This is a genomic window from Novispirillum itersonii (assembly GCF_014205675.1).
In the GTDB taxonomy this organism is placed as follows: Bacteria; Pseudomonadota; Alphaproteobacteria; order Rhodospirillales; family Rhodospirillaceae; genus Novispirillum; species Novispirillum itersonii_A.
Window position 1 is genome coordinate 1 of sequence record NZ_JACIIX010000008.1, and the last position, 57,532, is coordinate 57,532.

Annotated in this window: 49 protein-coding genes, 4 tRNA genes and 1 other RNA gene (1 of these 54 cut by a window edge); 37 read left to right on the top strand and 17 right to left on the bottom strand. The window is 61.8% G+C overall.

The window, feature by feature from the left end; translation table 11 throughout:
- Positions 1 to 221: 221 nt before the first annotated feature.
- Positions 222 to 1,496, bottom strand: a complete 1,275-nt coding sequence (gene clpX / locus FHS48_RS11250) for an ATP-dependent Clp protease ATP-binding subunit ClpX (RefSeq protein ID WP_184263666.1) — start codon at positions 1,494 to 1,496, stop codon at positions 222 to 224.
- A 386-nt stretch (positions 1,497 to 1,882) separates the two neighbouring features.
- Between clpX and FHS48_RS11255 the strand changes: the two genes are divergently transcribed.
- Positions 1,883 to 3,178, top strand: a complete 1,296-nt coding sequence (locus FHS48_RS11255) for a DUF1835 domain-containing protein (RefSeq protein WP_184263667.1) — start codon at positions 1,883 to 1,885, stop codon at positions 3,176 to 3,178.
- Between the two features lie 76 nt (positions 3,179 to 3,254).
- On the opposite strand, the gene clpP is transcribed toward FHS48_RS11255, so the two are convergent.
- The 3 genes from clpP to FHS48_RS11270 form a co-directional block, all read right to left on the bottom strand.
- Positions 3,255 to 3,905 carry an ATP-dependent Clp endopeptidase proteolytic subunit ClpP gene (clpP, locus tag FHS48_RS11260; RefSeq protein WP_311769123.1) on the bottom strand — a complete coding sequence of 217 codons (651 nt, stop codon included), beginning with the start codon at positions 3,903 to 3,905 and terminating at the stop codon, positions 3,255 to 3,257.
- 303 nt (positions 3,906 to 4,208) lie between these two features.
- The gene (gene tig, locus FHS48_RS11265) at positions 4,209 to 5,633 is read right to left on the bottom strand and encodes a trigger factor (protein WP_184263668.1); all 1,425 of its coding nucleotides are present in this window, start codon (positions 5,631 to 5,633) and stop codon (positions 4,209 to 4,211) included.
- Positions 5,634 to 5,773: 140 nt separating this feature from the next.
- Positions 5,774 to 5,858: transfer RNA gene (locus FHS48_RS11270), tRNA-Leu, on the bottom strand.
- 512 nt (positions 5,859 to 6,370) lie between these two features.
- On the opposite strand from FHS48_RS11270, the gene FHS48_RS11275 reads away from it, so the two are divergent.
- The gene (locus FHS48_RS11275) at positions 6,371 to 7,723 is read left to right on the top strand and encodes a globin-coupled sensor protein (protein WP_184263669.1); all 1,353 of its coding nucleotides are present in this window, start codon (positions 6,371 to 6,373) and stop codon (positions 7,721 to 7,723) included.
- A gap of 377 nt (positions 7,724 to 8,100) precedes the next feature.
- The gene (gene lon, locus FHS48_RS11280) at positions 8,101 to 10,509 is read left to right on the top strand and encodes an endopeptidase La (protein WP_184263670.1); all 2,409 of its coding nucleotides are present in this window, start codon (positions 8,101 to 8,103) and stop codon (positions 10,507 to 10,509) included.
- Between the two features lie 96 nt (positions 10,510 to 10,605).
- On the opposite strand, the gene FHS48_RS11285 is transcribed toward lon, so the two are convergent.
- Complete coding sequence (locus tag FHS48_RS11285) at positions 10,606 to 11,880, bottom strand: RluA family pseudouridine synthase (protein ID WP_311769124.1); 1,275 nt, start codon at positions 11,878 to 11,880, stop codon at positions 10,606 to 10,608.
- Between FHS48_RS11285 and FHS48_RS11290 the strand changes: the two genes are divergently transcribed.
- The 9 genes from FHS48_RS11290 to FHS48_RS11330 all read left to right on the top strand — a co-directional run bounded on the left by FHS48_RS11290 (position 11,824) and on the right by FHS48_RS11330 (position 16,928).
- Positions 11,824 to 12,336, top strand: coding sequence for a hypothetical protein (locus tag FHS48_RS11290; protein WP_184263671.1), 513 nt, complete (start codon positions 11,824 to 11,826; stop codon positions 12,334 to 12,336). The genes FHS48_RS11285 and FHS48_RS11290 overlap by 57 nt on opposite strands.
- A gap of 51 nt (positions 12,337 to 12,387) precedes the next feature.
- Positions 12,388 to 12,888 carry a M67 family metallopeptidase gene (locus tag FHS48_RS11295; RefSeq protein ID WP_221443477.1) on the top strand — a complete coding sequence of 167 codons (501 nt, stop codon included), beginning with the start codon at positions 12,388 to 12,390 and terminating at the stop codon, positions 12,886 to 12,888.
- Positions 12,889 to 12,944: 56 nt separating this feature from the next.
- Positions 12,945 to 13,020: transfer RNA gene (locus FHS48_RS11300), tRNA-Glu, on the top strand.
- 55 nt (positions 13,021 to 13,075) lie between these two features.
- Positions 13,076 to 13,151, top strand: a tRNA-Glu gene (locus tag FHS48_RS11305).
- A gap of 42 nt (positions 13,152 to 13,193) precedes the next feature.
- Positions 13,194 to 13,269 (top strand) — tRNA-Glu (locus tag FHS48_RS11310).
- 226 nt (positions 13,270 to 13,495) lie between these two features.
- The gene (locus FHS48_RS11315) at positions 13,496 to 13,894 is read left to right on the top strand and encodes a VOC family protein (RefSeq protein WP_184263673.1); all 399 of its coding nucleotides are present in this window, start codon (positions 13,496 to 13,498) and stop codon (positions 13,892 to 13,894) included.
- A gap of 61 nt (positions 13,895 to 13,955) precedes the next feature.
- Positions 13,956 to 14,297: a transfer-messenger RNA gene (ssrA, locus tag FHS48_RS11320) on the top strand.
- Between the two features lie 234 nt (positions 14,298 to 14,531).
- A complete protein-coding gene (locus FHS48_RS11325; protein WP_311769125.1) occupies positions 14,532 to 15,059 on the top strand; it encodes an SspB family protein in 528 nt (175 codons plus the stop codon).
- A 441-nt stretch (positions 15,060 to 15,500) separates the two neighbouring features.
- Positions 15,501 to 16,928, top strand: a complete 1,428-nt coding sequence (locus tag FHS48_RS11330) for a hypothetical protein (protein WP_184263675.1) — start codon at positions 15,501 to 15,503, stop codon at positions 16,926 to 16,928.
- A gap of 82 nt (positions 16,929 to 17,010) precedes the next feature.
- Here FHS48_RS11330 and FHS48_RS11335 read toward each other — a convergent pair whose 3' ends face one another.
- Positions 17,011 to 17,490 (bottom strand): CoA-binding protein, encoded by a 480-nt coding sequence (locus tag FHS48_RS11335; RefSeq protein WP_311769126.1) that lies wholly within the window; start codon positions 17,488 to 17,490, stop codon positions 17,011 to 17,013.
- Positions 17,491 to 17,539: 49 nt separating this feature from the next.
- Complete coding sequence (locus FHS48_RS11340; protein ID WP_184263676.1) at positions 17,540 to 18,034, bottom strand: DUF3775 domain-containing protein; 495 nt, start codon at positions 18,032 to 18,034, stop codon at positions 17,540 to 17,542.
- A gap of 653 nt (positions 18,035 to 18,687) precedes the next feature.
- On the opposite strand from FHS48_RS11340, the gene FHS48_RS11345 reads away from it, so the two are divergent.
- On the top strand, positions 18,688 to 19,704 hold the full coding sequence (locus tag FHS48_RS11345; protein ID WP_221443478.1) for a cytochrome-c peroxidase: 1,017 nt from the start codon (positions 18,688 to 18,690) through the stop codon (positions 19,702 to 19,704).
- A 42-nt stretch (positions 19,705 to 19,746) separates the two neighbouring features.
- Here the strand turns inward: FHS48_RS11345 and FHS48_RS11350 are convergent, their stop codons facing one another.
- Positions 19,747 to 20,520, bottom strand: coding sequence for an enoyl-CoA hydratase (locus tag FHS48_RS11350; protein WP_184263677.1), 774 nt, complete (start codon positions 20,518 to 20,520; stop codon positions 19,747 to 19,749).
- Between the two features lie 161 nt (positions 20,521 to 20,681).
- Between FHS48_RS11350 and FHS48_RS11355 the strand changes: the two genes are divergently transcribed.
- Positions 20,682 to 21,107: a PaaI family thioesterase gene (locus tag FHS48_RS11355; RefSeq protein ID WP_184263678.1), complete on the top strand. Its 426-nt coding sequence runs from the start codon at positions 20,682 to 20,684 to the stop codon at positions 21,105 to 21,107.
- Positions 21,108 to 21,129: 22 nt separating this feature from the next.
- Here the strand turns inward: FHS48_RS11355 and FHS48_RS11360 are convergent, their stop codons facing one another.
- Positions 21,130 to 22,926, bottom strand: coding sequence for a potassium/proton antiporter (locus tag FHS48_RS11360; protein WP_184263679.1), 1,797 nt, complete (start codon positions 22,924 to 22,926; stop codon positions 21,130 to 21,132).
- A 351-nt stretch (positions 22,927 to 23,277) separates the two neighbouring features.
- On the opposite strand from FHS48_RS11360, the gene rplM reads away from it, so the two are divergent.
- From rplM to FHS48_RS11375, 3 genes are all read left to right on the top strand, one after another.
- Positions 23,278 to 23,742, top strand: a complete 465-nt coding sequence (gene rplM / locus FHS48_RS11365; protein WP_184263823.1) for a 50S ribosomal protein L13 — start codon at positions 23,278 to 23,280, stop codon at positions 23,740 to 23,742.
- Between the two features lie 3 nt (positions 23,743 to 23,745).
- A complete protein-coding gene (gene rpsI / locus FHS48_RS11370) occupies positions 23,746 to 24,198 on the top strand; it encodes a 30S ribosomal protein S9 (RefSeq protein WP_184263680.1) in 453 nt (150 codons plus the stop codon).
- A gap of 212 nt (positions 24,199 to 24,410) precedes the next feature.
- Entirely contained in the window at positions 24,411 to 25,778 is a 1,368-nt protein-coding gene (locus FHS48_RS11375; protein WP_184263681.1) for a tyrosine-type recombinase/integrase, read from the top strand.
- A gap of 94 nt (positions 25,779 to 25,872) precedes the next feature.
- On the opposite strand, the gene FHS48_RS11380 is transcribed toward FHS48_RS11375, so the two are convergent.
- Positions 25,873 to 26,097 carry a hypothetical protein gene (locus FHS48_RS11380; RefSeq protein ID WP_184263682.1) on the bottom strand — a complete coding sequence of 75 codons (225 nt, stop codon included), beginning with the start codon at positions 26,095 to 26,097 and terminating at the stop codon, positions 25,873 to 25,875.
- Between the two features lie 282 nt (positions 26,098 to 26,379).
- Positions 26,380 to 26,958 carry a recombinase family protein gene (locus FHS48_RS11385; RefSeq protein WP_184263683.1) on the bottom strand — a complete coding sequence of 193 codons (579 nt, stop codon included), beginning with the start codon at positions 26,956 to 26,958 and terminating at the stop codon, positions 26,380 to 26,382.
- Positions 26,959 to 27,351: 393 nt separating this feature from the next.
- Here FHS48_RS11385 and FHS48_RS11390 point away from each other — a divergent pair, with 393 nt between their 5' ends.
- From FHS48_RS11390 to FHS48_RS11450, 14 genes are all read left to right on the top strand, one after another.
- The gene (locus FHS48_RS11390) at positions 27,352 to 28,038 is read left to right on the top strand and encodes a hypothetical protein (RefSeq protein ID WP_184263684.1); all 687 of its coding nucleotides are present in this window, start codon (positions 27,352 to 27,354) and stop codon (positions 28,036 to 28,038) included.
- Complete coding sequence (locus FHS48_RS11395; protein ID WP_184263685.1) at positions 28,038 to 29,117, top strand: DNA adenine methylase; 1,080 nt, start codon at positions 28,038 to 28,040, stop codon at positions 29,115 to 29,117. The genes FHS48_RS11390 and FHS48_RS11395 overlap by 1 nt, the downstream gene beginning before the upstream one ends.
- Complete coding sequence (locus tag FHS48_RS11400; protein ID WP_184263686.1) at positions 29,114 to 29,434, top strand: hypothetical protein; 321 nt, start codon at positions 29,114 to 29,116, stop codon at positions 29,432 to 29,434. Before FHS48_RS11395 ends, FHS48_RS11400 begins: the two co-directional genes overlap by 4 nt.
- 275 nt (positions 29,435 to 29,709) lie before the next feature.
- Positions 29,710 to 31,413, top strand: a complete 1,704-nt coding sequence (locus tag FHS48_RS11405; RefSeq protein ID WP_184263687.1) for a site-specific DNA-methyltransferase — start codon at positions 29,710 to 29,712, stop codon at positions 31,411 to 31,413.
- Between the two features lies 1 nt (position 31,414).
- The gene (locus FHS48_RS11410; protein WP_184263688.1) at positions 31,415 to 34,066 is read left to right on the top strand and encodes a DEAD/DEAH box helicase; all 2,652 of its coding nucleotides are present in this window, start codon (positions 31,415 to 31,417) and stop codon (positions 34,064 to 34,066) included.
- Positions 34,067 to 34,585: 519 nt separating this feature from the next.
- The gene (locus tag FHS48_RS11415) at positions 34,586 to 36,028 is read left to right on the top strand and encodes a hypothetical protein (RefSeq protein WP_184263689.1); all 1,443 of its coding nucleotides are present in this window, start codon (positions 34,586 to 34,588) and stop codon (positions 36,026 to 36,028) included.
- Between the two features lie 12 nt (positions 36,029 to 36,040).
- Positions 36,041 to 36,352: a DUF6626 family protein gene (locus tag FHS48_RS20610; protein ID WP_416046512.1), complete on the top strand. Its 312-nt coding sequence runs from the start codon at positions 36,041 to 36,043 to the stop codon at positions 36,350 to 36,352.
- Positions 36,349 to 36,669 (top strand): DUF6626 family protein, encoded by a 321-nt coding sequence (locus FHS48_RS11420; protein WP_184263690.1) that lies wholly within the window; start codon positions 36,349 to 36,351, stop codon positions 36,667 to 36,669. The genes FHS48_RS20610 and FHS48_RS11420 overlap by 4 nt, the downstream gene beginning before the upstream one ends.
- A complete protein-coding gene (locus FHS48_RS11425; protein ID WP_184263691.1) occupies positions 36,666 to 37,163 on the top strand; it encodes a hypothetical protein in 498 nt (165 codons plus the stop codon). The genes FHS48_RS11420 and FHS48_RS11425 overlap by 4 nt, the downstream gene beginning before the upstream one ends.
- Positions 37,160 to 37,663: a hypothetical protein gene (locus tag FHS48_RS11430; RefSeq protein ID WP_184263692.1), complete on the top strand. Its 504-nt coding sequence runs from the start codon at positions 37,160 to 37,162 to the stop codon at positions 37,661 to 37,663. Before FHS48_RS11425 ends, FHS48_RS11430 begins: the two co-directional genes overlap by 4 nt.
- A gap of 580 nt (positions 37,664 to 38,243) precedes the next feature.
- Positions 38,244 to 41,912, top strand: coding sequence for an ATP-binding protein (locus FHS48_RS11435; RefSeq protein WP_184263693.1), 3,669 nt, complete (start codon positions 38,244 to 38,246; stop codon positions 41,910 to 41,912).
- A gap of 141 nt (positions 41,913 to 42,053) precedes the next feature.
- Positions 42,054 to 43,097, top strand: coding sequence for an N-acetyl-gamma-glutamyl-phosphate reductase (argC, locus tag FHS48_RS11440; protein WP_184263694.1), 1,044 nt, complete (start codon positions 42,054 to 42,056; stop codon positions 43,095 to 43,097).
- A 47-nt stretch (positions 43,098 to 43,144) separates the two neighbouring features.
- Complete coding sequence (locus tag FHS48_RS11445) at positions 43,145 to 43,699, top strand: gamma carbonic anhydrase family protein (RefSeq protein WP_184263695.1); 555 nt, start codon at positions 43,145 to 43,147, stop codon at positions 43,697 to 43,699.
- A 54-nt stretch (positions 43,700 to 43,753) separates the two neighbouring features.
- Positions 43,754 to 44,209 carry a GNAT family N-acetyltransferase gene (locus FHS48_RS11450; RefSeq protein ID WP_184263696.1) on the top strand — a complete coding sequence of 152 codons (456 nt, stop codon included), beginning with the start codon at positions 43,754 to 43,756 and terminating at the stop codon, positions 44,207 to 44,209.
- Positions 44,210 to 44,276: 67 nt separating this feature from the next.
- On the opposite strand, the gene FHS48_RS11455 is transcribed toward FHS48_RS11450, so the two are convergent.
- On the bottom strand, positions 44,277 to 46,088 hold the full coding sequence (locus tag FHS48_RS11455) for a PHA/PHB synthase family protein (protein WP_184263697.1): 1,812 nt from the start codon (positions 46,086 to 46,088) through the stop codon (positions 44,277 to 44,279).
- A gap of 511 nt (positions 46,089 to 46,599) precedes the next feature.
- Between FHS48_RS11455 and FHS48_RS20470 the strand changes: the two genes are divergently transcribed.
- Positions 46,600 to 47,526 (top strand): OmpA family protein, encoded by a 927-nt coding sequence (locus FHS48_RS20470; protein ID WP_184263698.1) that lies wholly within the window; start codon positions 46,600 to 46,602, stop codon positions 47,524 to 47,526.
- 89 nt (positions 47,527 to 47,615) lie between these two features.
- On the opposite strand, the gene FHS48_RS11465 is transcribed toward FHS48_RS20470, so the two are convergent.
- The gene (locus FHS48_RS11465; protein ID WP_184263699.1) at positions 47,616 to 47,825 is read right to left on the bottom strand and encodes a hypothetical protein; all 210 of its coding nucleotides are present in this window, start codon (positions 47,823 to 47,825) and stop codon (positions 47,616 to 47,618) included.
- Between the two features lie 80 nt (positions 47,826 to 47,905).
- On the opposite strand from FHS48_RS11465, the gene FHS48_RS11470 reads away from it, so the two are divergent.
- From FHS48_RS11470 to FHS48_RS11490, 5 genes are all read left to right on the top strand, one after another.
- Positions 47,906 to 49,144 (top strand): LL-diaminopimelate aminotransferase, encoded by a 1,239-nt coding sequence (locus FHS48_RS11470; protein ID WP_184263700.1) that lies wholly within the window; start codon positions 47,906 to 47,908, stop codon positions 49,142 to 49,144.
- Positions 49,141 to 50,445, top strand: a complete 1,305-nt coding sequence (locus FHS48_RS11475; protein WP_184263824.1) for a homoserine dehydrogenase — start codon at positions 49,141 to 49,143, stop codon at positions 50,443 to 50,445. The genes FHS48_RS11470 and FHS48_RS11475 overlap by 4 nt, the downstream gene beginning before the upstream one ends.
- A 141-nt stretch (positions 50,446 to 50,586) precedes the next feature.
- The gene (glpX, locus tag FHS48_RS11480) at positions 50,587 to 51,579 is read left to right on the top strand and encodes a class II fructose-bisphosphatase (protein WP_184263701.1); all 993 of its coding nucleotides are present in this window, start codon (positions 50,587 to 50,589) and stop codon (positions 51,577 to 51,579) included.
- Positions 51,580 to 51,602: 23 nt separating this feature from the next.
- Positions 51,603 to 53,381: a single-stranded-DNA-specific exonuclease RecJ gene (recJ, locus tag FHS48_RS11485; protein ID WP_184263702.1), complete on the top strand. Its 1,779-nt coding sequence runs from the start codon at positions 51,603 to 51,605 to the stop codon at positions 53,379 to 53,381.
- 122 nt (positions 53,382 to 53,503) lie between these two features.
- On the top strand, positions 53,504 to 54,979 hold the full coding sequence (locus FHS48_RS11490; protein WP_184263703.1) for an adenylate/guanylate cyclase domain-containing protein: 1,476 nt from the start codon (positions 53,504 to 53,506) through the stop codon (positions 54,977 to 54,979).
- Here the strand turns inward: FHS48_RS11490 and FHS48_RS11495 are convergent.
- From FHS48_RS11495 to FHS48_RS11510, 4 genes are all read right to left on the bottom strand, one after another.
- Positions 54,954 to 55,739, bottom strand: a complete 786-nt coding sequence (locus tag FHS48_RS11495) for an alpha/beta fold hydrolase (RefSeq protein WP_184263704.1) — start codon at positions 55,737 to 55,739, stop codon at positions 54,954 to 54,956. The two genes, FHS48_RS11490 and FHS48_RS11495, sit on opposite strands and share 26 nt — an antisense overlap.
- Positions 55,740 to 55,782: 43 nt before the next feature.
- Positions 55,783 to 56,199 (bottom strand): DUF1489 family protein, encoded by a 417-nt coding sequence (locus tag FHS48_RS11500; RefSeq protein ID WP_184263705.1) that lies wholly within the window; start codon positions 56,197 to 56,199, stop codon positions 55,783 to 55,785.
- A gap of 15 nt (positions 56,200 to 56,214) precedes the next feature.
- Positions 56,215 to 56,988: a peroxide stress protein YaaA gene (yaaA, locus tag FHS48_RS11505; protein ID WP_184263706.1), complete on the bottom strand. Its 774-nt coding sequence runs from the start codon at positions 56,986 to 56,988 to the stop codon at positions 56,215 to 56,217.
- A 102-nt stretch (positions 56,989 to 57,090) separates the two neighbouring features.
- Positions 57,091 to 57,532, bottom strand: the 3' portion of a protein-coding gene (locus FHS48_RS11510) for a Crp/Fnr family transcriptional regulator (protein ID WP_221443479.1). It continues 266 nt past the right edge of the window; only the last 442 of its 708 coding nucleotides appear in the window; its start codon lies off the right edge, out of view — the gene reads right to left on this strand; the stop codon is at positions 57,091 to 57,093.

Sequence of the window (57,532 nt, forward strand, 5' to 3'; positions counted from 1 at the left end):
CCCATCCTCAATCGCACCATGAATCCGAACCCGAAGGTCTGACGAGTAGCTCTTGCCCATGATCCACCTCCAAGAAAGGTGAATCACAAAACAGGCCACATGGGAATCACTTTGATTCGGGTTTCAGGCTCGGCGCTCTAGTCTGGCTGGTCCCGGACCCCGTAAAAAACCCCGGCAGTGGATCTGCCGGGGTTTTTCATGACGGTTGACCGTCCGGGGCGTCAGGAGGCGCTGCCTGCTTCTTCCCCGCGCGGGGCTTCGGAGTAGATCATCAGCGGCTTGGCCCGCAGTTCAGCGGATTCGGCGTTAACGACCACCTCTTCAACACCTTCCATCCCCGGCAGATCGAACATGGTATCCAGCAGAATGCCTTCCATGATCGACCGCAGGCCACGGGCACCGGTCTTGCGGGCAATCGCCTTTTTGGCGACGGTGCGCAGGGCGTCCTCGTGGAAGGTCAGCTTGGTGCTTTCCATCTCGAACAGGCGCTGATACTGCTTCACCAGCGCGTTCTTCGGTTCGGTCAGGATCTGGATCAGGGCGGCTTCGTCGAGGTCATCCAGAGTGGCGACCACCGGCAGGCGGCCGACGAATTCCGGGATCAGGCCGTACTTCAGCAGATCTTCCGGTTCCACTTCCCGCAGCAGTTCGCCGGTGCGGCGCTGTTCCGGATCGCGGACATCGGCACCGAAGCCGATGGAGCTGCCCTTGCCGCGCTGGCCGATGATGCGGTCCAGACCGGCGAAGGCGCCGCCGACGATGAACAGGATGTTGGTGGTGTCAACCTGCAGGAATTCCTGCTGCGGATGCTTGCGCCCGCCCTGCGGCGGCACGGAGGCAACGGTGCCTTCCATGATCTTCAGCAGGGCCTGCTGCACGCCTTCGCCCGATACGTCGCGGGTGATCGACGGGTTATCGGACTTGCGGCTGATCTTGTCGATTTCGTCGATGTACACAATCCCGCGCTGGGCACGTTCGACGTTGTAGTCGGCGGCCTGAAGCAGCTTCAGGATGATGTTTTCGACGTCTTCCCCGACATATCCCGCCTCGGTCAGGGTGGTGGCATCGGCCATGGTGAACGGAACATCAAGGATCCGGGCCAGCGTCTGCGCCAGCAGGGTCTTGCCGCAGCCGGTGGGGCCGACCAGCAGGATGTTCGACTTGGCGATCTCGATCTCATTGCCCTTGGCCCCCATGGCCGACAGGCGTTTGTAGTGGTTGTGCACGGCCACCGACAGGACCCGCTTGGCGTGGCTCTGGCCGATCACGTAATCGTCCAGCACCTTCATGATGTCGCGCGGGGGCGGCACGCCGTCACGCGACTTCACCAGATGGGTCTTGTGTTCCTCACGGATGATGTCCATGCACAGCTCGACGCATTCATCACAGATGAACACGGTCGGTCCGGCAATCAGCTTGCGCACTTCATGCTGGCTCTTGCCGCAGAACGAGCAGTACAGGGTGTTCTTGGAATCGCCGCCGGAGGACTTGCTCATTGTATCTCCACTCCATGCAGCGGGCGACCGGAGGGGAGCGGGAAGATCCCCACAGAACCGGCTGCCGCCGCCAGGACAAAGTCTTGCCACGAAGTCGTAGCTTTCCCGCCATGTTAGCCGCTCCTGAGAGCGGGGCACAATCCCTAAATCGTCGGCTTTTTCGCCGTCCTGTCTTTATATCGCCCGATTGGGGGCATTCAGGCGCACGAACAGGCAGGCTGGCGGAAAGGCGCTTGACGATCCTGACCGTTCTGATTTAGGCCTGTGACGGGCTTTCGCCAAGCCTTCCTGTCTGCGAAAAGGGCTTTGCCCACCGTCTTTGACGCATTTTTCGGATTTCCTCGCCTGTCAGGCAGACGCAGGCTGCTCTCACCAGAGGGAATCCCATGTCCACGCCCATTTCTGACCCCGATCTTTTTGCACCGCTGCCCGATGGCCGTCTTGATCCGGAGTGGCTGCGCAAGGCCGCCCGCCGTCTGCTGAAGGATGTGCAGGCGGGGAACCCTGTGGCTCTCCGGCGGATGACCGCCGTACATCCGGCCGGGGTGCCGGAGCCGGTGAAGCTGGCCGATGCCTTATGGGTGGTGGCCCGGGAGGCCGGGTTTTCCAGCTGGCCAAAACTGCGCCGCCATGCGGATCGTCAGGCTTTTCTGCGGCACCGGATCGAGGGCGGGACTGCTCCTGTTCCCGATACGGCGGAGACCCTGCATCTGCGCTGTGGCAGTGATATCCGGCGTGGGTTGGAGATTGCCGGATTCCGGGGCCGGTTCGTGGAATTCTCCGATCCGTTCTGCCATGGCCCGGTTTCGGCCGGAGATGATCTGCCGACTCTGCGCCGGGCCTATCTGCAAGGGGCCTATGGGCTGGACCCCGCCGATGCGGAGGCCCGGGTTGCCCGGTCCTATCAGGATCTGGCGATGGCGCTGGAGGGCGAGGGAGGCCCGCTGGTTCTGTGGTTTGAACACGATGCCTATGATCAGCTGATCCTCGCCTATCTGCTGTGGCGGCTGTGGTGTCACCCGCCCCGGCGGGCCGTGGAGATGATCTGTGTCAGCAGCGTGCCCGGTGTCCCCCGCTTTACCGGGCTTGGGCAGCTGAGTCCGGAGAGCCTGCTGATGCTGTGGGAAACCCGCCGGGTGCCGGTGTCTGCGGTGGTGATGGCTGCCGGGGCTGCCGTGTGGCGCCGGTTTGCGGACGGAGATATCGCGGGACTGGCCCGCATAGCGGCAGACGGTCTGCCCGGGATCCCGGAAATGGCGGCGGCTGTCGCCCGGCATTTGCAGGAACTGCCGGCGGTCGGGTCCGGTCTTGGCCTGACCCAGAGTCTGACCCTGTCGCTGCTGGCAGAGGCCGGAGAGGACGGCCTGACGGCAGGACTGCTGTTCCGGCGGCTGAGCCGTCAGAGGGAGCCGCTGCCGTGGCTGGGGGATATGATGTACTGGCGCGAACTGGCGGATCTGTTGCAGTCGAATCCACCGGTGCTGTCCTGTCAGGGTTCTGGGCATCCGTGGCCGGAGCGCCGTCTGGTGCTGACGGAGACCGGGCGCGATGTTCTGTCCGGGTGGCAGGACTTTATGGTGCTGACCACGGCCCGTAGGTGGTTTGGGCCGGTGGTGATCGGGCCGGGATACCGTGGCCCGCGCTGGGACCGGCAGGGCGGGGTGGTTGTGGTCCGTCTTTGAAAAGCAGAACGGGGGGAGAGCCTGAGACTCTCCCCCGTTTGGAATCCTGATCGCTGAAATCCTGAAAGGAGGCCGATCAGTCGGCGGACTTTTCGCCGGTATCAACCGCTTTCGGGCGTTCCTGAACCACTTCGTCGATCAGGCCGAAGGCCTTGGCTTCGTCAGCGGTCATGAACTTGTCGCGTTCCATTGCCGCTTCCACTTCCTCAAGCGGCTTGTTGCAGTGCTTGGCGTAGATGCTGTTCAGGCGCGACCGCAGGCTGAGAATTTCGCGGGCGTGGATTTCAATGTCCGTCGCCTGACCCTGGAAACCGCCGGACGGCTGGTGGATCATGATGCGCGAATTCGGCAGCGAGAAGCGCTTGCCCGCTGCCCCAGCCATCAGCAGGAAGGAGCCCATGGAGGCAGCCTGTCCGATGCACAGGGTGGCGACGCTGCAACGGATGTACTGCATGGTGTCGTACATCGCCAGACCGGATGTGACCACCCCGCCCGGCGAATTGATGTAGAAGGCAATGTCCTTGGACGGATTTTCCGATTCCAGGAACAGCAGCTGGGCGCACACAAGGCTGGACACCACATCGTTGACCGGACCGGTCAGGAAGATGATGCGTTCCTTCAGCAGCCGAGAGTAGATGTCGAAGCTGCGCTCGCCCCGGCTGGTCTGCTCGATGACCATCGGCACCAGGGTGTTCATATAGACATCATAAGGATCCCGCTCGCGCATTCTTCCGCCTTTCCGAACTGGGCTCCGCCGGAGACCGGCGGGCAAGGATATATCGTCAGGTTTTCCGGGAACCGGGGGCATCCCCCGGAGCGGTCCGGAGCCTGAAAAACCAACTCGCAGTAAAAAACCAAATCTATCAGGGATCAAGCGGCATTCGGTACCACGTATCGGATTTGCCACTGCCCTGATCCATATCTAAGGCAGCTGAGCCGAAAAAAGAAGGGGGCCAAAAAGATCAGGGCCCCCGCCGGATGACGGAGGCCCTGACAGCATAACCGGACGGAACCGGAAACCCCGGGAAGCTTACGCTTCTTCGGTGGCTTCAGCGGTTTCGGCGTCCTTCTTCTTGGCCGGAGCCTTCTTCTTGGCAGCGGCCTTTTTCTTCGGCTTGTCGTCGCCGTCTTCACCTTCGCCGTCGGACTTCACCAGCTCTTCAGCGGTGACTTCCTGCTCGGTGGTCTTGGCCAGCTCAAGGATGAAGTCCACGACCTTATCTTCGTAGATCGGGGCGCGCAGCTGCTCAACGGCGTCACGGTTCTTCTGGAAGAACTCGAACACGGCGCGTTCCTGACCCGGGTAGCGCATGGCTTCCTGCATCACGGCGCGGTTCAGGTCTTCCTGGCTGACCTGAATGTTGTTCTTGCGGCCGGCGTCAGCCAGCAGCAGACCCAGACGCACGCGACGCTCGGCGATGGCGCGGTATTCGGTCTTCAGCTCGTCTTCCGACTTGCCCTTGTCTTCTTCATCCAGGCTGTCAGCCTTGATCGCCTGTTCGATCTGGGCCCAGATGCCGCCGAATTCGGCTTCAACCATGGAGGCCGGAACCGGGAAGGAAACGATCTCGGCCAGCTTGTCCAGCAGGTCGCGCTTCATGCGGCCACGGGCGATGCGGGTGTAGTCGCCTTCGATCTGCTCACGCACGGCGGCCTTCAGGGCGTCAACGTTTTCGAGGCCGACCGACTTGGCGAACTCTTCGTTGATTTCCGGAACCTGAAGTTCCTTCAGCGCCTTGACGGTGACGGCGAACTGGGCGGCCTTACCGGCCAGATCCTGGGCGTGGTAGTCTTCCGGGAAGGAGACGGTGACGGTCACCTGATCTTCGGCCTTGGCACCGATCAGCTGGTCTTCGAAGCCCGGAATGAAGGAGCCGGAACCCAGTTCCAGATCGTAGCCTTCACCCTTGCCGCCCGGGAACTCGACGCCGTCGATGGACCCGACGAAGTCAATCTCCAGCACGTCACCCTTCTTGGCCTTGCGCTTGGAGTCGGTGGCAACGGCAGCCTTGCGGCTTTCGGCGATGCGGGTCAGGGCTTCGTCGATTTCGGTGTCGGCAACCTTCACCACCGGCTTGGTCAGCTCGACGGCAGCGTAGTCGACATCACCGATTTCCGGCAGGGCTTCGAATTCAACGGTGAATTCCAGGTCCTTGCCTTCATCGAAGGAGACAACTTCGACCTTCGGCTGCATGGCCGGAGTCAGCTTGCGTTCTTCCAGGGCGGAACGGACACCGTCCTGCACGGCATCTTCCAGCACTTCGCCCATGACGGAGCCAGCATAGCGCTTGCGGACGATGGCGGCCGGAACCTTGCCCGGACGGAAGCCCGGCAGGCTGACCTTGGCGGAAAGCTCCTGAATACGCCCATCAACCTTGGCGGCAATGGCGTCAGCCGGAACGACAATCTTGAAAGCGTACTTCAGACCGTCGGCGGTGGTTTGAGTGACCTGCATGGAAAATCCCGAATAAAAGTGCTTCGTTGCGTTTCCTGCCGGTCCGTTCCGCCCCGTTTTTTTAAGGGTCAGGGGGGTCGGTTCCGGCGTGTCTGAACAAATGCCCCCCGGGGAAATCCCGCAAGGCAGGGTAACTGTTTTGGTGCGGGCGAAGGGACTTGAACCCCCACGGACAAAGCCACCGGAACCTAAATCCGGCGCGTCTACCAATTTCGCCACGCCCGCGTGCGGCACCGGGATGCCTGACAGACAGGCGCCCGGCGCCCGAAAGCCGCTGACTGGAGGGGAGGACCGGACCAGAGCCCTGCGGAGCCGCCGGATTTATACCCGGCCATACAACGCAGGACCCGGCCGCCGGGACTCCGGCCGCCAGAACCCACATGACATAGACAATACGCTTCTCCGGGGCAACAAAAATGAATCCGGCTCTGTCAGCGCGGTCAAGGAAGGCGCGAAACAGTGCCGTCGTGGTTCGCTTTTGCCGTCCGGAACCGGGCTGGTAAGGGGAATTCCCTGACCGGGGTGCGGGTTTTACCGTTTCTGTAAGACAGCGATGGCAGGCAAGTGGAGATGATATCCCTACTTACATTGTGATTAAGACGAAATAACACCATTTTTTTTATTAAAATTTAGGTGTACATCTGCGCCAGCTTCATTAGGTCTGCGGGGGCAGACCATGGGCATGGCAAAAACCCCGGGCAGGGGTGCCTGAAGGCAAGGGGAAGGAGTTCACCGCAATGCATCATGCGATCGATCACGCTGACAGCCTCGACCGGGCGGGGCGGCTCGCCTATTTGCAGATTGACCCGCAGACGCGGGACGCTCTGCTGGAGATCCGGCCGTTGCTGGAGCGCCACATCGACAGCGTTCTGGACGCCTTTTACGGATACATCTTACAGAACCCGGAGCTGAAAAGCCTGTTCGCCGATGAAAACCGGGTCATCCATGCCCGGTCCATGCAGAAAAAGCACTGGCTGGATAATGTCTTCACCGGCGATTTCGGTGACGAATACATGCGGCAGGTGGTGATTATCGGCCGGACCCATGAGCGGATCGGGCTGGAGCCGCGTTGGTACATCGGTGGTTACTGCTTCACCCTCAATCGGATTGTTGAGCTGGTTCAGCAGACCTACCGGAAGAAGCCGGAACGGAGCGCCCAGATCCTGACGGCGGTTAATAAGGCGGTGATGCTGGATATGGATCTGGCGATCTCCGTCTATATTCAGACCGCACGGGAAACCGCCGCCGAGACCCTGAACGGGCATGCCGGTGTGTTTGAGCGCGAAGTGCATGGCATGGTCGAGATTGTCGCGGCTGCGGCCACGGAGTTGCAGGCAACATCGCAGAGCATGGCGGAGACTGCCGAGGCCACCAGCGCGCAGGCCAGTGTCGTCGCCAATGCTGCCGAAAATGCCGCGGTCAATGTGCAGACCGTGGCGGCCGCCGCTGAACAGCTTCATGCGTCGATCAGCGAAATTTCCCGTCAGGTAGCCGATTCCAGCAAGATCTCGACCGATGCGGTGCAGGAAGCCGGGCGGGCCAATGATCTGATCAACAGTCTGGCCGAGGCGGTGGACAAGATCGGTCAGGTGGTGCGTCTGATTTCTGATATCGCCAGCCAGACCAACCTGCTGGCCCTGAACGCCACCATCGAGGCGGCGCGGGCCGGGGAAGCCGGGAAAGGTTTTGCCGTCGTGGCTAACGAGGTGAAGAGCCTTGCCAACCAGACCGCCAAGGCCACCGGCGAAATTTCGACCCAGATCTCTTCCGTGCAGTCCGCCACCAAGGATGCGGTGACGGCGATTCAGGGGATCGGCGGCACGATTGTGCGGATCAACGAGATTGCCACCTCGATCGCCGAAGCGATTGAGCAGCAGGGGGCAGCCACCCGGGAAATTGCACAGAATGTGCAGGAGGCCTCCGGGGGCACCGCAGAGGTCACGGGAAATATCTATCAGGTGACCGAGGCTTCCAATGAAACCGGCCTTGCGGCGCGGGAAGTGATGTCGGCATCGCATCAGCTGTCGCAGCAGTCGGAACAGCTGAAGGCGCGGGTGGATGACTTCCTGCGCAGCATCCGCGTCGTCTGATTCAACCCTGTTTTTTCGGACCGTCTTTCCAGACCGTCCCTCTGTTCTGCCACCGCCGCTCCGGGGTTCCGGGGTGGCGGTTTTTTTATGTCAGTACACAGGGATAGGGCCGGAACCCCGATGGGTTTTCCGGATTGAAGCGGGTTTTCCGCCCGGGGGCAAAGCGGCTGGGAAACACCACTTTGACCATTCCATCCACAGGAAATATGCTTTGGATCTGGCGTTTCCTTTGTATCTGCCTATATCACAGCGTAGAGTAAGGGTGCCGAAATCGTTTTTTGGTGTGCGGATGCCGCTTTTTTACGGTTCCGGTGCTGTATTTGGCGTGGCGCGATGCCTCCAAGAGGGTTGCAGCTGCCTGAAAGAAGAGGTTCAGAGTGGTGACGGGTTCTTCTCAGACCTACCCGGTCCTGCCGTTGCGGGATATCGTCGTCTTCCCCCACATGATCGTGCCGCTGTTTGTCGGCCGCGAGAAAAGTGTGCGGGCGCTTGAAGACGTCATGAATGACGACAAGCAGATCCTGCTGGTGGCGCAACGCAACGCCTCGCAGGATGATCCGGCGCCGCAGGACATTTACGACGTGGGCACGGTCTCGACCGTGCTGCAACTGCTGAAGTTGCCCGACGGCACCGTCAAGGTGCTGGTGGAAGGCGGCCAGCGGGCCAAGATTCTGCGATACACCGACCGCGAGGAGTTCTTCGAGGCCGAGGCCGCCGTGCTGGAGGAAGGGGAAACCGACCGCCGGGAACAGGAAGCGCTGGCCCGTTCGGTGATTTCCCAGTTTGAACAGTACGTCAAACTGAACAAAAAGATTCCGCCGGAAGTGCTGGTCTCGGTCAATCAGATCGAGGAACCGGCCAAGCTGGCCGACACCGTGGCCTCCCACCTGTCGCTGAAAATCGCCGAAAAGCAGGAACTGCTGGAGCTGCCGACCGTCGCCGAGCGGCTGGAGCACATTTTCGGTTTCATGGAAAATGAGATCGGCGTCCTCCAGGTCGAAAAGCGCATCCGCAGCCGCGTCAAGCGGCAGATGGAAAAGACCCAGCGCGAGTACTACCTGAATGAGCAGATGAAGGCCATTCAGAAGGAACTCGGCGAGGGTGAGGAAGGCCGCGACGAGGCCGCCGAACTCGAAGAGCGCATCAAGAAGACCAAGCTGTCGAAGGAAGCCCGCGAAAAGGCGTTGGGCGAACTGCGCAAGCTGAAGTCGATGAGCCCGATGTCGGCGGAAGCGACGGTGGTGCGCAACTACCTCGACTGGATGCTCACCATTCCGTGGAAGAAGCCGTCGCGCCTGAAGAACGACCTGAAGGGCGCGCAGAAGGTGCTGGATACCGATCACTTCGGCCTTGATAAGGTCAAGGAGCGGATTCTTGAGTATCTTGCGGTCCAGCAGCGCACCCACAAGCTGAAGGGGCCGATTCTCTGCCTCGTCGGCCCGCCGGGTGTCGGCAAGACCTCCCTCGGGCAGTCGATCGCCAAGGCGACCAACCGTGCTTTCGTCCGCGTCTCGCTGGGCGGGGTCCGCGATGAGTCGGAAATCCGCGGTCATCGCCGGACCTATATCGGCTCCATGCCGGGCAAGGTCATTCAGGGGATGAAGAAGGCCAAGACCTCCAACCCGCTGTTCCTTCTCGATGAAGTGGACAAGCTGGGGCAGGACTGGCGCGGGGATCCGTCCTCGGCCCTGCTGGAAGTGCTGGATCCGGAACAGAACGCCACCTTCCAGGACCATTACATGGAAGTGGATTACGATCTGTCCGACGTGATGTTCGTCTGTACCGCCAATACCCTGCGTATGCCCCAGCCGCTGCTGGACCGCATGGAAGTGATCCGGCTGTCGGGCTACACCGAGGATGAGAAGGTCGAGATCTGCCGCCGCCACCTGATTCCGAAGCAGATGGATGCGCATGGCCTGAAGAAGACCGAGTGGACCATCAGCGATGCCGCCCTGCGGGATCTGGTGCGCTACTACACCCGCGAAGCCGGGGTGCGTAATCTGGAACGTGAAATCGCCACCCTGACCCGCAAGGCGATCAAAGAGATCACCATGCGGAACCTGAAGAAGGTAACGGTGACGCCGAAGAATCTGGAAAAGTACGCCGGGGTGCGCAAGTACCGCTACGGTGAGGCCGAGATGGAAGATCTGGTCGGCACCGTCACCGGTCTGGCATGGACTGAGGTTGGCGGCGATCTGCTGTCGATTGAAGCCGTGACCGTGCCGGGCAAGGGCAAGTTCACCGTCACCGGCCAGCTGGGCGACGTGATGAAGGAATCGATCGAGGCGGCACGGTCCTACGTGCGGTCGCGGGCGACCAGCTTCGGCCTGAAGCCGACCATTTTCGACCGCAAGGACATCCACGTTCACGTGCCGGAGGGGGCAACCCCGAAGGATGGTCCGTCGGCCGGGATTGCCATGTGTACCGCCATCGTCTCCACCCTGACCGGCATCAAGATCCGTGCCGATGTCGCCATGACCGGCGAAATCACCCTGCGCGGCCGGGTGCTGGCGATCGGGGGCCTGAAGGAAAAGCTGCTGGCGGCCCTGCGGGGAGGCATCAAGACGGTGCTGATCCCGCAGGAAAATGAAAAAGACCTGCCGGATATTCCGGATAACGTGAAGAAGGGGCTGAAGATCATCCCTGTTTCCACCGCTGATGAAGTGCTGAAGCATGCTCTGGTCGAGCAGCCGGTGCCGATCGAGTGGAACGAGGAAGAGGAAGCCGCCGCCGAGCTGGCCCGCCAGAAGGCCAAGGACGCGGACGACGCGGTGATCACCCACTGATCACGCCCTGAGCCTGTGAATGGAAAACCCCGCCGCCCGGATCCGGACGGCGGGGTTTTTTATTGGGCCCGGGTGTCTTTAAAGGACCGGGGTGCCTTAAAGCGGTGGCTCGCCGCCAAGGGCGGTCAGCAGGGCGGCCAGATCGTCCGGCATCGGGCTTTCAAAGCGCATCGGTTCCCCGGTGACAGGGTGGGTGAAGCCCAGAAGCCATGCGTGCAGAGCCTGCCGGGGAAAGGCTTCGGCGGCGGCGCGGGCCACGGGCGGCAGGCCGCGGACCCGTCGCCCGGCCCCATACATCGGGTCCCCGATCAGGCCGTGGCCGATATGGGTCAGGTGAACGCGGATCTGGTGGGTCCGCCCGGTGGCAAGGCGGCATTCGATCAGGGCCACGGCGTCGCCGCACAGGGGCTGCAAGGTGCGGAACCGGGTCAGGGCCGGTTTGCCGCCGCTGCGCAGCAGGGCCATCTTCTGGCGGTTCTGCGGGCTGCGGCCGATGTTCCCTTCCACTTCCCCGGCGCGTGGCAGCGGGCACCCCCAGACGAGGGCCCAATAGGCACGCTCCGCCGACTTATCGGCAAACTGGGCGGACAGGCCGTGGTGAGCGCGGTCGCTTTTGGCGACCACCAGCAGGCCGGAGGTATCCTTGTCGATGCGGTGGACAATGCCGGGACGGCGGACCCCGCCGATGCCGGAGAGACGGTCTCCGCAATGATAGAGCAGGGCGTTGACCAGCGTACCGTCCGGGCTGCCGGGAGCCGGATGGACCACCAGTCCGGCGGGTTTGTCGATGACGATCAGGTCATCGTCTTCATAGACCACGGTCAGCGGAATATTCTGCGGTACCGGCAGGGCCGGGACCGCGGCAGGCAGGTTTACCACGCCCTGCTGTGCGGGTTTGACCCGGACCGAGGGGTCCACTATGGTGACGCCGTCCAGACTGACCTGTCCGTCAAGGATCAGCGCCTTCAGGCGCGACCGCGACAGTGACGGGGCAGCTTCGGCCAGCCATTTATCCAGCCGCGTTCCAGCCTGTTCCGGGCTGACCGGCGGCAGGGTAAAGGGGCCTTCCCCCGGGGGATCTCCGGCGGGGGCGGCCTCTGTATCCTCTTCCGGCAGGTCATCGTCAGCCATATCATCGGCGGCGTAGACCAGATCGTCATCCCAGTCGGCACCGGGCGAACCGGAGGTCGGGGAGGGCTGCGGACGGGTGGGGGGCTTGGATCGGGGCACGGACAGGACTCTGAGTACGGGGTTGCGCGGCAGCAGGGGCTGACCGTCGGCACCCCGGTTTCCGTTGAGGATCGGACCCCTGACATGACGACGAACCGCGATAACGACGATACCGAACAGGACGCTTTCGATCACCAGCATGCCCGGAGGCTGCGGACGGTCAAGACCATTGCCTTGGGCATGGCGGCGTTGATTGTGGTGGGCATCGCTGCTCTTGGCTATGGGATGTATTCCAAGGCCGATAAGCTTGGCAAGCCTGCTGATGCGGCAGCGGTGCCGCCGGTGCAGCCGGTGGCGGGGGTTCCGGTGGCCGGGGCCCCGGCCATGCACGGCCCGGCGGTGACGCTGCCGGTGTTCGGCTCGATCACCCTTGATGCCATGGACAGCGCGGAAATCGTTGATGTCCAGACCTCCGGGACCATCCTGACGGTGACGGTTCTGGAAAACACCGGTCCCAGCCTGCACATCATCGATCTGACTGCCGGGCGGGTTCTGGGGCGGATCAGCCTGAAGGCACCGCAGGGGGTGACACAAGGGATGCCGCAGCAGCAGGGGCAGGCGCCGCATCCGGCCCGGACGCCGGTTCCGGTGCGCTGAGGTCTGATCATGGCGGAGTGTCCGGTCTTCCGGTGGCGGTCTCCGCGATCGGTGCTCTTGCCTGAGGATTCGTTCCGGCTGGTCTGCCGGGAGGCTGCCGGAGCGTTTCCGGCAGAGGCCTGTGGCCTGTTGATCGGGCAGGGGGCGCGGATTGACCGCGTTCTGCCGATGGTCAATCAGGCAGCCGATCCTGACCGTTTTGAGATTGCGCCGTCGGATCTCTTCGCGGCCCACCGTCATGCCCGGGCAGAGGGGCTGGCGGTGACCGGCCACTATCATTCTCATCCCAACGGCCTTGCCGGGCCAAGTCAGCGCGATGCTGAGGCGATTGCCGATCTGTCGGCTTGGTGGCTGATTGTGGCGGTGGCCCCTGATACGGGGCAGGTGACGGGGGTTTCGGCTTGGCATCCATCGGTTCCTCCGGCGGCTGCCGGTTACGGGGGGGGCGATCACCGCGTTGATTACCAAAGAAACCGGGGCTTTCAGCCGGTCTCCCTGCTGATTGTCCGGGGCCTTAAACCGGCGGGAATAAAAAAAGAGAAGGGTTTGTAAAAAGTGTCTTGACGCAGTCGGCCCCAGCGTCTAAAAACCGCTCCTCTTCAGGCCGCGTCCCCATCGTCTAGAGGCCTAGGACACCGCCCTTTCACGGCGATAACCGGGGTTCGAATCCCCGTGGGGACGCCACTGAAGAGACTGGGAGAAATCCCGCCCCGGCAGGGTTATGCACCATCTGCGGTCTGTCCCCATCGTCTAGAGGCCTAGGACACCGCCCTTTCACGGCGATAACCGGGGTTCGAATCCCCGTGGGGACGCCACCGCAGGATGGAGCAAAAACTGACCGGGACCGCACAGGCCGCGTCCCCATCGTCTAGAGGCCTAGGACACCGCCCTTTCACGGCGATAACCGGGGTTCGAATCCCCGTGGGGACGCCACCTGAGCGTCTGATTCGAGAGTTGCGCTAATTTTCGACTCTATTTTTATGGGCTGCCGTATGGCGGCCTTTTTTCTTTTACGCACCTGCGATACTCTATTTCCCCCGCTGCATGACCCCGGGTGGCTTTCCGCTGCTGTGGCGGTCCACCCCGGTAAACGCGTACCCCGGCCTGCCGGTCAATCCGACCGTCTCCCGGCGCGGCGGGCGTTATAAGGGGAGGGTGTATGCGCTTCGGTTACACGATTGTTTACGTCAGTGATGTTCCTGCCTCTCTGGCTTTCTTTGGCCGGGCCTTTGGGGTGGAAACGCGGTATCTGCTCGATAGCTCGGATTATGGTGAGCTGGCAACCGGCGAAACCGTTCTCGCTTTTGCCGCCCATACTGTGGCAGCAGGGCTTCTGCCCGCCGGATATGTTGCCGCAGACTCTTCGGAAAAGCCTTTGGGCATGGAAGTGACGCTGATCACCGATGATGTCGGGGCCGCCTATGATCGGGCGATGACCGCCGGGGCGGTTTCGCTTCACCCTCCGACCCTTCAGCCATGGGGGCAGACGGTGGCGCATCTGCGCTGTCCGGATGGTCTTCTGGTGGAACTCTGCACGCCGATGGCACCGCCGGAGTGACCCGGCTTTCGCTGAGGCCCTGCGTCTCCGGTTCTGTTTAATTTCCGGCAGGGGCGCACTAACTCTTGCGCAGCGCGGCGCAGCCTCTATATTGGGGGTGCCGGGCTTGCCCGGCTATGATGCTAAACCCGTCACGGAATAGACGTTACGGACCCGGGGGCGGTACCCGGCGTCTCCACCAAATTTTCTGCCTGCCCTGTCTACAGGGCCTTGCAAAGGGCAGGAAGCATGGGGACGAAACAGGATCGACGTGCGTAGTAAAGGTTTCGGCTGTATCCGGCATGGTATCCACCGTCATCGGGCCAATCACAACAAGTGCCAACGACAACGTTGAACTTGCCGCTGCCGCTTAATTGCCGGTAAGCGCGGTCCGGGGGGCACCGGGCAACAGAAGCCCCCCACTTTATTCTGGCTGACACTGTCTTTTGGGGTAAGGCTTTCAGGCTGACCGGAAAGCAGATGAGGCTGGCACAGCAGGCCCGCAGCAGGGCGCTGCCCGATGCCGCCGGATGTTCAGCTGTGTGGTTTCCGGCCGCCGCTGTGTGCCTGTGCTGAGTGTGCCCGTGGCAACGGTGGATCCGGCCCGGGTTTTCGGCGTGGCGGTATGTGCCACGCCTTATCAGGCGGAGTGGTGCAGGTGGATACACCGGGTATTCAATATGAAATGTTGGTGGAACGGGCGCTACGCGGCGTTCTGCGTGATGCGTTGCGTCTGGTTGTGGCCAGCGGACTGCCGGGGCAGCACCACTTTTACATCACATTCCGGACCACCCATGCCGATGTGGCGATTCCGCCGCGCCTGCGGGCCCAGTATCCGGAAGAGATGACCATCGTCCTTCAGCACCAGTATTGGAATCTGGAAGTGCATGAGGACTGGTTCTCTGTCGAACTGTCGTTCCAGGGCAAGGCGGAGCGGCTGGTTGTGCCGTTTGAGGCCGTGACCGGCTTTGCCGATCCGCATGCCCAGTTCGGTTTGCAGTTTCAGGGCGGTCTGGCGGCGGATGCCGATCTCTATGACGACGACGACTTCGACGACGCTGAAGATTTTTCCGATTCGCCGTCCCTGTTTGAGGCCGACAATGCCGACGAGGTGGTGAAGGACCGGAATGCTGCGGATGCGTCCGACAGCAAGGTCGTGACCCTGGACGCGTTCCGGCGCAAGTAATGGCGGTATCTGTCCTGATTGGTTTCAGGGGATTACCGGCTATATTGTAATCCATTGAATATTTACATATGCGGAGATCGTTATAAACGAACGGTCTCCGCATTTTCATTTGTTTTGGCACACACGGAAAAAGTGGGGTATAACCTTCGAACAAATATAAGTCCTTCGTCGATTTGTATAAAACAAACGTCTTATAACCGTAAGGTGCGGACACAAGGCAAATCGATTAAGATCCTCAAAGGTTTGGGGGTCCGCCACCGGTCCACGGCGGGGAAGAGCTGAGAACAGCCACTAAAAAGGCTGGACCGCGCAAAGGGGGAGACCCGGCCGGATCGTGCAACGGCAGAACGCACGACTCACGGCCGGTCTTGGCACGGGATGCATGCGGCAGACGGAGGGGGATCTCCCTGCGGCATGCGGAAACGGGGAGGAGCGCTGACGATGTCGAGCGCAGAACTGATTCTCGATCAGGCATTGGCGGCACCCACGGGCGGAAAGTCCGGGGTTGAGCGGCTGAGAGAAGAACTGCTGTCGAAAACGGCGGATGTTCTTCACCGCATGGCAGACCGCATTTATGCGGCTGATCTGATTGAGCCCGAGGTCTCGGCACTGGGGCCACGCTTCGGTCTTGATAACATGCTGAAGACTTGCCTGCGCCATGCGGAAAGTGGCGGTGGCGTCAGCATTGTGCCGCTGCACCTTTATTCCCTGCAAGAACTGAAGCTGGCGTTCGGAACCGAATGGCCCCGCCTGTCTGCAAAAGCAATGAAGGTGGTGGAAATCGTCCTGCGGAAGCGCCTTGGTCCGGCGGATACGTTCCTGCGCCATGCTGACAATGCCTTTGTCGTTTATATGGGCGGAGAACACGCCGAGCAGGCGCCGCAGCGTGCCAGCCGTATTCTCGGCGAACTGCGCCAGAACCTGCTGGGGCCATCGACCCCGCAGGGAAAATCCTTTGGCATCCAGCTGGAGCGGGTGACGTTCGGCGATCTGCTGTCAAAAGGAATTTCACCGGAGCCTGCGCCGGTGGCGGATACGTCTCTGGCGGTGGCGGTCAGCGCCCCGCAGGTGGAGCTGTCGGTGGGAGAAGTCGCTGCCCGCCTGCACAAGCAGTTGTCCTTCAGCTTCTCTCCGGTCTGGGCTCCGGGGCAGGAGATGGTGACCGGCTATCAGGCCCTCGCCCGGCGGCATACTGATTATGGCATTTACCGTGGGAAGTGGGTGCTGAACGGCGGGTACGAAGATCCGTTTTCACTGGGTGTTGATCTGCGGATCATTGAAGCGGTGGCGCAGCAGATCACCCGTCTGAAGGATCTGCCGACCCTGCCGAAACTGTCCCTGCCGCTGCATAACCGCTCCCTGTTGGGCCGGAACCGGGACCGGATCCTGCAATCACTGGATAACAATGTACCGAGAGCCCTGCGGGCCGGAGTTGTTCCGGAGATTGTCGGGATCCTTGATGCCCATCCGCTGACGCTGCTGCCTGATACGATTGCGGAACTGCGGGCCCTGTTCGGTCAGGTGCATGTGCGGATCCTGCATGGCGGGCTGGAAGCCATTGCCCCCCATCTGGGGCGGGCCGACGGGATTGGGATTGATATGAACGAACTGGGCCGCCATGGGGCGACGGCGTCACAGCGGCGTCTGGCGCTGAAGGAGTTCGGCGCGGCGGTCAAGGCACTGAAGGTTAAGGTGCCGCAGGACCGCTATGTGTGGGATCTGCATTCTGCCGGAGAAATTAAACTGGCGACGGCGGAAGGTTTCACCATCATCTCCGGCGCTGCCGTGGGGATTGAGGATGCGCAGCCCCGGGCCCCGTTCGGTCTGGCCGCAGATACGATCGGCCTGAAGAAAGGCGGAAAGTCCTGAGGGTGCTTTGAAAAACCCTCTGTCGTGGCAAAGAACAGAAAGGGGCGCATGACGCCCCTTTTCTGTGTCCGGACGGAAGGGATCAGGCGTGCTCGAGCTCGATCTTGGGGCAGCGGTCCATGATCACCGTCAGTCCGGCAGCCTCAGCCCGGCAGGCGGCGGCATCATCCCGGACTCCCAGCTGCATCCACACCACACGGATCTTCCGGCCTTCGGGCAGGGTTTGGTTCAGGCCGATGATCTCGTCGGTCAGGGCGGCGGCGGCGTCAGAGTTCCGGAAGATATCGACCATATCAATCGGGTCAGGGATCGCAGACAGGTCGGCGTATACCGTTTCCCCGAGAAGGGTCTGCCCGGCCAGACCGGGATTGACCGGGATCACCCGGAACCCCCGGCCCTGCAAAAACGCCATCACGTGATAGCTGGGGCGGTCTGCCTTGGCGGAAATCCCGATCAGGGCAATGGTCCGGACGGCCCCCAGGATGATCCGGGTATGCCCGTCCGGGTAAGGCACCGGGGCATCGGCGGTAAGGGCGGCATGGGAAAATGCGGGCAGAATCACGGGGTGGCCTCCGGTCTGTGGGGGCACCAGTGTAGCGGATTGTGCCAGATTACAGAACCAGCCGTCCGGGGTCGTCGATCTGATGCCCCAGCATATCCAGACCTTCGGTCAGGTAGTCGGCGGCCAGCGGGGTTCCGCACAGATAATCGGCGCCATCCCGTTCCTCCAGAATCTCGGTGGCAGCCTGTCGGGCCTCCTTCCAGCTGTTGCGGGCATAATCACCGCGCCCGACCCACAGGAGAGCGACCAGAGTTGCCATCTGCTCGGTATTCAGCAGGGACAGGGCACTGTGCAGGTCGTCATAGGGGGTATCTTCGCTGCCGCAGGCGGGAAGGTAATCACTCTCGAGATCGGGAAGCTGGAGGGTGTCGTCCGCCGGTTCCGGATGTGTATCAATGGCGGCGTCAAACTCTCTGGCTCTGGCGATGATATAAGCCAGAGTGGGGCCGGAAATGTTCAGCGGAACTGCCGGACGCTCCGATGCCGGAGAGAGGATCTGGCGGGCAGGCCGGAGGGGGAACGGATGAGGCTGGCGGTCACGCATGGCGGCGGCTCCGGTGCGGCAGGAATGGCACGGACAGGCGCTTCGGCGCAGGGGCACACTTCTGTGCGGTTTTTTCAGCGGGGCTGGAGCATGTTCCAAGGCAGCGGGCTGCGGTTCAACGGAACGTGTGCTTCCGTAAAAGTCAGCGCACGTCCAGCAGCAAAGCCGGTGTCCATCTCTGCTGGAAACGCCCCCGGCGTGACAGAACCGCCGGAGACCGGAGAACAGTATGGCACCTTCCTGTCCTGAAAGACAGGGCGGCCAGAAAAATTTCAGCGTCCGGTCAGCGGATCCCGAGATCATTCTAAACTGGGAAAGACCCGGCCGGGTGTCAAAACAGCTTCCTGATCAGACTGCTAACACCGGGACCGGCGAAGAGTATGCCCCCGGCGGCAGGGGCTGTTCTAAATTAGAGTGATTTGAATGTTTGATCTGCCTCAATGTACCCACATCCCTTGTAGGGAATAGTGCGAACAGGGAGCAGGCCAGTCCCGACGGACTGTATAAATCACGGCCGCCCCATCCTGTGAGAGCAGGATGTATTATATCTTTCAATGAGTTGGTGTTCCGGTTGGTTGGCCGGTTTCCCGTGCGCCTGACAGGCGGATGGCAGGCGGAGCCGTGCCCGTTCCGGACCCGGGAGAGGAGAGCGCATGATGAAAACGATGATCTGGGGACCGGTAATGGCGGCAGGGGTGGCCCTGCTGACGGCGGTGACGGTGGCGCAGGCGGCGGCCCCACGGACCGATGAGCCGATTCAGCCGTTGCCCGCCGTTAAGGCCGGGAATCCGGCATTGGTGGAGCTGGGCAAGAAGCTGTATTTCGATCCGCGTCTGTCCAAGTCCGGTTTTATCTCCTGCAATTCGTGCCACAACCTGTCGATGGGCGGGACCGATAACCTGAAGACCTCGATCGGCCATAACTGGCAGAAGGGTCCCATCAACGCCCCGACGGTGTTGAATTCCAGCCTCAACCTTGCCCAGTTCTGGGATGGCCGGGCCGCTGACCTTCAGGCGCAGGCTGGCGGGCCAATTGCCAATCCGGGCGAAATGGCCTTCACCCACAAGCTGGCGGTTGACGTTCTGGAGTCCATTCCGGGCTACGTGGTGGATTTCGGCGCGGTGTTCGGGGTGGGCAAAATCACCATCGAAGAGGTGACCAAGGCGATTGCCGCCTTTGAGGAAACGCTGGTGACCCCGAATTCCCGTTTTGATCAGTGGCTTCAGGGGAATGACAAGGTTCTGACCGCCGATGAAAAGGCCGGGTATGAGCTGTTCCGCGACAGCGGCTGTGTGGCCTGCCACAACGGCCCGGCGGTTGGTGGCAATTCCTTCCAGAAGATGGGGGTGGTTGAACCCTACAAGGCCTCCAGCCCGGCGGAAGGCCGGGTGGCGGTGACCAAGGATGAGGCAGACCGCTTCAACTTCAAGGTGCCGACCCTGCGCAATGTGGAAATGACCTATCCGTACTTCCACGACGGCGAGGCGGCAACCCTGCCGGAGGCGGTGGAAACGATGGGGCGGATCCAGCTCGGCCGTGTTTTCAACAAAGAGGAAAACGCCAAAATCGTCGCCTTCCTGAAGACCCTGACCGGTGACCAGCCGGATTTCAAGTTGCCGATCCTGCCGCCGTCGTCAGACGCCACCCCGCGTCCGACGCCGTTTGAATAAGCAGGGACGGGTGTAAGAGGCCACCCGGTTTCCGGGGCAGTCTCAGCCCCCGCACCAGACTGGCTCGCGCTTGCCGAGGAAGGCGTCAATCCCTTCTTCGGCATCGCGGGCCATCATGTTTTCCGCCATGACCCGGCTGGCATAGGCATAGGCCTCCGCCAGCGGCTGTTCCAGCTGACGGTAAAAGGCTTCCTTGCCGATTTTCAGGGTCAGGGGCGATTTCCCGGCGATGGTTGCCGCCATCGCGGCGACATGGGCATCCAGTTCCTCCACCGGCAGGGCGGCGTTGATCAGGCCGTGGCGCACGGCATCCACCGCCAGCACCGGCTGCCCGGACAGCAGCATTTCCATCGCCGCTTTGCGGGGCACGGCCCGCGACAGCGCCACCATCGGCGTGGAGCAGAACAGCCCGATGTTGACCCCCGGAGTGGCGAAGCGGGCGGTATCGGCGGCATAGGCCAGATCGCAGGAGGCGACAAGCTGGCACCCGGCGGCGGTGGCAATACCGTGGACCTTGGCGATGACCGGCTGGGGCAGATGCACAAGGCTCATCATCAGGCGGGAGCACTGCTCAAACAGCGGCAGGTAGTCGCTGGTGTCCAGCCCCCGCACTTCTTTCAGGTCATGCCCGGCACAGAAGGCCGGTCCGGCCCCGGTCAGCACCACCACCCGCACCGACCGGTCGTCGCCGATGCGGTCCAGTTCCGCCTGCAAGGCTGCCATCATCGGGCGGGACAGGGCATTCCGGGCCTCCGGACGGTTCAGGGTCAGGGTGCAGATGCCGTCAGCATCGGCGCGCAGCAGCAGGGCAGACATGGATAGAATCCTCCTGATCATTGGCCGTGATTTTGGCCGTGATTTTCTGGCCCGGCTTGACGCTGGGGCACCGTAGATTGGCCCGGACGGGGCATGTAGGCTTCTGGCAGAGCCCGTAAAACTGTGCCGCAAAAAGGCCGGGCTGAAAACCGGGAGGATCTATGTCGAAAGTCACGATTGCTGAAATTCAGGACATTCTGGATGCCGAACTGCCGCTGGCCAATCTGTTGGGCTGTACCTTTGAGGAAATCGGCGAGGGTTATTGCACCGTGCGGATGGCTTTTAAGCCGGATCTGATCCGCCCCGGCGGCACCATTGCCGGTCCGGCGACGATGGCGCTGGCCGATCTGGCCCTGTACGGCGTGGTGCTGTCGCTGGTCGGGCGGGTGGAACTGGCGGTGACCACCAGCCTGACGGTCAACTTCCTGCGGAAACCGGGGCAGGAAGACATGATCGCCAAGGGATCCATCCTGAAGCGGGGCAAGCGTCTGGTGGTGGCGGAGGTGGAGCTGTATTCGGCCGGGGACAGGGAGTCGATGGTGGCCCATGTCACCGGCACCTATTCGGTGCCGCCGGAAGCAGGCTGAGGTTCGGCCGGTTGGCCGGGGGTCAGGCCGGGCGGCGCAGCCGCCAGCGGCGGATGTGGGAGAGCAGGCGGCGGGGAACCACGGTTTCCCACGCCGCGCCGTGATCCGGCTCCAGACGGATACCGACCGAGGAAATGCGGTCGCCCTCGGTCTGGACCACCACCAGTTCCACTGCCCCGGCCAGCAGGCTGTCACCGATGCCAGGAGTGCCGCCGAGGGTGTCGCTGACAAACTGGCCAATGCTTTTCTGGCGCTGGTCATCGGCGACGCTGATTTCATAGGCGTCACAGACTGACCCCAGCGGGGCCGCGCCGGGGATGACGAAATCGGCCAGCGCCACCCGCCGGGTTTTCTTATCCTTGGCCAGAAACAGCCGGTCCAGCGTCAGCCCCTGTTCCGGCGGGGTCAGCAGCAGGACGAAGTCTCCGGTCTGAAAATGGTCGAGTCCCTGTTCCGGCACCACCACGTTGCCGCGCAGCACCGACAGCAGGCGGCTGCGTCCGGGCAGGCGGAGGTCCTCGCGGGATAACCCTGCCGCCGGACTGTCGGGGGTGATGGTGTAGCCGACGATATCCTGATCGAGGTTGGAGGGAATATCGATATCAAGGCGGCCCTGCGGTTCCGGTGCCGGGGGGATTTCCACCCGCAGCAACCGGGCGACGGCGGAAATACTCCAGCCCTGAAGCACCAGCGAAACCAGAACCACAATAAAGGTGACGTTGAAAATCAGCCCGGCTTCCGGCACCCCGGACAGCACCGGGATGATCGCCATATAGATCGGCATACCACCGCGCAGGCCGACCCAGGCGACGAACAGCCGCTCCCGCAGGGTCAGCCTGCTGCGCCACAGGCACAGGGCCACCGCCGCCGGACGGGCGACGAATACCATCGCCAGCGCGGTGGCAATGGCGGGCAGCAGGTCCGGCACCAGCTTGTGCGGGGTCACCAGCAGGCCGAGCATCACCAGCAGCAGGATCTGGCTTATCCAGGCGATGCCATCATGGAACCGGCGGATCACCACCTGTGCCCGCAGGCGCTGGTTGCCGACAACAATTCCGGCGACATAAACGGTCAGGAAGCCTGATCCGCCGAGGGTATGGCTGAGGCCGAATAATGTGAGGGCTCCGGCGATCACCAGCACCGGATACAGGCCGGGAGCCAGCATCAGGCGGTTGACCGCCCAGCTGATCGCCTGTCCACCCGCCAGACCCAGCGCCCCGCCGACGACGAAGGCCTTGATCAGGGACAGCGGGATGCTGAGGCCCATGTCCTGCGCCTGTAGGGTGCCGGTGGCGATGCTGACCAGAAGCATGGTCAGCAGGATCGCCATCGGGTCGTTGGCCCCGGATTCCAGTTCCAGCGTCGCTGAGACCCGTTCTCGGATCTCCAGCCCGCGCTGGTGCAGCAGCAGGAACACGGCGGCGGCATCGGTGGAGGCGACGACGGTGCCGATCAGCAGGGCAATCACCGGGGGGATCGAAAACACCGACCACGCGGCGGCGGCGGTGATTCCGGCGGTGATGACCACACCGACCGTCGCCAGCCATGCCGCCGGACCCCATGACCGGCGGACGGTGCGGAAGGAGGTACGCAACCCGCCGTCAAACAGGATCACCGCCACCGCCAGACTGGCCAGCGTATAGACGGTGCCATAATCACTGTACTGGATCCCGCCGGGGCCATCTTCGCCGACCAGCATACCGGCCCCCAGGAAAACCAGCAGCAGGGGTGCACCGATCCGGGTGGACAGGGCTCCGGTGAGAATCGCCGCCAGCATCAGGCCGCCGCCGAGCAGAATCAGATGGTTGGCTGCGTCCATAGTCTGCCCCCTGTGTGCCGCGATGATGGGATGCCCACCGACAATAATAGAGGGAGTCGTGGCGCTGCGAAGGACAAAGTGCGGAGATTTCAAGGTTTTTTGCGGATTCCGCCGGGTGCGGGGCCGGGTGTTCAGGAAAGCCCGCAAAGGCAGGCCCTGCGCGGGTCCTGAGTGAGGTAATATAATACCGCACTATAAGTTATTGATTTTATTGAATTAAAAGGCATTGACGCCATTGTTTTTCGTGGCATACTCCGCGGCCTGGATTCACTGGGGCGGACGGCTCGGACACGGGCTCCGCTCGTCACAGGAGCCGAAGACCGGTTCCCCAGCGACTGAGAAGTGAGAACGATGAAGACCTATTCCGCCAAGCCGACGGATGTGCAACGGAAGTGGTACGTGATCGATGCCGAAGGCATCGTTCTCGGCCGCCTTGCCGCGACCGTCGCGAATATCCTGCGGGGCAAGCACAAGCCGATGTTCACCCCGCACATCGACACCGGTGATCATGTGATCATCATCAACGCCGAGAAGGTCGCTCTGACCGGTCGCAAGCTGACCCAGAAGCGCTTCTACTGGCACACCGGCCATCCGGGCGGCATCAAAGACCGTACCATGGAACAGCTGCTGACCGGCCCGTACCCGAGCCGCGTCATCGAAAAGGCCGTTGAGCGCATGGTTCCGCGTGGCCCGCTCGGCCGCGCCCAGCTGAAGAAGCTGCGCGTGTACGCTGGCCCGACCCACGGTCACGACGCCCAGAACCCGGAAGTTCTGGACATCGCTGCCCGGAACCCGAAGAACAAGCGGAGCGCGTAATCCATGTCCCTCGAAGATCTCAAGGGCGTCGTTCAGCAGCCCGCCAAGGCCGAACCGAAGCGTGACGCTTTCGGCCGTTCCTATGCCACCGGCCGCCGTAAGGATGCCGTGGCCCGCGTGTGGGTGAAGGCCGGTTCCGGCAAGTTCGTGGTCAACGGCCGTGAGCTTGAAAACTACCTGCCGCGCCCGGTGCTGCGCATGATGGTCAACCAGCCGTTCTCGATCGCCAACGTTGTCGGCCAGTTCGACATCATGTGCACCGTCACCGGTGGTGGTCTGTCCGGTCAGGCTGGCGCGATCCGTCACGGTCTGAGCCGCGCTCTGACCCTGTTTGATCCGGCGCTGCGCCCGGCCCTGAAGGCTGCTGGCTTCCTGACCCGCGACCCGCGTGTTGTTGAACGTAAGAAGTACGGTAAGCCGAAGGCCCGCCGTTCCTTCCAGTTCTCGAAGCGCTAAACTGGGTTGGCGAAAAGCCAAGAAAAATCAAGGGCTTGGAGCAATCCAAGCCCTTTTTCTTTTGCGTAAGAAACGCGTAAGGCGTGAGCGGGCGCTTGCCTCTCCCATTGACACCAGTTCTCACCCATAGGATTTTTGTAAGACCGCAGTTTGGAGAAACTCCAAAAATCGGCTGCTAACTGGGGTGTGGCGAGAACTGGGAGGGGGCGCAGATGACCACCTACAAGAACCTGACCGTCCTCTTTGATGGCGCTATCCGTCTATACCAGGACGACGACCTCAAGGGAGAGGTCTGGCAGTGCCGCCTTCGCCTTCCCGGCGTCAAAGCCCCATATATCCGCTCCACAAAGACGACAAACTATGACGAGGCCCGGCGCTTCGCAGAAAAGCTATTTCACGAGAAGTGCTACGAACTGGAGCGCGGCATCCCGATTGGTGAAAAGTCGTTTGAGGCGGTCCACAAGCTCTTTATGAAAGACCGGGAGGAAAGCCTTTCGGTTCACCGCCGGAAACTCCACAAGGGCACTGCGGATCGGTACTTCATCCCTTTCTTTGGTGACCGCTCAATCAAGAGCATTGATGAAGGGGTGATTCAGGACTACTGGGTCTGGCGCATTTCCTATTGGAAGAGCGGCCCAGGTAAGGACAAGAAAGCACCCAATGCTGCGCTCGTCCCAGCCCAAAAGACGCTTGATATGGAGCGGTCAATGCTCAATCAGGTGTTTAAGTATGCAAAAACCAAGAAGTTTATCGCCCAACTCCCGCTTTTAGACCGCTGGGAACAAGGCGGCGCAAAGAAAGCGAAGGTCATAGTTCGCCGCCCAGCCTTCAACCCCGAGGAGATGGAAAAGCTTATTGGATTTATGGAGACCTGGGCAAACGAGGGGCCGACCATTCGGCACTGCCGCCAGCGTCAATCCATTCAAGCGATGATCTTGTTCTTCTATTATTCGGGCCTGCGCCCAAACGAACTGTTCCAGCTTCGGTGGTGTGATGTTCGTCCGCGAGAGCCAAGAGAGCAATGGGACGCTTCCGAGCCGACCGACGGCTGGATTATTTCAGTGCCAGAGACGACCAAGACCGGCTTTCGCAAAGCCTTTGGGTTGGCAAACCTTGAAAAAGCACTGACTCTCTCGGCGAAGGCCCAGGGGATGTCCGGGCTTCCTTTAGCCAGTGAGGCCCTGATCTTTCCGAACGAAGATGGTGAACCCCGAAAATGGTGGGAGAAGACAATCCCCGGGGTATTTGAGAAGGCTGGCCTGCTTCTGAACAGCTATCGGCAAAAGCGCACCACATACAGCTTGCGCCACACCTTCATCACCGAACGCCTCCTCAATGGCGTGGATGTCTACCGTCTCGCGCAGGCGTGTGGGACCGATGTTACCTACATCCGCCGCCACTATGACCACACGGAAACCGAAGTCCACTTGGACGAACTCATCAAGATGAAGGCAAAGAAGGACAAGCCGCTTCCGCCGCCAAATATCCCCCAGGACCACAGCCCTAACTTCAATCATATGTTTGATGACGTGGATGACGCAGAAGCCGCCGAGGAAGCTGACGAGGTGGTGTCTACTTAGCCCCTCCCTGCCGGGGTGCCGGTGCAGGTCCGCAAGCCGGTGGTGAAGAGGTGTAACGTAAGTCCTTATAGGTGGATTTTTGTTACACCACCGATCAGCCCTCGTTTGCCGGGTCGCCCAGGCGGGTGAAGCCACCCGCGTAGCCCAGGTCCGAGATCGGGATGGTGACCTTGCCCAGCCCATCCACCTGGACCAACCTCACGAGGGTGCCCTGGTGCGGCGCATCAACCACCGACTGGACCACCCAGGTGGTCCGCCGCCGTCCCTCGGTCTCATAGAGGTCGCCCACGGCGACCGACTGCCGACATTCATCCAACACGCTGTCTCCCCCACCGTGATGGTCGTCACCAACTGCTGCCGCAGCCCGTCGCACTGCCGGGTTCGGTCTTTCAGGGCGATGGCGCGGTCTTGCTGGTGCTTCTGTTCGGTGGCGGCTGGTGGGACACGCCCCTCATTGAAGCCATACATATCCGCCCTGGCGGTCAGAGGCAAAAGCGCCAGGACCACGATCAGGATGGCGGTGGGCTTCATTTCAGCCCCCCTTCGCGCCCGCGCTGATCCACGAGTTCGTGGGCGGCTTCCTCAATGGCGTTCAAGTCGGTCATTGCGCCGCCCCCCGGACCCGGATGACGGTGGCGCGGGATATGCCGTGATCACGGGCGATCTGCGAGATGCTGACGCCACCGCCCAAGGCATTGCGGATAGATTCCACGGAATCATCATCCGTGACTCTGGGGCGACCGAGCTTCTTGCCTTCCCTCTTGGCGCGAGCCAGACCCGCCTGGGTGCGCTCGACCAGCATATCCCTCTCCATCTCCGCCACGGCAGCCAGGGTGGACAACACCAGCTTGCCTGCCGATGAGGTCAGGTCAAGGTCGCCGAGTTGGAGGACACGGACCGAGCAACCGGCTTGCTCCAGCGCCCGGACCGAGCCCAGCACATCGATGGCATCACGCCCCAGCCTGTCCAGCTTCGAGACGATAAGGCGCTTCGGCTTCTTCGTCCGGTGGATGGTGTCCATCAACTTGGCGAACTCCGGGCGCTCCATCGCAGGAACCTTGCCGCTGATGGTGTCGCTATACACGGTATCCGCCTCGTAGCCAGCCTGCTCGATCTCGACAAGCTGGTTATCGGTGGTCTGTCCGGTGGTCGAGACCCGGAGGTAGGCGAATGTGTGCATCCCGATCACCTTGTTCAAAAAGGGTGTTCAGAATAGCACCTGCCCAAAAATTGCCAACCCTATTTTTGGACACCCCATTTGCGCGGATGGGTGCCCTGTTCGGAAACGGTCGTTTTTGAGCACAAGCCAGAGCGGTTAGAATCTTGAATGAAAGACACGACGGCCAAAGGGAGGGCGCCCCGGTATTTTACTCACTAAAAATAAAAAAGATACAGCTTGACATTTTTCCCTTGAAATGAATCGGGAAAATGAAGTAAAACATCGTCATCTTGTTGGGGCAATAGCCTCCGGGACGGATGCAGATCGCCAAAACCCAAAATCTGCATCCAGATCGTCGAGCCTAACGGCTGGCGCACGCCCGAAATGTTTCGGCGTGCTTTGGGTCTTTCAAGGATGAGTGTCGAAGAAGTAACGGCCACCGAGAGCGTGGCTGAGAGTTTTGTTGCGGATAACACGAATCCGCAGGGAACGGCCACACCGCCCCTGGAATTGCGGGTCAAGCGCCTCATTGAGGGCGCAAGAACGCATCGGGATGTCGTCGATGTAGCCTTGGCCGCAGTCGTCGCGAACAAAGCTGAGACTGAAAAGCAATACGCCACCATCACCGCGCAGGTGATCGAAGTCGTTGCCCTGTTCCAAGCGGATGAGGAAGCGGCGGAGAAGCTGTTTGAGGGGGCAAAGGTCAAGTGCCGCTCAGACACCGCCAATCCGCTCCACTACCGCACCGCAAAGTACCTGGAGGGAAATGGGCGCGGTGGCGGCCCCTCCAGCAAGGTTGCCACCATCGCCGCCGCGCTGAGTGCCAGAACCTCCGAAGACGCAATGGCGGAAATTGAGGCGCTGGGCGGTTTTTCCAGGGCATATGCTCATTTCCGATTGAAAACTTCCGCGCCGGTGAGCGACAGCGAGAAGTTCGTGGGCGCGGAACTCATTATCCATCTCAAGGATGGTTCCACCGGAATCATTCCCGTGTCGCCCGAAGAACTCGTTCGCTTGGGCAGCAAGCGGAAGGTGGTTTGGCGCGCGCCCAATAATACCCCCGCACCCGAAGCCGCTGGGCTTGATGGGGAGGGCGCATAATGACCTCCACCAACGAAAGCCCCTTGATGGCAGGGGGAGTCGCCGATGGACTGTCGGCCACCGACCGAATCATCATTGAGGCCAACATCGATCACGCCCAACGCAGCCTGCGCCCGATGGCTCACCCCAGCCCCCTAAACCATAGCGGGGGCAAGGGACGGAGCGCCGCCAATTTAATGAAGGTTGTTTCTGTCCCTCCCGGTGGTGTGTACCTGGATGCCAACTGCGGCGGGTGCTCCATTCCGTTGGCGTTTGCCCAAGCCGCCGCTGAATCGGGAAAAGTTGTCTATTTCAGAATGCGCGACATCAATTCCCAACTCATTAACTTCTGGTGCTGCCTCAGAGATGCTCCCGATGGTCTTGTCGCCGAGGTTCGTCGGCTGGTTGAGCCCTATTGGCGGAACCCCGACAGAATGTTCATTGATGCAACCAAAATCCTGGAAACCAACAGACGCGACTTTGTCGACGACAAGGTCCTGGTGGCGGCCGCCTATTACATCCATTCCCAAATCTGCCACCCGATGGCGCAATTTAAATTGGCAGCAGGGGGGCGATCAAAGGACAAGACGGGCTGGTTCCTCCACAGTTATGCAGTTCGCCTCGGCCAGTTGTTTCGTTGGTCAGCAGTGATCCAGGGGTGGGATTTCCGGGTGCAGGATTTCCGCCAGACTTTTCAGGAGGCCATCTCTCTTGGCGGTCGGGCATTTCTGCTCACCGATCCTCCCTACGAGGGGACTGGCAAAAGCTCCTATGGGGTCGACTTCGGGGCCGATGACCACGACCAACTTGCTGCATTGGTAAGGCTGGCCCACGACGGTGGTGTCCGAGTGATGGTCACGCTGAATTGGTCAGAGCAAAACGGTTCCCGTTATGAAGGGTTCCTGAGGTTCTTCCGGCTCCAGGATTGGCCCAGCCGTGGCTCGGATCGGAAGGAACGGCAAGGTCAGGAATTGGTCATCCTCACCTACGACGCCCCTCATCTTGAATTTTTCCGGCGGCAGATGGGCTGGCTGACCGTTGATGAAGTCCGCGCCCAGCGCAACACCAATGACAATGCCGTGCTGGAGTCGGTGGCGTGAAGGTGCTGATTGCCAGCACCCCTTGCGGGCCGTCGCCGGAACGGGTTGTTCGGGACTATCTCAATGATGCGGGCCTCGTGCCCGTTTCATTGGTTTCACTGGAATCGGGCAGCACCGAATGCCAACACCTTTTGGATATGTACGGGCCGCTGTTCAGCGTGGAGGAGGATCGTGTCCAATGCCTTGTGATGGATGACGACCCGGCCCTCGTGGTGAAGCTGGCGCAGGTCGTGAATGTGCTGGCGGTCGTGGAATATCCCAACCATCACAGTTCCATCCGCGATTGCCCCCGCGATGTCGCACCGTTAAACTTCTGAGGTGCTGAGGGAGTCGCGGAATGTCGGCCAACGAGACGTTCATTCGCGTCAAGTTGCCGGGCAATTGAATGGTGTGGGCCGGAGCCTGTCAACCCGACATCCCGTCTTCTTGTCGGCCTGGAACTGGGGTATTTGAAAGGCGCGGTCGCTGCCCGCTGCTACTCGGCAGCGAGCACCAGTGGTCAAGGCTGACGCTTAGGCGTGAGGCTATTAAACAATGCGGCGAAGTCTGGTGGGTTGCGGCAGGCTCAATGCAGCGCAAGAGGGAGTTGAGTATGCCTTCATTGAACTGGATCGGGAAAGAGGCGGTTGAACACCACCACAAAGAGGTTCCCTATCGGTTGGTTCATTGCGATGGATCATTGTCCGCAGGTGATCCAGACGCGGGCAACCTTCTGGTTCAGGGCGACAATCTAGAAGCCCTGAAGGCGCTGCTACCCTATTACGGCGGGCAGGTAAAGTGTATCTACATCGATCCCCCCTTTAATACGGGTGCAGAGGATTGGATTTACAACGATAACAGTAATGATCCCCAGATCCGCGCGTGGCTTGGAAAGTATGTTGGCGACGAGGCCAGCGATCTTTCGCGCCACGATAAATGGCTGTGTATGATGTATCCGCGCGCCAGACTTTTGAGAGACTTTCTCCGCCTCGATGGAACGTTATTTCTTCATATAGACGATAATGAGCTCGCCTACTCCATTGCTCTATTCGATGAAATATTTGGAAGACATAACCGTCTTTATGTAATTGCATTTAAACAGGCGTCAGCAACGGGCCACAAGGCAATAAACCCTGGTTGTGTTAATATCGTTAATCACATCATTATATATGCTAAAAGTAAGGCGCACTGGACTCCAAACCGGGTATTTACTGGAAGGGAGAGAGATAAGCGATACAGCAGTTGGATTGTTAATCCGGATGCGCCTCATTCAACTTGGAAAATCACGACGCTGATGAACGGCTTTGCGGCTGCCAATGGCATCTCGCTTGCTGACGCAAGAAAACTTGCCAAGGCCAGCCCTGAGCTAATTGATGATTTTGTGTTGGAAAACGCTTCGTCCGTTTGCCAGTTAGTCACCCCCGACTACAACAATGTTGGCCAGGACACGCAAAAGGCGATTGACCTATCAACCGAGCGACCTTCGGAGATTTTCAAGGTAGAGCGGGAGGGTTACTCTGATATTTACTTAAAAGGTGGCAAGCGCATCCTCTTTTACAGGGATAAAATAAAAATAATCGATGGCGTCGCTGTTTCTGGCGAACCCCTCACCACGCTTTGGGATGATTTGCTTTCGAACAACATTCACAATGAAGGCGGCGTTCCATTCCCGAAAGGAAAGAAGCCGGAAGCTTTGTTGAAGCGTTGCTTTGAGTTGGCGACCTCAAGAAATTCGGCCGATATCGTGATGGATAGTTTCTGTGGCTCCGGAACTACTGCCGCAGTCGCAATGAAGATGGGGCTGCGGTTTATAACGGTCGAAATGGGAGAGCACGCTGAATCCCACGCTGCGAAGAGACTCCGAGCGGTAGTCTCGGGCGAAGATCAGAGTGGGGTCAGCCGGGATTTAAAGTGGCGGGGCGGAAGCGGCTTCCGCTACTGCCGCCTTGGCGTTCCACTCTTCAATGAGTTCGGCGACATCGACGGCGAAGTGTCATTCCCTGATCTGGCCGCCCATATATTCTTCGCCGAAACCGGTGCGCCCATCCCGACCAGGGCGCAGGTGGGCAACGCCTACCTAGGCAAGCACGGCGAGAAGGCTGTCTATCTGCTTTATGCACAGGGGCAGGCAGGGATGCCGCGCGAGGCGCTTGGCAATGTGCTGACCCCCGACGCGCTGGTAGCCTTGCCACCGCCGCCCAAAGGCTTTGAAGGCACCCGCGTTGTCTATGCCGAGGGCTCCACGGTATCCCCCGACCGGCTGAAAGCCGAGGGCGTGATGTTCAAGCAAATTCCCTACCAAATCGAGGGGGTTTGAGATGGTCGCAATCAACAACGATCTTAAAGAGTATCAGAAACTCGCCCTTGGCCGGTTCAACGAGTTTCTTCGTTCCGCCGTAGATGATGGGGCCGATGTCGCCTTCTACAAGGCCACCAAGTTCCCCTATCAGCAGGCCCCGGCAGTCGAAGAGGGCACTCCCTTCGTCTGCCTTCGCGTCCCGACCGGGGGCGGCAAGACCCTTATGGCCGCGTATTCCATTGGCATCGCATCACGCGATTACCTTCAAGCCTCGAACCCAATGGTTTTATGGCTGGTGCCATCGACGGCGATCCTGGACCAGACTGTCGCGGCCTTGAAGGATGAGGGACACCATTACCGCGCAGCCCTGCTTCAGTCATTCAACCGCAACTTCTCGGTGATGACCAAGGCCGAGGCACTGGCAATGTCCAAGGCAGATGCGACAGGCGGGGCGGTGGTGATCGTCTCCACCATCCAGTCCTTCCGCCGCGAGGATGACAGTGGGAATGAGAACCCCGAGGGCTTGAAGGTCTATGAGGACGCCGGGGTCTTGATGGACCACTTCGCCAACCTGACCGAGGAACAGATCGCGACGCTCGACAAGATCGAGGGTGGTTCCCGCCCGATCTATTCGCTGGCAAACCTGCTGAAACTTCACAGGCCCTTGGTGATCGTGGATGAAGCCCACAACAGCCGCACGGACCTGTCCTTCCGGACCTTGGCGCGGTTCAACCCGTCGATCATCCTTGAACTGACAGCTACGCCGCAGATTGAGCATCGGCCGGAGCGCGACAAGTACGCTTCCAACATCCTTTATTCCGTCTCTGCCGCCGAGTTGAAGGCCGAGCAGATGATCAAGATGCCCATCCGCCTGACCACTGATGCGGATTGGGTCAAAACCATCGGCGGGGCGCTGGATTGCCAGAAGGCGTTGGAAGAGGCGGCGAAGGCCGAACTCGCCGAGACAGGCGAATATATCCGCCCCATCATCCTGTTTCAGGCGCAGAGCGCGTCTAAGGACGACCCAACTCGTCTCACCTGGGAAAAGATTGAGGCGCATTTGCGCGACGACCAGCGCATCCCCAAGGAGCAGATCGCCGTTCATACCGGGCCGCGCAAAGACCTTGACGACATCCCCGACATCCGGAGCGACAAATGCCCGGTGCGGTACATCATCACCGTGTCGAAGTTGAAGGAGGGGTGGGATTGCCCCTTCGCCTATGTCCTTTGTTCGGTGGCCGATCAGGTGTCGGCGACGGCGGTTGAGCAGATACTTGGCCGCGTGTTGCGGATGCCGAAAGCGCAACGCAAGCGACGCGATGCCCTGAACCAGTCTTACGCCTTCATTGTGTCACGCAATTTCGACGCGACTGCGCAGCAGTTGCGCGACGGGCTTGTGGAAGGCGCAGGCTTTAATCCGATGGAAGCGGCGCAGATCATCGCTCCGCAACAGAATCTTAAATTGGCCGAAACCCAAGCCTCCTATCGATCGGACACACTGCCCGTGGAAGCTGCCGCGCCCGAGGTTATCGTGGCCGCGATTGACCGCCTTCCCCCGTCGGTCAGGACGCGCCTGTCCTTTGACACCGAGACACGGACGCTGACCTACAAGGGGCCTATGACGCGGGACAACCGCAACCTCATCCACTTGGCTTTTGCCGCCGTGCCAAAGGTTGCTAAGACCATCGATCGGCTCTATGCGAAGTCGAATCAATTCCAGATTTCCGCTCCCGACGAGGACGATAAGCCGCCCTTCGTCGTTCCCTTGCTTGGCTTCCGCAAGCAAGGCGAACTGCAACTGTTTTCGCAGGAGCATTTCCTTGACCTGCCCTGGCGGCTCGACCAATGCGACCCCGCCGCAATCGTGGAACGGTTTCGCCTGCCCGACACCGCGCGCACGGGAGAAATTGATGTCGGGGCAAAGGGGGTGATTGAGATTGGCTTCCCCAAGAAGGTTCAGGGCGATCTTGCCGGGGTCATCCAAGAACCCGCTTGGAACCTGCCGCGCCTCGCCAACTGGATTGATTCGGGCATTGTCCACCCCGATATCACCAAGCCAAGCGCCGTGGTGTTCATTACCAAGGCCATAGAAGCCCTTATCGCCGCAGGACACGACATCCCGGTCCTTGCTCGGAACAAGTACGACCTGCGAAAGGCCATCGGCACCCTGATCAACGAGCTTCGTGCGGACCGTGAGGTCGGGCAGTACAACGCGCTCTTCGCCGCAAACGCAGCCGACTTCGCCGTTAGCGCCGACCTGTCCATCATTTTCGATGAGCAGACCTACGCCCCCAACCAACCCTTCGCGGGCAGACCCTTCGCGAAACACTACACACCCCTCGTCGGTGATCTTGCGAGCACTGGGGAAGAATTCGACTGCGCCCTTTACATCGACCGGCACCCGAAGGTGCGCTACTGGATCAGGAATATCGAGCGCAAGAAGTCGTCTTTTTGGCTCCAACTCCCGCATAACAAGTTTTACCCGGACTTTGTGGCGATGCTTACGGATGGGCGTATTCTCGTTGTGGAATACAAGGGGGCGCACCTCTACGAGGGGGAGGCCGTCAAGCGGCAGATCGGCGCGGTGTGGGCCGAGGCCAGCGGCGGCAAGTGCCTCTTCTGTATGCCGACCAACCGAGGGTTTGATCTCATCGACCGGACGATTGGTTGATATTCCCAATGGGTTGGCCGTCATAACAAAGCCCGTCAGTTGGCGCGCTGACGCGGGGACATAGGGAAAACCGCACGTTGGCAGGGGGCTTTGTTGCCCCGCCAATGCGGGACTGGATGAACCCGGAAATCCGGCGGGCTGGGGCGTGGTCGGCGTCGGCGCAGTCGCCGTGCGGCGAGCCGTAAGCCGGGCGAACCACGGCCCTGTCCGCTGATCGGTGGGGTGCGCCAGCACGCCGCCGTCCATTCCCAGTCACTGATTCCGTGGAATCACCGGACGCCGCCCTTGGCGGCATCCGCTGGCCGGAACAACTGCCTCGGGCGGGAGCAAGCCCACCCGGCCAGTTGCCCCGGCCTTTTCCTTCCCAGCCAATGTCAGAGGAAACACCCCCTATTTCTAAGGGTCAGTTCTTTCTGACTGATCCGCTTTCTTCTTACCCTATTTTGACTTCACAGCAAGGTGTACGGTAAAATGATTCTACAATGATAAATAAACATTGAAGCTATTTAAGGAGAGGTTATGGAGGTATTTTATTCAGCAAACGAACCAGGGGCAGGGAAGTCCACTTCGGCACGGGAGTATATTTTCTCCACCCCGGGACTTTATGTTTACGCAGCCCCTCGCATTGAGTTTTTGCGCGAGTTGGAGAAAGAATTCATCGTTGCTCGTGGTGGCGGGCACACGCCGGTCATCAGGGTGACGCACTCCGAACCCGATGTGAATTCAGCCCCCATCGGGACCGCTATCGCGGCAGCAATGGCCGACCTCGCCGACAGCCCACACGCAGTGTTGTTCATCACCCACCAAGCCCTGGCCCTGGTCGATTGGTCTCGCCCGGAACTAAATGCCCATTGTTGGCATCTGGTTTGCGATGAGGTGCCGGATGTCTGGACTTCGGGTTGCTTCCGCCTCACGGCATCGCACGACAGGCTGCGCGACCTGTTTAAGGCCGAACCCCTGGCGACGGAGGATGGTTCCCCCTCACCGGACTGGGTGAGCGTCACTCTCACCACCGAAGGGCACACAATTCGCCAAACTCGTGAAGATGTTCTCGGCCAGCAGATGGCATCACTCTGGGGAATGATGGCGGACAACCGCACCTGCGTGGGCAAAGCAAGCTTCTTTAACCAAGCTGCTAAGGGGGGCGAGCGCACCACTCTCGTACTGGGCAGCACCCTCAATGCCGATGTGTTGGCCCCTTTCGCATCCAGGTGGTTCCTGGCCGCGAACTTTACCTCCTACCTGCTGTACCGTCTGTGGAGCAAGCAAGGGGCGACCTTCATTGAGCGGCCTATCCCGTCGCTCATCTTGCGCACCATCCCTCTCGGTGAACGGACACGGATTCACTATTTCTCGGACCGCAACGCCTCCGACACGTTCTTCCGAAACGCAAGCCGCCCGCTGAAAATGGCAGCGGATTGGCTGAACGCGAACCTCACCCAGCGGTTCTTCTACTGCTTCAACGAGACACACCACATTCCTCTCACCGGTACCGGGAAGGATTTGGCGCGCAAGGTCACCCCGAAACAGGCGGGAACCAACGACCTGCGGGATTACACCTGTGCGATCTGGTTGGCCGCAATGGTCCCTGCCGACCACGAGGTCCTGGTCATCAGCAGCTACGGCATCAGCAAAGAAGACGTGCTCCAGGACCGCGAACGGGAAGCCCTGTACCAATTCGTAATGCGGAGCAACCTGCGCGTTTTTGATTCCGTGGAACCGGTGGACGTTTACGTGTTTAGCCGCGCTCAAGCCGAAAGCCTTCAAAGGATGCTGGGCGGCGGCGGCGAACTCCAGCACATTGACGTTGGCATAACCCAGACGCTCAAAGCGCAGCTTCAGGTCAACAAGGGAGGCCGAAAGCCGAAATACGCCACGAAAGAGGAGCGAGACGCCGCCAAGCGGGAGCAAGACCGCCTCGCCCAACAGCGCAAGCGTGAGAAGTTGGCAAAAGCCGCGTGATGCGATTCCACAATGATAAATAAGAACATAACAACAACATTGGAGGCACTCGTGATTTATGAACCAACCACCCTCGCCGACAAAATCTACCGCTTTCTGGTCGGCAACGCCCTGGTCCGCTCCTCCGCCGAATACTCCCGGTGGATGGGGCGGTCCAGGACCTACCACAACACCCTGCGCCAGCAGCACCGTAGCCCCTCCCCAGAGGCGTGGACCAACCTTGCCAGTGCCCTGGGCCTCCTGATGGAGAGACCGCTCCAGCGGCCCACGAAGGCTGTCCTCGCAGCTTTCCTCGCCGACATCCCCCACGAGGTCCCTCAATGAAGTGGGCCGACATCTACACCCCACTGAAGGCTGCTGGTCTGGTGAGCACCCAGGCGGACCTGTCTCGGCTTTGCGGCAAAGCGCCCTCTTACGCCTCCAGCCGGAAGAGCCGTGGCAAGCAGCCATCAATGGACAGCCTCGCCCATCTCCAGGTGTCGCTGGACAGCTTGGATCGCGAATTGAAGCATCTGGTGCTGACCGGGCAGCCGCTCACCGAGGCGCAACAACGAGCCTGTCGTGTCTTGTACTTCGTGCAGCAGTCGTTGTGGGACGAACTCCGGGCACGCGCAGCCGCCGGAAAGGTGGTCAGCCAATGACGACGACCTACCACCTGCTCATCGTTGATCCAGCCGCCTACGAGGCGGAAAACGAACACCTCTACCAGCACCACATCGATGCCACCCCCGGCGTGCTCGAACGGGTCTGGGGTGAAATCGATGGCATCAAGCAATACGCCCGGACCTGGACCGAGGTGGGGCAAGGGTTCCAGGAGTATCTCAAGCGGGTCCTGGCACCCCTCGCCAACCTGAAGTTCACTGTCGTGGAAGACCAATCCTTGGTCCACGCCGTCATTGGCGGTCAGGGTCCACTGTTCCGGCGCGTTGAAGGGACCGCCCAGGAGATCAGCAAGCTGATGGTCGCCGGGTATGCGCTGGCGGCGCAAGACCGGCTCAAAGACGAGATGTGGGATGTGATGGCGCTGATGTGGGAGTCGTTCGGCGTCGAGTCGCGTGATGACCTGGATCACCTATGGGGTTCGACCTGGGATTTCCTTGCTGGTGGGCGCTCCTATGGGGAGCTATGGCCGTGATCCTCTATCTGGTCGCCGACGACGCAGTTGCCCAACACCCCCTCATTGCCGATCTGATCAATGAGGGACTGGTGGTACTGGCCGATGGTTGGCGCTTGCCCATTGGGCTCCTGGACCACTTCCGCCGCCACCAATCCGTGATGGAGAGAGCCGAGATCGCCCCATTCCTGCTGACCTACTATGTCCACCACATCATCCGACAGCCCCACGCCACAGCGGTGTTGCTGCCCCAGCAGCACCCTGGAAACAGCTATTTGGGGCTTTTGCTGGGAATTGGCGTCTGGCGTTCACCGGATGAGGTCAACCTCGATCCTTTCCGGAACGAAATCCTTGAGTGCTACCTTGCTCGCCAAGTAATGGTCAGCTTGGAGATCGCCAAGTGCGCAGCCCACCTGATCGAAAAGACGTACGAGTATGATAGTTACGAGGATGTGCCCCTCACGAACGAGGTTTTCATTGAGCATTGGGCAGGCAAAAATATTCGCCTCCACACCAGTTGACGGATTTGGGCTCCGTGGGTGGGTGCCGATCAAGAGCGGCGACATCACGAAACACGCCATCCATTGAGGCATCCTGATTGATGACAAAGACCGTTGGGAAGGCTATTTTCTTACGCTCTTGACAACGCGATTCTCGGCTCTTCGCGTAAGAACAGCGTAAAAAATCTTTCTTGAACTCATATCGCCTTGATTTTGTTCATAGATTGATGATACCAAGTGCCCCAAGCGTTAATCGCGACGGATCTGGTATCCAGTCCTGGTTATCCGGCAGAAAGGCCCGCCCCATGGCGGGCCTTTTTGCATGGAACTGGCCCGGCGGCAGGGAAGGGCGGGCCGGGCGTGGGGCCGGGTCTCCGGGGCGTTTTCAGGGGCATCCCTGTTCATCTGTGTCATGATGATGACGGTGTTCTGCGACAGGGCGATGATCCGCACTGTCTTAATCCTGTGGCCGGGATATGGGTGTTTTGGCTGATAGGCGACTTAGGAAAAGAAGACTATTCTGTGGGTCTGAACAGGGTCGCGGCATGGATGTGCCGGGCTGACCGGGTTTTCCGGCGGACTGATAGGGAATGGAACGCGGATGAAGCGTGTGCTCGCAGGGTTGGTCTTTGTGCTGGGGATGGGGACCACCGTCCTGCTGGCCGAAGTCGTGACCGGCAATGCGGAGCAGGCAATCCATCAGGTTCTTGATGCGCAGAGCCGGGCTGTCTCGGCGGCGTTCCGCCTGATGGTTGAGGAACGCATGCAGGCGTTAGGCCGCCTTGCCGACCGCTGGGCGGCGCGGGGCGGCGTTCCGGAAGCGGAATGGCGGCGCGACGTCCGGGGATACCTGAAAGATTACGATGCCCTTGATGCCATAGAATGGGTTGATGCCAGCTATGTCGTGCGTTGGGCAGAGCCTGAGGAGGCCCGTCGGCCGATGATCGGCCAGAATCTGGGGACCGAGCAGCGCCGGCGACAGGCCCTGATGGCGGCGATTGAAACCCGCCGCCCGCAGATGACCGCCCCGATTCAGCTGATGGGCGGGGGGACCGGCTTCCTGATTTATGCTCCGGTGTTCCGCAACGATGTGTTTGAAGGTGTCGTTGTCGCCGTAAACCGCAGCGGGGCGCTGGTGGAGCACCTTGCGGCGGCAATACAGAGCAATGACGGCGTTGCCCTGACCGTCCGGCACGAAGATGCGGTTATTCTGTCCCCGCGGATCAGGACGGCCCCGCGCGGGGATGTGGTGACGACGGAGTTTGCCGCCGGGGGCGGGCGCTGGTCGGTGGAGGCCCGGCCGGGTGTTGAGATGGTCCGGGCTTACGCGGGGCACAGCGAGCAGCTGGTGCTGGTGATCGGCACCGGATTGACCCTGTTGACCGCACTGCTTCTGTGGTTGCATGGAAAATCACGGGACCGCCTGCTGGATGTGCAGGTGCGGGAGGCCCGGCTGGGCCTGATCCTTGATACTGCCCCCGATGCGATTCTGACCTTTAACGAACAGGGTGTGATCGAAACCAGCAATGCCGCCGCCGGAAAGATCTTCGGCCTGTCGGCCAGCGATGTTCCGGGCCTGCATCTCAACCGCCTGATTATCCGCCGGGATGCGGACGGACGGGAAGTGGCGGAAGACCGGATCTGGGAAATTGCGGCGGGGACGCAGACATCCGGGGCCCTGTTCGGCGTCCGGGGCTGGGTGGAGGAATTTCCGGTCGAAATCTCCATCGCGGAGGGTACCGCCGGGGACCGCAGGCTGTTCACCGCCATTGTCCGTGATATTTCCGTCCGCGTGACCACGGAAGCGGCGCGGCGCCGGGCTGAGGACATTCTGAAGGCGGCGCTGGATACCATCCCGGAAGGCTTTGTGGTCTACGACGACCATGACCGGCTGGTGATCTGTAACGAAGCCTACCGGACGATTTATGCGGCCTCCGCCCCGGCAATCCGCCCGGACAGCAGTTTTGAGGAAATTCTGCGGTATGGCCTCAGCCGGGGCCAGTATCCGCAGGCCGGATATACGCCGGAGGAGCGCCAGCGCTGGCTGATGCAGCGGCTGCGGCTGCACCGCAATCCCTCCGGCGCGCTGATGCAGCAGACCAATGACGGGCGCTGGCTGCGGATTGAGGAGCGGCTGACCGATCAGGGCTATGTGGTGGGCCTGCGCACCGATGTCACCGATCTGATGCGGGCCGAGGAAACCATCCGGGCCAGTGAAACCCGGCTGCGGTCGTTGATGGAAAGTTCTCCGGTCGGGGCCGTTCTGCTGACCGAGCAGGATGTGGTCCTCTATGCCAACCGGCGCATTGCCGACCTGTTCCGCATGCCCGACAATGCTTTCTCCGCCGATTTCCCCGAAACCCTGTACGCCGATCCGGTGGCGCGTAAAGCCCTGCTGGCTGATTTCGAGCGGCTGGGGGCGGTCTGGGACCGCCCGATGCGGATGTGCCGCCGGGATGGGGAAGAGTTCTGGGCCCTGATTTCGGTCAGCCGGGCGCCGGAGCAGCTGAACGCGCACCGGATTGTCTGGGTCTACGATATCGACGAATCCAAGCGTCTGGCGATGGAGCTGGAGGCCAGCCGGGATCTGTTGCAGCAGCAGGCGAAGGAACTGGCGGATCTGGTGGAGCTGAACGCTAAGGAACGGTCCCGGGCGGAAGCCGCCACCCGGCTGAAAAGTGAGTTTCTGGCCAATGTCAGCCATGAGATCCGGACGCCGATGACCGGGGTTCTGGGTCTGACCGACCTGCTGCTGGCCTCGCCGCTGAATGATGAGCAGAGCGTTTATGCCACCCGTCTGAAGCGGTCCGGGCAGACCCTGCTGACCCTGCTGAATGATATTCTCGATTTCTCGAAGATTGAGGCCGGACAGCTGAGTCTGGAGCAGGTGGACTTTTCTCCGGTTGAGGTCATTGAGGATGTGTTGACCTTCCTGCGCCCGAAGGCGGAGGAAAAACGCCTGTCCCTGCGTTCCGACCTGCCGGCCCCGGTGGACGGGCGTCCGGCGGTGGTGGTGGTGGGTGACCCGACCCGGTTGCGTCAGGTGCTGTTTAACCTGATCGGCAATGCCATCAAATTTACCGAAGAGGGCAGTGTCTCGGTCCGTCTGCACGCCGAACAGGGGCTGGAGCCGGGGATGATTGATCTGATGCTGGAGGTGCAGGATACCGGGATCGGAATTCCTCCGGACCGTCAGCAGCAGGTCTTCGAACCGTTCCGGCAGGCGGATTCCTCCACCACCCGGCGCTTCGGCGGTACCGGCCTCGGGCTGGCGATCTGCCGTCGTCTTGCCGAGCTGATGGGTGGCGAGATCCGGGTGTTCAGCCGGGTCGGCAAGGGTACCACCTTCACCATTACCATGTGCCTGCCGGAGGGCAGCCCGGAGAAGGCGGTCAGTGCCTCTACGGCGGCCTCGCCGATGCCGTCCCCGGTTTCCGGGCGGTCTTACCGCCTGCTGCTGGCGGAGGATGAGGAGACCAACCGCATGCTGATCACCATCGGTCTGGAACGGCTGGGGCATTCGGTGCGGGCTGTCCCGAATGGGCGGGAGGCGATTGCGGCGATTGAGGAGGAAGACTTCGATCTGCTGCTGCTGGATATGCACATGCCGCTGCTGGACGGGCCGGGGGTGACCAGCTATGTGCGGATGTTGCCGCCGCCGCGCTGTTCCATGCCGGTGCTGGCCCTGACCGCCGATGTTCTGGCTGATCAGCGCCGCCAGTATGAAGAGATCGGGCTGGATGGCTATCTGACCAAGCCGGTTGACTGGCAGCGCATGCAGGAAACCATTCTGTACTGGTGTCAGGGGCCGTCGGTCCGCGATGGGGCCGGACAGTCCGATGATCTGCCGGAAGGGGAGGCACTGCCCGCCGGTGCCGTTGCAGCGGACGTTGAACCGGCCCGCCGTAAAGCGCCGCCGGGGTGGCTGCGGGAGATTATGGGGCTGGTCGGCCCGGAGCGCCTGTTGCCGTTAATGCGGTCTGCCCAGAGCAAGCTGGAAACCGGCGGAGAGCAGGTATCCTGCGCGTTCCTCCGCGAGTCTCTGACGCAGGGGCGGGAAGCGGCCCATAGCCTGAAGGGGGTTGCCCGTCAGTTCGGGGCGACACAGACCGGGGCCGTGGCGGAAGAGCTGGAACTGAGCCCCTATCTGGGGCCGGAGGATCCTGCCCTGATTGATGCCCTCAGCCGTCTGGAACTGGCAGCGCAGGCCGATGCGCGGACTCTGGCCGAGCTGATCCGGGATGTGGAGACCGGGGTGCCCCCGGCCTGACGCGCGAAGGGTGAGCTGCATTTGCCCTTATCCCCATAAAAAATCACTGTCCTTTGCGGTGGTCTTTGCTATGACCAAGGGGAGAGATGCTCTCCGGGGCATCTTCACAGGACATATACCCGACCAGAAGGAGTTGACGGGATGTCGGAGACGGTGAATATCGCCATTCTGGGTGCCAGCGGTTACACGGGGGCGGAACTTGTGCGTCTGCTGGTCCGGCATCCGCGCGCCCGAATCGTTGCGCTCACCGCCGACCGCCGCGCCGGTCAGCCGATGGAAGCGGTGTTCCCGCACCTCGGCGGGCTGGGGCTGCCGACCATGGTGACCATTGCCGAAGTGGACTGGTCCGGCGTTGATGTCTGCTTCTGTGCCCTGCCGCATGGCACCACGCAGGAAGTGATCGCCGGTCTGCCGCAGCATGTGAAGGTGGTTGACCTGTCGGCTGACTTCCGGCTGTTTGATCCGGAAGCCTATGCCCAGTGGTACGGTCACGCCCATATGGCGACCGACCTTCAGAAGAGCGTGGCCTACGGCCTGACCGAAATCCACCGCGAAAAGGTCAAGGCGGCGCGGGTGGTTGCCAACCCCGGCTGCTATCCGACCGCATCGCAGCTGCCGCTGATCCCGCTGCTGGAGCAGGGGCTGGTGCAGGCCGAAGACATCATCATTGATGCCAAGTCCGGCGTTTCCGGGGCCGGGCGGTCGGCCAAGGAATCCAACCTGTTCACCGAAGTGACCGAAGGGATCCATCCCTACGGCGTCGCCAGCCACCGCCACAGCCCGGAAATTGAGCAGGGCCTTGGCTGGGCCACCGGCAAGGATGTTGTGGTCAACTTCACCCCGCATCTGATGCCGATGAGCCGGGGCATCCTGTCCAGCATCTACGTCAAACTGGTCGGGGAAACCACGGCGGAAGACCTGCATGCGGCGCTGGTCAAGCGCTATGCCGGGGAGCCGTTCGTCCGGGTGCTGCCGTTTGGCACCGCGCCGCAGACCCGTTTTGTGCGTGGGTCTAATTTCTGCCTGATCGGGGTGTTCAAGGACCGGGTGCCGGGCCGGGCCATCCTGTTCGGGGCGATCGACAATCTGGTGAAGGGCGCGTCCGGTCAGGCGATTCAGAACATGAACGTCATGCTGGGCTTCCCTGAGGATATGGGGCTGGAACAGCAGCCGCTGTTCCCGTAAGCCGCTTGCTGTTCTGACCCGGTTTTGTCGTGATGTAAGGATGTGAGATGACGGCCTCCCCGATCCTCCTGCCGTGGCAGGGCGTTTTTCCGGTGCTTGATCCCAGCGTGTTTGTCGCGCCGGGGGCCAGCGTGATCGGCGACGTGGTGATCGGGGAGGCGTCCTCCGTCTGGTTCGGCTGTGTGGTGCGCGGCGATGTGCATGAAATCCGCATCGGGGCCCGCACCAACATTCAGGATGGCACCGTGGTGCATGTGTCGAAGGGAAAATTCGGCACCTACATCGGCGATGATGTCCTGATCGGTCACAACTGCACTATCCATGCCTGTACGCTGGAAAGCGGGTCGTTCATTGGCATGGGGGCGACCATTCTCGACGGTGTGGTGGTCGAAGGCGGGGCGATGGTGGCCGCCGGGGCGCTGGTGTCGCCCGGAAAACGGGTGCCGCGCGGCGAGCTGTGGGCCGGGAACCCGGCGAAGAAACTCCGGGACCTGCGGCCGGAAGAGATGGAGTTCTTCATCCGGCAGTGTGCCCATTACGCTGAAAATGCGGCACAGTACAAGGCGATGATCGAACAGATGGCTCATCCCGGAGCCCTTTGAGCGTTTCAGGGCGTCTGTTTCTGAACCTGTTCTCCTTCCCATAAAGGCAAGACGATGAGTGAGGAACGGATCCGCCGCTGCGGGCCGGAAGATTTTCCGCGTCTGCTCGATATCTGGTATCAGGCCACCTGTCAGGGGCACCCGTTTCTCAGCCCGGAGCAGATCGCGCAGCAATATGCTTTGGTGCGGGACCACTATATGCCGGTGGCCGAGCTGTGGGCGGCAGAAACTGAAGACGGAGTGATCGTCGGGTTTATTGCTTTGCTCGACAGCCTGATCGGGGGCCTGTTTGTTGATCCGGTTTTTCACCGCTGTGGCATCGGCACCCGGTTGATCCAGCATGCCCGGTCCCTGCGCGGGACTCTGTCGCTGGGGGTTTATGCCCAAAATGAGGATGCCCGCCGCCTGTATGGCCGCCTTGGGTTCCGCGAGGTCGGACGGAGTCCGCAGGATGATGCCGGATTGCCGTTTGAGGTGATCGCCATGGACCTTGACCTGACGGCCCCATAAGAAACCGCAAAAGAAGAAGCGGCGCAGGGAGGCCCCGCGCCGCTTCTGAAGAGAATGGACGGTTGGATCAGACCGCCCGGATTTTCACATACCGCCCCGGGGCCGGTTCAATCACTCCCAGCGGGCCGTCCTCCGGCCTGCGGGCCGGAATCTGCGCGCCAAGAGACGGTTTCAGCCAGTTGACCCAGTCAGTCCACCAGCTGCCGTCATGCTGCTCGGCCCCCTTCAGCCAGGTGTCGGCGGTCTTCACCTTCTTGGGGTTGGTCCAGTAGCAGTACTTATTGGCAACCGGCGGGTTGACCACCCCGGCGATATGGCCGCTGGCCCCCAGCACGAAGCGTACCTTGCCGGAAAACACCTGCGTGGCGGCAAAGGTGGATTTCCACGGGGCGATATGATCTTCGCGGGCGGACAGCATATAGACCGGGGTTTTGATGTCCCGCAGGTCGATCGGCTGGCCGTTCAGGGTGATGCCACCGGGTTTGATCAGATTGTTTTCCTGATACATGTTGTGCAGGTAGAAGCTGTGCATCGCGGCGGGCATCCGGGTGGAATCGCCGTTCCAGTACAGCAGGTCGAAGGGGAAGGGTTCCTTACCCAGAAGATAGTTGTTGATGACGAACGACCACACCAGATCGTTTGACCGCAGCATATTGAAGCTGTTGGCCATGTCGGAGCCATCAAGGTAGCCGGTGCGCTGCATCCGCTCATCCAGCGCCTTCAGCTGTTCATCATCAATGAACACGCCGATCTCGCCGGGGTCGGTGAAGTCGGTCAGGGTGGTCAGCAGGGTGCCGCTGGCCAGCCGGTCATCACCGGTGGCGGCCATATAGGCCATGGTCGAGGCCAGCAGGGTACCGCCGAGGCAGTAGCCGACAGCGTTGACCTTCTGGGATCCGGTCTGGCGGATAATCGCCTCAATGGCGGCCAGACTGCCTTCCAGCATGTAGTTTTCGAAAGACTTGGCGGCCAGTGCCTCATTCGGGTTGACCCACGAGATGACAAACACCGTCAGCCCCTGATCAACGCACCATTTGATGAAGCTGTTCTTTTCCCGCAGATCGAGGATATAGAACTTGTTGATCCACGGCGGCACGATCAGCAGCGGTACGGTGCCGACGGTTTCGGTGGTCGGGGTGTACTGAAGAAGCTGGATCAGATCATTCTCGAACACCACGCTGCCGGGAGTGGTGGCGACGTTGCGGCCGACCTCGAACGCGGTTTCGTCGGTCATGGAAATCCGCAGGCGGCCGTGCCCGCGTTCCAGATCGCTCAGCAGGTGTTCCAACCCCTTCAGCAGGTTCTCGCCGCCGGTTTCGGCGGTGACCCGCAGCACTTCCGGGTTGGTCAGCACAAAGTTGGACGGGGCCATCGCATCAATGAACTGGCGGGTATAGAAATCCACCTTCTGGGCGGATTTATCGTCCAGCCCGTCCACATCATTGACCAGAGACTGGACCCAGCGCGAGGTCAGCAGGTAGGACTGCTTAATGAAGTCAAAGACTTCATTGTCCTTCCACGCGTCATCCTTGAAGCGGCGGTCGGATTTGTCCGGCTCCACCACCGGGGAGGATTCCTCCCCCATCATCCGGCGGGCGGTGTTCTGCCACAGGTTCATATAGTCCTGCCACAGCGACACCTGTGCCTCCACCAGCTTGGCCGGATCGGCCATCAGGCGGGTGGTCATCTCCAGAAACGCCCCGGCGATGTTCAGCGGATCAAAGCTCGGGGTTTCCGGCTGGGCACTCTGCCGGGAAAGGAAATCGTTGATCAGGCGCTGGCTGCGTTCGGCGATATTGGTCATTGCCGCCGAAACTTCGGCGGGGTCCGGCATCTTGATGTCCGGGGTTTCAGGCTTGCCAGCATGTCTGTCTGCCATAAGTACGCCTCTCCTGAATGTTTCTGTCCCGTGGCGACGCATCTATGGTGCGCCGTTTTTTTGGTTTTGCCCACAGATGTTTGCGGATGTCAGGGATGACCGTGACGCGCACCTATGGGTGGATTTTTCGATGGGGATGTTCTTTCCGGTGGCGGGTGTGGCTGCGGGGCATGTGCCTTCCCCGATCTTTCCCTGCACGGTTCCCCTGTGTTAAGCGTATACCCGTTTTTCAGCAGTCTGTTAAGCCGGAGCACGGTCCGCGTTTTCTATTGGTCCGGGGCATCCGGCGCGGCTGGTCTTTTTCTCCGATATCGGAAAAATAGTGTATGGTTCGCCGCAGGCACGTTTTATTTTTGTGGCGGTGCCAAACGGATTTGACCGCCGCCGCTGTGTATGTCATGGGCTGTGGCGCGGTGGGTTGCCACCGGTTTCCCGGTTTTCTTAGTTCCCATGCTTTCTTAAGTTCTAAGGTATCCCTGCCCGGTTAAGGTATCCCTGTAGGAGTTTCAGCGTGATCACCGAACGTTTCCGTCTGTTCCGGCTGTTTCCGGCACGCCCCGGCTGCCGCAGTGCGATCCTGTTGGCGGCGGCGCTGACGGTCAGCGGATGTTCCTCGGTCGGAGGCGCGTGGGATTCGATCGTCGGCGCTGATGACAAGGCCCCGGTCTCGGAAGGCCGGGCGGCGGCGGATGCCGCCTCTGACGGGCTGATCGCGCCGTCGCAGACCCCGGGGTATGCGACCGGAAAAACCCGGAAGGAACCGACCACCGCCCGCGCCCTGACGGAACCGAAGGCGAAGCCGGAACCGCGGACGGCTCCGGCCCCCGAGCCCGCTCCTACACCGGCTCCCGCTCCCGCCCCGGCCCCCGAGCCGGTTGCTGCGGCCCCGACCCCGGTCGTTCCGCCCGCCCCTGAGCCGGTGCCGACACCTGAACCGGTCCCGGTTGCTCCGGCCCCGTTGATGGGGATGCCTTATGGCGATGAGACTGTGGTGATCGGTGGCGATGGCCGCAGCTATACTCCGTCCGCCTCGGCGTTGATGGATGATGCGTTTGATCCGCTCTCAGCGGTCAGCGGCGGTGCCGGGCAACTGGTGGCGACCATTCAGTTCGCCAATGGTTCTTCCTCGCTGTCGGCGGTGGACGAAACCATTCTGCGGCAGGTGGCGACCCTGCAACGCCAGCGTGGGGCCCGGGTGCGGGTAATCGGCCATGCTTCCGGCCGGACCGGTGATATGGATTTCGTCCGGCAGCAGGCGGTTAATCTGGAAATCTCGCTGCGTCGGGCCAATGCCGTGGCGCAGGCCCTGAGCGGGTTCGGGGTGCCGCGCCGCTCGATCTCCACCGCTGCCGCCGGGGCATCCGATCCGGTGTATGTGGAAACCATGCCTGCCGGTGAAGCCGGAAACCGGCGCACGGAAATCTATCTCGACTATTAACAGGCCACCGGGCGCAGGGCCGGTGGCCCGGCCTGCGTAAAAACGGTGCGACAGAACAACTGTTTAAGGCGCCGCGTCTGAACCGGGTTTCAGGCGCGGTGCCTTTCTTTTTTGCTCTGAAAGGGGGCGGATTGCTCCCCTGTATTCAAAATAGCAACAGGATGCGGCTGTGTTTTGGTTTGTTCGAAGAATCTTCGAAAAATAGGTTCATTCATTAAATCTGGTGGAATGATCTGCGGACCGGTGGCGGGTTTGGCTGAAACAAACTGTCGCATTTGCGCGGCAGGCGGGGTAAACAAGCCACTGGCCCCTTCCGTGACTGTTGCGGGCCGTCAGCAATTGTGCTGTTTGTTTAACCCCTCTGTCTCGGGAAAATATCATGGAACAGGAATTCCATCGTATTAAGCGTCTGCCGCCGTACGTCTTCGCTGAAGTCAACGCGATGAAGGCACGCGCCCGAGCTGCCGGCGAAGATATCATCGACCTCGGCATGGGGAACCCGGATCAGCCGACCCCGCAGCATATTGTTGACAAGCTGGCCGAAGCCGCCGCCAACCCGCGTGCGCACGGCTATTCCACTTCCAAGGGGATTCCGGGGCTGCGCAAGGCCCTGTGCGGGTATTATGAGCGCCGCTTCAACGTGACGCTGGATCCGGAGACCGAGGTGATTGCCACCCTTGGCTCCAAGGAAGGTCTGGCCAATCTGGCGCAGGCGATCACCAGCCCGGGCGACATTATCATGTCGCCGAACCCCAGCTACCCGATCCACGCCTTTGGCTTCATCATCGCCGGTGGCTCGGTGCGGTCCATTCCGGCCGCCCCGGATGAGGATTTCCTGCGGGCGCTGGACCGTGGCGTGCGCCACAGCGTGCCGAAGCCGGTGGCGGTGATCGTCAACTTCCCGTCCAACCCGACGGCGATGGTGGCGGATCTGGCCTTCTACAAGGAAATCGTCGATTTCTGCCGCCAGCACGAAATCTACGTTCTGTCCGACATCGCCTACTGCGAGATCTACTTCGATGGCAATCCGCCGCCGTCGATCCTGCAGATCCCGGGTGCCAAGGACGTTGCGGTCGAATTCTCCTCCATGTCGAAGAGCTACAACATGGCGGGCTGGCGTGTCGGCTTTGCGGCGGGCAACCGCCGTCTGATCTCGGCGCTGGCGCGGGTGAAGAGCTATGTCGATTACGGGGCGTTCACCCCGATTCAGGTGGCGGCCAGCGCGGCGCTGAATGGCCCGCAGGACTGCGTGGAGCAGATCCGCAACACCTACAAGGAACGCCGCGACGTGCTGATTGAAGGCCTGCATCAGATGGGCTGGATGGTTCCGCCGCCCCCGGCGTCGATGTTTGCCTGGGCTCCGATTCCGCCGGCGTTCCAGCATCTCGGCTCGGTGGAATTCGCCAAGCTGCTGATGCGGGAAGCGAATGTGGCGGTGGCCCCCGGGCTTGGCTTCGGCGAGCAGGGTGACAGCCACGTCAGGATCGGTCTGGTGGAAAACAAGCACCGGATCCGTCAGGCCTTGCGCAACATCAAGGGCTTCTTCCAGAACTACGATCAGGTTCTGGCCAATTCCGAAGAACATCGTCTTAAAGCGAACGAGTGGTGGGTGAAGTGAACAGCGTTGCCAAAAACCCCCTGAAAGTCGCCGTCGCCGGTCTTGGCACGGTGGGCGCCGAAACGGTCAAGGTCCTGCAAAAGCAGGCGAATCTGATGGCGGCCCGCTATGGTCGAACTATCAAGGTGGTCGCGGTGTCGGCCCGGTCCCGGCGGGACCGGGGCTTCGCCATGGAGGGCATCGACTGGTACGATGATCCGGTGCAGATGGCTGCCTCCGCCGATGTGGATGTGGTCTGCGAACTGATCGGCGGGTCCGACGGAGTGGCGAAGGCGGTGGTCGAAGCCGCCCTTGCCGCAGGACGGCATGTGGTCACCGCCAATAAGGCGCTGCTGGCCCACCATGGCGTGGCGCTGGCGAAGACGGCGGAAAGCAAGGGCCTGACCCTTGGGTTCGAGGCGGCGGTGGCCGGGGGCATCCCGATCATCAAGGCCCTGCGCGAAGGTCTGGCCGGGAACACCATCAGCCGCGTGTACGGCATCATGAACGGGACGTGTAACTACATCCTGACCACGATGCGGGAATCCGGCCGCGATTTCGCTGACGTTCTGGCTGATGCCCAGCGTCTCGGCTATGCCGAGGCCGATCCGTCCTTCGACGTGGATGGGGTGGACACCGCCCACAAGCTGTCGCTGCTGACCAGCCTTGCCTTTGGCACCCAGGTCAACTTCGACAGCATTCATATCGAAGGCATCCGCCACGTCTCGGCGACCGATATCGCCTTTGCCGAGGAACTGGGCTACCGGATCAAGCTGCTGGGCATTGCCCGCAAGACTGCCTCCGGCGGGATTGAGCAGCGCGTGCACCCCTGCATGGTCCGCAAGGATGAACCGGTTGCCACCGTAGAGGGGGTGTTCAACTCCGTCGTGGTGGAAGGGGATTCCGTGGGCCGGTCGGTGTCGATCGGTCGCGGTGCCGGGGCCGGTCCGACCGCGTCGGCGGTGGTGGCGGACCTGATTGACATTGTTGCGAGCCGCCAGACCCCGACCTTCGGGATCCCGGCGGATCTGCTGGAACCGCTGCCGGTGTGGTCGATGGACCAGCATGTCGGTGCCTATTACATCCGCCTGATGGTCGAAGATCATCCGGGTGTGTTCGCTGATATCGCCGCCGCCCTGCGGGATTCCAACGTCTCGATGGAAGCGGTGATTCAGCGCGGCCGCTCCCCCGATGAGGTGGTGCCGGTGGTGCTGACCCTGCACGAGACCGAAGAGGTCCGGCTGAATGATGCGCTGGCGCGGATTTCGGCGATTGCGGCGGTGGTGGAACCGCCGCGCGTGATCCGTATCGAAACCCTGTGATGACCGGGCCGGACCGGGGCAGGATACGCCCCGGTCCGGCTTTTTCTGTGCTTGCGGCTTTTCAGCGCAGCCTGTAAACGCGGTGCCGCAGGCGATACCAGCCCAACCAGAGATAACAAGCACGTACTGAAGGGGATCTCCATGTCCGACCAGACCGAAACCAATCTGCTGGAACGCAATCTGGCGCTGGAAATGTGCCGCGTGACCGAAGCGGCGGCGCTGGCATCGTCGCTGTGGATGGGCCGTGGAGACGAGAAGGCCGCCGATCAGGCCGCCGTGGATGCCATGCGCCGGGCTCTGAATGCCCTCAACATCGACGGCACCGTGGTGATCGGCGAAGGCGAGCGGGACGAAGCCCCGATGCTGTACATCGGCGAGAAGGTCGGTTCCGGCAGCGGCCCGAAGGTTGATATTGCGCTGGATCCGCTGGAAGGCACCACCATTACCGCCACCGGTGGCCCGAACGCGCTGGCCGTGGTGGCCTGCGCCGAAAAAGGCGGTTTCCTGAATGCCCCGGACGTCTATATGGATAAGATCGCCGTCGGCGGCGGTCTGCCGGACGGCGTGGTTGACCTCGACAACAGCGTCGATACCAACCTGAAGAATCTGGCGGCTGCCAAGAATGCGGAAATCTCCGATCTGCTGGTCTGCATCCTCAACCGTCCGCGCCACGAAGAGCTGATCGCCCGGGTGCGGGAAGCCGGGGCCCGCATCATGCTGATCCCCGATGGTGACGTGTCAGGCGTGATTGCCACCTCCACCCCGGAATCCGGCGTGGATCTGTACATCGGCTCCGGCGGGGCACCGGAAGGCGTTCTGGCTGCTGCGGCGCTGCGCTGCATCGGTGGCCAGATGCAGGGCCGTCTGCTGTTCCGCAACGACGATGAGCGTGGCCGCGCTGAACGCTGGGGCATCAAGGATCTGAGCCGTAAGTACACCCTGTATGACATGGCCCGGGGCGATGTGATGTTCGCCGCCTCCGGCGTTACCGACGGGGCGATGCTGCGCGGGGTGCGCCGTTGGCACAACGGTGCCAAGACCCACTCGCTGGTGATGCGGTCCAAGTCCGGCACCGTGCGCTGGATCGAAGCGCAGCATAACTTCGACCGCAAGGTCATGCTGCCGAAGGTCTGATCCCGACCGGAGAACACAGGGCAATGACGGCAGGATCCTTCCTTTCGGTGGATCACTCCTACGGCGGGCGGCGCTGGACGCTGCGCGGCGGGGATGAGCGGCAGGCGCTGGCGATGAGCCAGCGTCTCGGCCTGCCGGAAATTGTCGGCCGGGTGCTGGCGGCGCGGGGGGTGACCCCGGACGAGGCCGACCTGTTCCTGTCGCCGACCCTGAAGGCGCTGCTGCCCGATCCGTCCCATCTGCGGGATATGGACCGGGCAGTGGAGCGTCTGGTTCAGGCCCTGAAAGAGGATGAGACCATCGCCGTTTTCGGCGACTATGACGTGGACGGAGCCACCTCTTCAGCCTTGCTGATGCGCTTCCTGCGGGCGGCGGGGGCTGATCCGGTCCTGTATATCCCCGACCGTATGACCGAGGGCTACGGCCCCAATGCCCCGGCACTGCTGGGCCTGCGGGAACGCGGCGTCACCGTTGCCATCACCGTGGACTGTGGGATTACGGCCTTCGAGCCGTTGCAGGCGGCGGCGGAAGCCGGGCTGGATGTCATCGTGGTTGACCATCACGAGGCGGAGCCGCGCCTGCCGGCGGCGGCGGCGGTGATCAACCCGAAGCGGCTGGATGATGCCAGCCCGCACAAGCACATGGCGGCGGTCGGGGTGGCCTTCCTGCTGGTGGTGGCGGTCAACCGCGCCCTGCGGGCGATGGGATGGTTCGGATCGCACCGGGCGGAACCCAACCTGATGGACTGGCTGGACATCGTGGCGCTGGGCACGGTCTGCGATGTGGTGCCGCTGACCGGCGTCAACCGGGCGCTGGTGACGCAGGGCCTGAAGGTGATGGCCAAACGCGGGAATCCGGGCATTTCCGCCCTGTCCGATGTGGCGGGGGTGAAGGAGCGGCCGGATGCCTATCATCTGGGCTATGTGCTGGGGCCGCGTGTCAACGCCGGGGGGCGGGTCGGGCAGTCCGACCTTGGCAGCCGCCTGCTGTGGACCGACAGCGCGGAAGAGGCAACGGCGCTGGCGCTGCGCCTGCATGAATACAATCTTGACCGTCAGGAAATCGAGGCGGCGGTCCTGTTCGAGGCGATTGAACAGGCGGAAAGCTGTGCCGATGACGGATCCCCGCTGATTTTGGTGTCAGGGGAAAACTGGCATCCGGGCGTGATTGGCATTGTCGCCAGCCGGCTGAAGGAACGCTATGCCCGTCCGGCCTGCGTGGTGGCACTGGATGGCGGTCTGGCCAAGGGCTCTGGCCGCTCGGTGGCCGGGCTGGATCTCGGGCGGGCGGTGATCGCGGCGCGGGAAGCCGGGCTGCTGGAGGCCGGGGGCGGCCATGCGATGGCAGCCGGGTTCTCCCTGAAGCCGGAAAAGCTGCCGGAGTTCCGGGCCTTTCTGGCGGAGCGTCTGCGCACCCAGCTGGATGGCGGCGATCTGTCACCGACGCTGGAGGTGGATGGTGCGGTTGCCCTGTCCGGGGTGACACCGGATCTGCTGGCCCTGATTGAACGGGTCGGGCCATTCGGGGCAGGGAATGAACAGCCGCGCTTTGTGATCCCCAATGTCCGGGTCGGCAAGGCCGATGTGGTCGGCAGCGGCCATGTCCGTGCCTTCCTGACCGGCCCGGGCGGGGGTCGCCTGAAGGCGATTGCCTTCAAGTGTATCGATACCGATCTGGGCGTGGCGCTGTTGAGTTCCGCCGGAATGGCGATGCATGTGGCAGGGACCCTGCGGCTGGATACCTGGAACGGCCGCAATGAATGCCAGCTGGTGATTGACGACGCTGCCCCGGTGGCATCCTGACCGGTCTGCGCACAACTGCGTGAGGGGCCGTTTCCGGCCTAGGCGTCGCGGTGACGGTTGCGTATGGTGACGCCGTGCCGGGGCCGGAGCCTTGGCAGGGACCTGCTGGGGGCATCCATTCCATGACATTGCCGGTTGAATTTCATGACCGTCTGCATCGTGTTGCTTTCCGGCAAGGGGTGACGCCGGAGCAGGCCGAGGCCTTCACCCGCGCCTATGCGACGTTGTCCCCGCTGGAAGCGGCGCGGATCAATCCGCCGCTGCTGGCGCGGCGGGCCGGGCTGGCGGAAGACACCGCCCTGACCCTGCTGGTGGCCGGGGCGCGGGACGGGCTGTTCAGCTTTGAATGGGGTCTGGTCTGTCCCGGCTGTGGCGGCTTTGCGCACACTATGGATACCATTTCCGGTGTCACCGACGATTTTCATTGCGGTTTCTGTGACATGACCACCGCCACCACGCTGGATGAGACGGTGGAGGTCACCTTTGCCTGCCCCAGCACCAGCTTTGACCCGCTGGCGGATCTGCGGGAACACGCCTGCTACCACACCTCGCAGAGCTATCCGTATCAGGCGGAGATGGCGGCCTACCACGAGCGGAATACGGTGGCCGAGGCCCGGATCGCGCCGGGGCAGACCGCCGAGCTCCGCTTTACCGCCCGGCCCGGCGAAACGTACCGGCTGATCACACTGGAAAACCATTCCTCCTATACGCTGGAAGTTGCAGAGGGCGGGGAAGCGGTGCTGGATGTTGTGGCTGACCACAGCGGCTTCTGCGGGGTCAACCCAATCCTGAAACCGGGGCCGGTGCGGCTGGGGCTGACCAACCGTCTGGAAGACCGGGTCTGGGTACAGGTGATCCGCCGGGCGCCAGAGGAGATCGCCGCTTATTCTTCGGCAGGTCTTCCGCCGCAACCACGCCTGAGTGGTAAAAGCCTGCTGACCAACCAGACCTTCCGCGATCTGTTCGGGATTCAGGAACTGATCCCCGATCTGCACATCCGGGTGCAGGCGATCACCCTGCTGTTCACCGACCTGAAGGGCTCAACGGAACTGTACGACCGGGCCGGGGATCTGCCCGCCTACGATCTGGTCCAGAAGCATTTTCAGATATTGCGGCAGGCGGTGCAGGCCCATTCCGGGGCGATTGTCAAAACCATGGGCGATGCCATCATGGCCGCCTTCTCCGATCCGGTGCAGGCGGCGCAGGCCGCTGTGGCGATGATGCAGGGGATCCGGGCCCTGTCGGAAGACTGGAAGCCGGAACAGCCGGGCCTGAAGATCGGCCTGCACACCGGCCCGGCCCTGACGGTAAACACCGGTGGGGCGCTGGATTTCTTCGGCCAGACCGTCAACATCGCGGCCCGGGTGCAGGGGCTGGCTGATGCCGGGGAAATCGTCCTCAGCACGGCGGTGCAGGCCGCCGGGCCGCAGATCCCGGCATTGCTGCGCGACAGCGGGTATCACCTGACCCCGGAAACCTCCCGCCTGAAAGGGGTGGCGCAGGCGCATGGGGTCATCCGCTGCCGCCCCGGCGATGCTCCGGCGGCGGACAGCGGGCGGACCGGCGGTTTCCTCAGCCGACTTCTGCGAGGAAAGTAAGCAGGTGTTCGGTGAAGGCGGCGGGCTGCTCGGCATGGGGCCAGTGGCCGCAGCCGTCCATCACTTCCAGCCGGTGATCAAGGAACAGCCGCTGCATGGCCGGGGCCGCGTCGGGCTGCACATAATCTGATGCTCCCCCGGCGAGGAACAGGGTCGGGTTGCCGAACGGCTCCATGCTGGCTTCCAGCGGGAAGTCCATCAGGTTGCCCATGTTCTCGCCCAGTGCCGCCAGATTGATCTGCCATTCCAGATGGCCGGTAGCGTCGTTCTGCACCAGATTCTGCATCAGGAACTTGCGGATCGCCTCCAGCGGGATGGCCTCAACCAGTTCGGCTTCCACCTCGGCACGGCGGTTGAAGCGGGTTAGGTCAACGCCCTGCATGGCCCGGATGTAAGAAAGATGTTCCCGCCCGGTGTAGCTGACCGGGGCAATGTCGATCACCATCAGGGCATCAACCCGGTCGCCATGGTTCAGGGCCAGCTGCATGGCGGTTTTGCCGCCCATCGAATGGCCGAGAACCAGCGCCGAGGCCATGCCCTGCGCATCCATCCACTCCCGCACCGCCTCCGCCATCTGCGGGTAGGTGACGGTGTCTGCCCATGGGCTGCGGCCATGGTTGGGCAGGTCAAGCGCATAGACCCGGTAGCTGTTGGCGAGCCGTTTGGCGATGGCGCCCCAGTTGCGGCCGGACCCGAACAGGCCATGCAGGATCAGCAGCGGCTGGCCGTGGTCACCGGTCTGGATATGGGCGAGGGGCATCGTCAGGTCCTTACATCAGGCAAAAGAAGGTGGGAAACGGGGGTTACAGCAGCCCGAGGGCCCGCAGCTGCGCCGCCATTTCCGGCGGGGGCGGGCTGTGGGCGGCATCGCCGCCGACATCGGGCGGGGCCTCGTCAGGCTTCAGGTAGCGCCAGCCCTGAAACGGCCGGCGCGGATAGGCGGCAACCGTCACCGCCGGGCCGAGGATGATCAGGCAATAGGGGCGGCCTTCCTCATCCCGTTCAAACATCTCAATGTCGAGGATCGGCTGGCGGACCCCGGTGAAGCCCTTGATCACCCAGTAGAGGGAACCGCCGTCCAGCAGTTCCTCCACCCGCTTGGGGATCATCCGGGTATGGGCGAACAGGCGGCCATGGGTCCGCATCCGTTCGGCGTGGCGTTCCTTCAGGTGTTCGGCGCTGTCGATGCCGACGCAGAGTTTGATCAGGTTCAGGGCCATGGCCGGGGCGTCCGCTCAGGGCTGCGGGCGGGCAAACACCCACACGCTGTCGGTGGATTCTGCCGGGCGGAAGGCATAGCCGCCATCACTGAACTGCTTCAGCGCCTCGGGGGCTTCCAGACGGTTGAGGATGATGTGGCGGGCCATCATGCCCCGGGCCCGCTTGGCCATCAGGCCGATCACCCGGACCTTGTCCCCGCGTTCCTCGTGGAACACCGGGGTGATCACCCGGCGGGTCAGCAGGCCGTCATCGGCGGCCTTGTAGTATTCCGAGGAGGCCAGATTGATGATTACCGGATGGGCGTGCCCCTCGACGGCGGCATTCAGGACGGTGGAGATCCGGCCTTTCCAGAAGGCATACAGATCCTTCCCGCGCGGGGTATCCAGTTTGGTGCCCATTTCCAGACGGTAGGGCTCCATCAGGTCCAGCGGGCGCAGGGCACCATACAGGCCGGACAGGATCCGCAGATGATTTTGCGCCCAGATCAGGTCCTCGGCGGCCATGTCCCCGGCACGGAGGCCGATATACGTATCCCCGGCGAAGGCCAGTGCCGCCTGTTTGGCGCTGGCGCGGGACCCGGCACTGCCCAGCACCTGAAACCGGGCATGGTTCAGGTCGGCCAGCTTGTCGGAAATATCCATCAGCCGCCGCAGGTCAGCCGGGGTCAGGCTGCGGGTCCGTTCCGCCAGTTCGGCGGTGTCGGCGGCCAGATCGGGCAGGGTGTGGGGCAGGGCCGGATCGGCGGCGGCAAAGTCAAGGTTCTTGGCGGGGGACAGAACGGCAAGCATCGGGGCGGATCCGGTCGGTTGTTCACGGGTGTCTCCCCCGATATCTGGACCGATCCGGGCGCGGGCGCAACCCTTGTTATGGTGGGGGAAACCGGGGTGGTGTCAGATCCCGGTTTCCAGCGCGTCAGCCAGATCCTTGGCGGAGGGGATGGTGATGGTCGCCCCCTGTGCATCCACCCCCATGTCTTTCAGCTTGGCGAGGGCGCGGGAGAAGCTTTCCGGCGTCATCCCCAGCCGGGCGGCGATCAGGGCCTTGTCATAAGGCAGGCGCAGGCTGATCTCGCCGGTTTCCCGGGCCAGATCGGGGTCGGCCTTGATCAGGTCAAGCAGGAAGGCCGCCACCCGCAGCGGCGTGGACAGGAACTGGCGGCGCTCGGTCTCGGCGACCATCGCATTCAGCCGCTGGGCGAAGACCCCGATCAGCTTCAGGGCCAGACCGCTGTCCTGCTCCAGCGCGGTCTTCAGGGCGGAGCCGGGCACCGCCAGCAGGCGGCTGTCAGCGGCGGCCTCGGCAGAGGCCGGATACCGGCCCAACCCGAACACC

Coding starts and splice junctions, on each gene's coding strand:
- clpX (WP_184263666.1), bottom strand. CDS start 1,496: ATGAGCAAGTCCTCCGGCGGCGATTCCAAGAACACCCTGTACTGCTCG.
- FHS48_RS11255 (WP_184263667.1), top strand. CDS start 1,883: ATGTCCACGCCCATTTCTGACCCCGATCTTTTTGCACCGCTGCCCGAT.
- clpP (WP_311769123.1), bottom strand. CDS start 3,905: ATGCGCGAGCGGGATCCTTATGATGTCTATATGAACACCCTGGTGCCG.
- tig (WP_184263668.1), bottom strand. CDS start 5,633: ATGCAGGTCACTCAAACCACCGCCGACGGTCTGAAGTACGCTTTCAAG.
- FHS48_RS11275 (WP_184263669.1), top strand. CDS start 6,371: ATGCATCATGCGATCGATCACGCTGACAGCCTCGACCGGGCGGGGCGG.
- FHS48_RS11290 (WP_184263671.1), top strand. CDS start 11,824: ATGACGACGAACCGCGATAACGACGATACCGAACAGGACGCTTTCGAT.
- FHS48_RS11285 (WP_311769124.1), bottom strand. CDS start 11,880: ATGCTGGTGATCGAAAGCGTCCTGTTCGGTATCGTCGTTATCGCGGTT.
- FHS48_RS11315 (WP_184263673.1), top strand. CDS start 13,496: ATGCGCTTCGGTTACACGATTGTTTACGTCAGTGATGTTCCTGCCTCT.
- FHS48_RS11330 (WP_184263675.1), top strand. CDS start 15,501: ATGTCGAGCGCAGAACTGATTCTCGATCAGGCATTGGCGGCACCCACG.
- FHS48_RS11340 (WP_184263676.1), bottom strand. CDS start 18,034: ATGCGTGACCGCCAGCCTCATCCGTTCCCCCTCCGGCCTGCCCGCCAG.
- FHS48_RS11345 (WP_221443478.1), top strand. CDS start 18,688: ATGATGAAAACGATGATCTGGGGACCGGTAATGGCGGCAGGGGTGGCC.
- FHS48_RS11350 (WP_184263677.1), bottom strand. CDS start 20,520: ATGTCTGCCCTGCTGCTGCGCGCCGATGCTGACGGCATCTGCACCCTG.
- FHS48_RS11355 (WP_184263678.1), top strand. CDS start 20,682: ATGTCGAAAGTCACGATTGCTGAAATTCAGGACATTCTGGATGCCGAA.
- FHS48_RS11360 (WP_184263679.1), bottom strand. CDS start 22,926: ATGGACGCAGCCAACCATCTGATTCTGCTCGGCGGCGGCCTGATGCTG.
- rplM (WP_184263823.1), top strand. CDS start 23,278: ATGAAGACCTATTCCGCCAAGCCGACGGATGTGCAACGGAAGTGGTAC.
- rpsI (WP_184263680.1), top strand. CDS start 23,746: ATGTCCCTCGAAGATCTCAAGGGCGTCGTTCAGCAGCCCGCCAAGGCC.
- FHS48_RS11375 (WP_184263681.1), top strand. CDS start 24,411: ATGACCACCTACAAGAACCTGACCGTCCTCTTTGATGGCGCTATCCGT.
- FHS48_RS11385 (WP_184263683.1), bottom strand. CDS start 26,958: ATGCACACATTCGCCTACCTCCGGGTCTCGACCACCGGACAGACCACC.
- FHS48_RS11390 (WP_184263684.1), top strand. CDS start 27,352: ATGAGTGTCGAAGAAGTAACGGCCACCGAGAGCGTGGCTGAGAGTTTT.
- FHS48_RS11395 (WP_184263685.1), top strand. CDS start 28,038: ATGACCTCCACCAACGAAAGCCCCTTGATGGCAGGGGGAGTCGCCGAT.
- FHS48_RS11405 (WP_184263687.1), top strand. CDS start 29,710: ATGCCTTCATTGAACTGGATCGGGAAAGAGGCGGTTGAACACCACCAC.
- FHS48_RS11410 (WP_184263688.1), top strand. CDS start 31,415: ATGGTCGCAATCAACAACGATCTTAAAGAGTATCAGAAACTCGCCCTT.
- FHS48_RS11415 (WP_184263689.1), top strand. CDS start 34,586: ATGGAGGTATTTTATTCAGCAAACGAACCAGGGGCAGGGAAGTCCACT.
- FHS48_RS20610 (WP_416046512.1), top strand. CDS start 36,041: ATGATAAATAAGAACATAACAACAACATTGGAGGCACTCGTGATTTAT.
- FHS48_RS11420 (WP_184263690.1), top strand. CDS start 36,349: ATGAAGTGGGCCGACATCTACACCCCACTGAAGGCTGCTGGTCTGGTG.
- FHS48_RS11425 (WP_184263691.1), top strand. CDS start 36,666: ATGACGACGACCTACCACCTGCTCATCGTTGATCCAGCCGCCTACGAG.
- FHS48_RS11435 (WP_184263693.1), top strand. CDS start 38,244: ATGAAGCGTGTGCTCGCAGGGTTGGTCTTTGTGCTGGGGATGGGGACC.
- argC (WP_184263694.1), top strand. CDS start 42,054: ATGTCGGAGACGGTGAATATCGCCATTCTGGGTGCCAGCGGTTACACG.
- FHS48_RS11445 (WP_184263695.1), top strand. CDS start 43,145: ATGACGGCCTCCCCGATCCTCCTGCCGTGGCAGGGCGTTTTTCCGGTG.
- FHS48_RS11450 (WP_184263696.1), top strand. CDS start 43,754: ATGAGTGAGGAACGGATCCGCCGCTGCGGGCCGGAAGATTTTCCGCGT.
- FHS48_RS11455 (WP_184263697.1), bottom strand. CDS start 46,088: ATGGCAGACAGACATGCTGGCAAGCCTGAAACCCCGGACATCAAGATG.
- FHS48_RS11470 (WP_184263700.1), top strand. CDS start 47,906: ATGGAACAGGAATTCCATCGTATTAAGCGTCTGCCGCCGTACGTCTTC.
- glpX (WP_184263701.1), top strand. CDS start 50,587: ATGTCCGACCAGACCGAAACCAATCTGCTGGAACGCAATCTGGCGCTG.
- recJ (WP_184263702.1), top strand. CDS start 51,603: ATGACGGCAGGATCCTTCCTTTCGGTGGATCACTCCTACGGCGGGCGG.
- FHS48_RS11490 (WP_184263703.1), top strand. CDS start 53,504: ATGACATTGCCGGTTGAATTTCATGACCGTCTGCATCGTGTTGCTTTC.
- FHS48_RS11495 (WP_184263704.1), bottom strand. CDS start 55,739: ATGCCCCTCGCCCATATCCAGACCGGTGACCACGGCCAGCCGCTGCTG.
- FHS48_RS11500 (WP_184263705.1), bottom strand. CDS start 56,199: ATGGCCCTGAACCTGATCAAACTCTGCGTCGGCATCGACAGCGCCGAA.
- yaaA (WP_184263706.1), bottom strand. CDS start 56,988: ATGCTTGCCGTTCTGTCCCCCGCCAAGAACCTTGACTTTGCCGCCGCC.